The sequence below is a fragment of the Paenibacillus cremeus genome (assembly GCF_007786445.1).
Taxonomy (GTDB): domain Bacteria; phylum Bacillota; class Bacilli; order Paenibacillales; family NBRC-103111; genus Paenibacillus_G; species Paenibacillus_G cremeus.
The window spans coordinates 1-43,932 of the sequence record NZ_VNJI01000062.1; the positions used below are offsets into that span (position 1 = coordinate 1).

The window sequence follows — 43,932 nt, forward strand, 5'->3', positions numbered from 1 at the left end:
TTCCGAGAAAACGTGGCTCACCACGTCCTGTATCTGCAACAGCAACAGAAATTGAATCTTTTGATACGTCTAAACCAACAAATTTTGTGTAATCCTTCATAATAGCGGCTCCTTTCGAATGTAGCTCTGCATTTGGTTTTAGTAGAATCCACTACACATTGTTACCAAATGTAACCTACGCTAAGCGAATGGGGCCGCCTCGTTCATTATGACTATCGGGCAATATTACTTGACTTGCACGGATGTACACATTTACAAACCATATGTGAAGACAAGGTACTAATGGTCAAAGAGAACAAAGCATCTGTTAAAAATAAGTGGAACTTCCCTTCTGGAAGAATCGAGTATGGCGAAGATCTTCTAGATGCAGCTCGTAGAGAAGCAAAAGAAGAAACTGGATTTGATGTTAGACTTACAGGCACAACCGGCATTTATAATTTTATTAGCAGTTCAAATCATCAGATTATTTTATTTCATTTTCTTGGTGAAATAATAGGGGGCTCCCTTCAATTAGATGCAAGTAAGATAATTTGATTCTAAGTGGATAGCTTGCGGATTTGTTACTTCCAAATATAATTGAGCTACGAGATGACGTTAGTGAAAAGGGAACACCGGCTGCTGTGCAGTCGATGATCCCTTTTTTACTTAAGCAACTGCAGGGAAATTTATTAATTCGACCACTTAACTACCCAATAGGCATAGAAGACTAGAATACCAATCATTCCCGATAGTCGACGAGTACAATGGATGGTAAGATGTAGCCATTAAGTTAGTATTCTTCCAGTAGACTGGGGACTTCGAGTTGTAACAATAAGTTCCAGATGGGAGTATTTAAAATACCTGACGAAGTATATGTTACGAAGCTCCTATGTTTGACGGCAACGAAGGTAATAGAAGAAATTGTATTCTAATAGAAACTAGAACAAAATATTCGCCCCATTGTTTTACTTAATAAAAATATCATAGGGGAGAATGTGTAATGGTATCTTATTTGAACGACGTCGTAATGATTAACCAACCTACAAGTGCTTACTATGCCGACTCAGGAACAGTTGTTGGCGGTGACGGAAACGGAAACATTGACGTCGACGTAATTTATCTAGGAAACCACGTTAAGGTTACGCTTCCAAGCACAAATGTAGTTGAACTTAAGAATAGCAAAGGTGACATTAGCGACCAAGCTAAAGCTACATATATTGATGCTATCCAAGGTGGAGCTAAAGAAGGTTGGACTAAGTACGGCATCCTCCCTTCCTTGACAATAGCCCAATCAATCCTAGAGTGTTATTGGGGAACAAACGATTTGGTTAACCAAGCTAACAACATCTTTAGTATCAAGAAAGGCTACGACTGGACGGGCGAAACTGTTACAGTAAATGCCGACGAGTTCATTAACGGTCAGTGGGTTAAAGAAATGTCGGAATTCCGTAAGTATCCTACATTGAAGGATTCCATCTTAGATCACTCTAAATTCCTAACTTCTACACGATACAAAGCAGTAGTCAACGAGAGCAACTACAAAAAGGTGACAAAAGCCATCTACGACGCCGGCTATGCAACAGACCCACTGTACACGCAAAAGTTGATGGCACTTATTGAACAATATGACTTGACTAGATTTGACCCTGTACATGTGAAGCCACCCAATCCACCTACGGCATTCCCTAATGACCCATCGCCGTTGGGAAATCCGCAGTCGGTAATTACGCCTACTCCTACGCCTATTAAAACGATAACGCCTTCACCTGCATCGACGACGCCAACTCCTAAAAAACCTATGCTTAAAGGTGACATCGTAAACGTCGATAAGGTTAAAGAAGTGGTTCAGGAGGCTATTCAATCGGCTCCAGCTAGGTCATTTACCGATGTATCTTTCGATAATTGGAGTTCAAAAGCTGTAGAACTTGCTGCGAAAATAGGCTTCGTTTCTGGGTATCAAGACGGTTCTTTCCATGCTGACCAATCGGTAACTCGTGCCGAATTCGTAACAATGCTAGTTAAAGCGTTGGGGATTTCGTCAAAAGGTTCGGATAACTTTGCCGACGCTCAGGGAAGCTGGGCAGCAGCTGCTATCTCGACTTTGAAATCGAATGGTATCATCAATGGTTACGATGATGGTACGTTCAAGCCGAATAATCAAATCTCCCGCGCTGAAATTGTTGCGATCCTAGTTAAAGTTATGAACTTGAGTCCTGCAACGGGTAACTCAAAGTTCAATGACACTAAGGGGAGCTGGGCTGAGGAGGCTATTAACCAACTTGCTAACGCTGGAATAATCGGCGGTAAGGAAAACGGTAAATTTGATCCTAATTCCAATTCATCTCGCGCTGAAGCGGTTACGATGGTTCTTCGAGTATTGAACGTTAACCTAGGTCTTGATTTCAATGTGTAAAATAACCAATAAGATTACACGCAATGTGTCAATCCTTTCAAGGCTAGAGACGCGGTTTATAAACTTCGGACCAAAGGGACCGTCTAAAAAACGCTTGTTAGAGAAGTAACTTATGTAACCGACAGGAGTTGCCCGAATAAAATCTGGTTCGCGGCTTTTTGTGCTGCGTTTAGGATATAGTGGCAGTTTTATAATAGATTCGTTTTAGAACGTGATAAAACAACAGTGTACACGACTGAATGAACAAATAGATCGGGAATGAGTACAGAATCGACCACTGTTTATAAATAAAAAAGTGAATATACGGCGTCGTGGTAAACCACTCGAAAACAATGCCTACAAAGGAGCATGCCGTTATGTAGAGCAGGATGTACATGCCTCGGATATTCCATTTGTCATAGAGATATACAAACACATAGGCAAACGGGGCGTAGAGGATGTAGCAAAAAAAATCGAACAGCTCATAATCGCCGGTATCCATCACATCGTAGAAGTCAATTTGAGGCCCCGCTAACGAGTGGTCAACGATCCGGGAAATGCCGATCGAAAAGGACAAGATTAGAATGGTCACGGAGGTAGGAAACCGTTTGGGCAGCAACCACAACAGGAGGATTAAAATGATAAGAAATCCAATGACAAGCAGCTCGTTTTGATCAAATTTAGTAGGCAGCGGAATCAACATTGCAGTAATCCTTCCTTAAGCAGAATTCGGCTGTAAATCAGTTGGGCTGTGTAAGCAAGGCCAACGAAGAAAGCCCAGGCGAGCATGGATCGCCCGATGTTCCAGTGCTGATAGGTTAGCACCTGCGTGAAGACTAGCAGCGCTTCAACCCCAGTGAGAAGTCCGGTCCAAAACGCAGCGAGAAGCAGCTTTTTGAAATTGGTGCGCGCGGAATTAATGGCTTCGAGAAAAAACAGGAGCAATAATGGGAGTACCACGATTTCCGTCAGTCTAAAGATGATAAATTGCGGAGTGTTCTTGGCAACGACAAGCCGCTGAGCATTATCGGCAATGACGGAGACATAGCTGGTGAGACTGTATTCGATCACTAGCCATGTGAACATGAAAACAAATGCATGAGTATGCTTGGTCATTAAGATAAACGAGAGGAGCAAGATAAGCGTAAATGAAATATAAAGGGCTAAAGGTTGCATGGTTTGCCTCATCCCGTGTTCGTTGTGAATGTTGTATGCATAGTATTTCACGGGAAGATGGGATTATTCACCAATTCAGGTGACATTCGGCGGGCTAACCCCATTTCATCGTCACGACTGGTTGTAGGCCTTCTCCTGAAAAGGGTTATTCGCGGCTGCAGCTAGAATAGCTTTGGCCTTATCGCTGGCCCAGCTCTCGGAACGTTTAGGGCGGTGGCATGCGATTCTGTCCAATCCAGCATTAAGTACAGTTTTAGACGTTGGAAATTCCCCTCACGGGATTAATATCTCCCATGGGTACGATCGTTCTACCCCGGCTGCCCGTATTAAACTCCTTAACGAAAAAGAGTTCAACCAGTAAAAACTGCATGAACTCATAATACGACGGATACGATAGCTTAGAGCTTCCGCAAGGACAGCTCTTCTTTGATGTTCATTAAAGTAACGAGCAGGATTGCACAATGACGGTGTTGAATATGATTTCAAATGCGCATGTCGAGGTGAAAAAATGGAGATTCGTATTTTGAATTCAAAAGATGCTGAAATATATCGTGAGTTAAGGTTAAAGTCTCTGAAGGAAAATCCTGAGGCATTTTTGACTACCTATGAACTTGAGAAAGACAAACCAATTGAGCAATTACGAAGTAATCTCATTGCTTCTGATAATCGATTTACTTTAGGCGCTTTTATCAATAGTGAGCTCATTGGTATCGTAACTTTTGTAAGGGAAAGTAACCCCAAAATCGTACATAAGGGCAATGTCTATGCTATGTATGTTTCACCAAAATTTCGTGAAAAAGGAATAGGTAAATCCTTGGTTCAAGAATTGGTTATTAAGGCGAAACAGTGTGATGGTCTTGAACAGATTAACCTCACAGTCATCTCAAATAATAACGCGGCAAAGCGACTTTATGAAACTATCGGTTTTGTAACTTATGGAACAGAGCGGAATGCCCTAAAGACTGGATATCAATATTGGAATGAAAATTTAATGGTCTTACGATTGAACTGAAGGAATCGATAGCAACAAAGACACCTTGCCAAATCCAATTAGGAAGAGCTGAAAAGGCAATAAAAACTTTAGCTTTATCACAACGCAGCCAACGGTTTGATTAATAATAAGGAGTTGGTAGCTTAATTAGATATCTCTTGAACGCAAGAACGCCGATCCGGAAGTCTCCAAGGATGGGAATGGTTACTTGCAGGTTACTAATGGAATGTTTCTTAACTCCTTTAAAAATGTCCGATTCTTATATATAGTAAGAGTAAGAGCGTAAATAAGCCAAAGGAGTTTAGAAAAATGGAAAAACGACCATACGGTCGAACTGGCAGAGAGTTCCCCATTTTGAGCTTCGGGGCGCAGAGGATCGTCGACGGCCATAACTGCACTGAAGACGAGGCTATTGCTATCGTAAATCGCGCCATTGACGAAGGAATCACCTATTTCGATACCGCGCCGTCCTATTCGCAAGGACAGTCTGAAGAAAGACTCGGCAAAGCGTTCGGCATACGCAGAAATCAAATATGGATTACAACCAAAACCAAGGACAGGACGAGAAACGGATCTTTGAAGCTACTTGAGGAAAGTCTAAAGAGACTTCAAACCGATCATGTTGAAGAGTGGCGTCTCCACGATGTAAGAACGATGGAGGAGCTTGACCGAATTTTTGCCGATGACGGCGCCATAAAGGCGTTAGTCGAGGCCCGGGAGCAGGGATTGGTTAAGCATCTCAGCATCAGCGGACATATTAACCCGCGCGTCCAGCTCGAGGCGATCGAACGGTTTCCGTTTGACAGCGCGTTGGTACCGCTTTCTGCTGCGGACCATTTTATTTACAGCTTCGCCCATGAATTTGTTCCGAGGGCTAATGAAAAAGGGGTAGCCATCATAGCGATGAAGGTGCTCGGTCTCGGACGATTGGGCGATTGGTACGATCAAGCTTTGCGATACGCGTTTTCGCTGCCGATATCCACGGCTATCATTGGTATGGAGTCTATGGAACAGCTGGAGAAAAACCTGGCAGTTGCACGCAGCTTTGAACCGATGACAGATATTGAGAAACTGAATCTGTTTAAAGAAATCATGCATATGACCAAGCCGGAAATTTTACGGTGGAAAGCCAAGGATATGTCGAATGCCGTAGAATGGAATTTTAGATAAGGAACGGAAAAAGGATACTGATTGCAATGTTTTTATTTCAGAATGAACGGGGAAGGTAGGGAAATACTCATGGTAGAGCATTTTGTTTTTTTTAAATTGCAAGAGGACACGAAGGAAGAGGATAAAAAGAAGATTGTGGAAACGCTGTACGGATTGAAGGAAATCCCCGGAATCGTTGAATTTTCTGCAGGTTTGAACCATTCCCAAGAAGGAAAAAGTAGAGGTTTTGAAGTCGGCATGCGCATCGGTTTTCAGAATCAGGCCGCGCTTGACGCTTATTTGCCTCATCCGATCCACAAGTCGGTAATTGGTCAAGTGAGAGGACATTTCGCTGATAGCTCTTTTGTATTCGATTATACATGGTAAGTTGATAGGCATAACGAAGCAATTCTATAAGCTGCAGTTAAGCAAATATGTAAAGGTTAAGAAAAAACGTCAGCCGAACTACAGCCTAGCTAACCGAGCCATTGAGAAGGAGCTGCAGGTGATGTGCGGTGATCAAGGCATCGGCAGGGTGCGCTACAGTCCGATCGGCGGCGGAATCTTACAGGCAAATACACGGAGGTCATTCCGGAGGGCAGCCGTCGGGCGGATGAGTCGGCTGGAGGTTGTCCGAGGATTCCCGGCGGGATAATGCTTTCATATCGCGAGGCGAAGAAAAACAAGCACATACTCCTTTTTGGAGTATGTACTTGTTTTTTGTTTGCTTCTTTTTCGATAAGTTGTCTCAAGCTTATCATTGCTATGTAAAAAAAGATATCGAGATGTTCTTGTCGAAGGCAAAGTTAGCTGCTCCCAAAGCACCGCCGATGTCCTTAAACATAGATGTTTTGACTGCGGTTTCGGTACCTAACGCCCGCATCGCCCGTTGACGCATCACTTTCGTGGCTGTTTCCACAAATAGCGGGCTTGCGCTTGGCACTGTACCCCCAAGAATGAAGGCTTCAGGATTAAAGGTGTTAAGCAAATTAGCCATGGAGATCCCCAAGGAAGAGGCAGCGGTTTTCACCACTTCTACCGCAAGCATATCGCCTTGCTCGGCAGCGGCACAAACATCATGTATCTTAAGCGTTTGCAGATCAATAATAGGATCAAAATACACCGGATGGTCAGAAGAGCGTACCAGCTTGCGGTAATGCTGCTCCATCGCTGGGCCAGCCGATAGCGCCTGCAAGCATCCTTGGTTGCCGCATGGGCATAATGGGCCCTCCGGTTCGATCGTCGTATGTCCGATTTCACCGGCACCTCCCAACGAGCCGGACAGGAGTTGACGATCGATATAGATCCCCGCAGCAATCCCCATGCCCACGCCGATATAGATCATATTGTGATAATCCTGACCTGCGCCGTACCTGCATTCGGTTAAGCCACGAGCACGGTGTCGGTTGACGACAACGGTCGGCCAACCAATTTCCTTGCGAATCAGCTCCGCGACATGCACATTGCGCCAATCCAAATCCACGGCACTCCGAATAATACTATGTCCTGCATCGACCAACCCCGGCACACCAAGCCCAAGCAGAGGAACGGGCTTCGGTTCCAGACCTTCCACGAACTGAGTAATTTGAGAAGCTAACGTCTGAAACGTGGCTTCGGGATCAAAGGTGTTCACCGGAATTTTTACCGACTTCACCACGTTGCCCAAGAGGTCGAAGGCTCCCAGTGTCCAGGTTTTATTATCCAAATCCGCTCCGATAATAGTGCGTGAGCGCGGAACAAGCTCAACGGTTGTGGCCGGACGGCCTTTGGTTATCTGCCGGTCGTCCGTTTCATAGACTAGATTGTTTTCAATCAGCTCCGCAATCGAGATGGAAATCGTGGCACGGCTTAAGCCGGTAACACGGGTCAGCTCTATTCTCGACATGCTGCCGTGAACGCGCAGCGTTTGAAGTATGGACAGCTTGCTGCCTTTTTGGTCTTTAATATCCGTTTGATTCATCCAATGCACCCTGTCGTCAAAGATTATTCCAATTATAACATATAAAAAGTTGATGACAATAAAAAACAAGAAGTTAATTTAATTATTTACATAATTAAATTCCAGTGTTAAAATTTCCCTGAAAGACTTATTACTTGTAATTCTAAAAAAATACCGAATGGGGGCATCGAAATGTTATTTGGAATTCCGGCAATCCTTTCACCAGACTTGGTCAAAATCATGATGGAGATGGGCCATGGCGATGAGATTGTGCTGGCAGATGGTAACTTTCCGGCCGCTTCGAACGCTCAAAGGCTGCTGAGATATGACGGCCGCAACATCCCCGAACTGCTCCGAGCGATTCTCTCCTTGTTTCCTCTAGACCACTCAGTAGAAAGCCCGGCATCGGTGATGTCATTGCTTCCGGCAGATCCGACTCCGCCAGTTTGGGGTACATACCGGGAGCAGATCAAGTCGGTAAAACCAGATTTTATTCATTTTGAAGAGGTTGAAAGATTTGCGTTCTACGAGCGCGCACGGCGTGCATATGCCATTATTGCTACAAGCGACTCTTCTTTTAAGGGGAATCTGATTTTAAAAAAGGGAGTCGTCCGGGACCTGTGACGGGAAAACGAAGGAGGAGATGCGGCAATGAAACGAAGGAAATTAGGCTCTTCGGGACTCGAGCTTAGCGTGCTCGGTATGGGTTGCTGGCAATACGGAGGCGGTTCCTATTGGGGAAATCAGGATCAACAGGACGTCGACCAGGTCGTACACCAAGCCTTAGATATGGGAATCAATTATTTTGATACGGCTGAGGTATATAACGACGGAGAAAGCGAGCGCTCGCTAGGGCTTGCGTTGAAAGGGCGCAGGCATGAGGCGATCATCGGAAGTAAGATCAGCACGGCAAACATACTGCCGGAACAGCTGCGCAAGCACTGCGAAGACAGTCTTCAGCGTCTTCAAACCGACTATATTGATGTTTATATGCTACACTGGCCGGTTAATCCGCTGGCGGTCAAGCATTTTACGTCGGACCCCGAGCTTATCGCTAATCCGCCACAGGTTGCTGAAGTGTTCGAGGGGCTGCAGCGCTTGAAGCAGGAGGGCAAAATCCGTCACATTGGAGTCAGCAATCACGGTGTAAAGCAGCTCGGCGAAGTGCTGCAGACCGGTGCTTCGGTTGCAGTGAACGAGCTGGCGTATAGTCTGCTATCCAGAGCAATAGAAGAGGAACTGCTGCCTTATTGCAAAAACCAGGGAGTCGGTGTAATCGGTTACATGCCACTGCAGCAGGGCCTTTTATCTGGCAAATACCATGCGCTCGACGAACTCAAGCCGATCCTGGCTAGAACCCGCCATTTTCACCATTCGAGAGGGCTCGGTTCCCGTCATGGAGAAGAGGGGGCCGAACCGGAAATCACGCAAGCCTTGGACCAAATCAGGCTGCTGGCGGATGAATTAAACCTGACTATGGGTGTGCTATCCCTGGCATGGGCCATTTCGAACGAAGGGATTACGTCAACTATTGTCGGCTCACGCAACGCTGACCAGCTCATGGGAAATGCGCATGCCGCTCAAATCGAGCTTAGCGCGGATGTTTTGCGACGCTTAAACGAGATTACCCAGCCGGTGCTGCGCAAGCTGGGGAACAATCCCGATTATTATGAGAACAGGCACAACAGCCGGTCCTATTAAACGATAAACTGGGATATCATACCATGTCGAAAGATGCGAGATAAAAACTTATTTTGTCACATCTTAATTAAAATATTGACATATGTAAAGGTATAAACTAAGATAGAATCAATTAGTTGTAAACGTTTTCATTTCGTTTATTTTTGTTCATATCTAAGAAGAGGATGTGCTTTCATGTCAACCCAATCCATATCGTTTTCTGTATTTACGAAGCCTTGGAAATCGTTATCCGTGTGGGATTTGTGCACATACATTAAGGGAATGGGCTTCGATGGTGTCGAGTTTCCTCTCCGCGACGGCTTTCAGCTCGAGCCTTCCCAAGCCGCTCAGCTGCCCCGCCTCGTTCAGCAGTTTGCAGATCACGGCTTAAAAATCTTCAGTGTAGCCAGCTCGACCGACGAGCATATTTTTGCCGCCTGCGCCGAAGCCGGAATTCCCACGCTCCGTGTTATGCCAGCCATTAAGCACGAACATGGCGGCTATCTTGCATCGGAGCGCATAGCCCGCGAGCAGCTGGAGTCGATTCTTCCCCTGTGTGAAAAATATGGAGTTCAAGTCGGGGTCCAGCAGCATTACGGCAATTATGTAGTGGATTCGATGGGACTCAAGCACCTGCTGCAGGGCTTCGATCCGAAGGCTATAGGCGCGATTTGGGATGCAGCGCACGACGCGCTGGCCGGACAACAGCCGGAGCACGGTCTTGATATCGTGTGGGAGCATCTGTGTATGGTGAACTTCAAGAATGCGTTCTACCGCCGAATGAACGGACCTGAAGCAGAGCTCGCGGAGTGGAAGCCTTATTTCACATCCGGCCGCCAAGGGCTTGCATCGTGGCCAAGAGCGGCCGCCTACCTGCAGAAGCGCGGCTTCCAGGGTGTGGTTTGCTTAACCGCAGAATACCGCGATGAGCATGGCGTTGACCGTTTGATCAAGGAAGATATCGCTTTCGCCAAATCCTTATTTGAAAATCAAGCCTAAGGGGGAGCCATACCGTATGTCCAGTAAATTCAGAGTAGCGATCATCGGTGCCGGGCGAATGGCAAATTCAGTACATTATCCGTCGCTTGCATCCTTTGACGATGTCGAAATTGCCGCCATTTGCGATTTGTCTCCAAAAGCGTTGAACGAAACGGCCGACAAGTACAATGTATCCGGACGTTATGACGATTACCGCACCATGGTGCAGGAAGTGAAGCCGGACGCCGTTTATGTTATCGGTCAGCCCCACCTGATGTTCGACATCTGGATGTGGTGCCTGCAGCAGGGACAAAACCTCTACATCGAAAAGCCGCTTGGCATCACCATTCATCAAGCCAGGGCACTCGCATATACCGCTAAACAAAACAACTGCATCACTCAGGTCAGCTTTCAGCGCCGCAGTACCCCTATGGTAATGAAGCTGAGAGAAGAGTGTCTGAAGCGCGGACCGATTACCCATGCAGTATGCAAATTTTACAAATCGGAGATGAAGCCGTATCTTCAGGCCCGTGACCGGATGATGGACGATACCGTCCATTCGATCGATACGGTGCGCTGGATGTGCGGCGGGGAGGTTGTCAAGGTGGAAAGCACCACCAAGCGGGTCAACGTCCCGGATATCAATTTCATCTCCTCGACGCTGCATTTTGACAACGGTTCCACCGGTTATTTGATCAACAGCTGGTCCAGTGGCAGACGGATTTTCTCGGTCGAGATGCATGCCCCTAACATCTGCGCGGAAGCGGAGCATGAGCGCAAGGGCTTCTTGTATGCCGATGGCGACACACAGGGCGTCGAATATGATGCCCGGGAGATCGGCGAAGGGACGGAGCTTTACGAGTACGCCGGGTTCCGGACGAAGCATCGGGAGTTCATCGACTGTGTGAAAGCCGGGAAGCTGCCTTCGTCGCATTTTGGTGATGCGCTGAAGACGATGGAGGTAGCCGAAATTATTTTGGCTCAGGCTCTTCTGGAAGGAAGATGAGTATGGAGATTGCTAATGTGAAGGAAAAAGCAGTGGTTCGAACCTCGAGCAAAGCGTCCCGGCTAGGCCGGGATATGCTCCGGGTTTGGCAGCTGTACGTACTGATGGCTCTTCCGTTTGCCTATATTGTCATATTTAAATACGTGCCGATCTACGGCGCTCAAATTGCATTCCGCAATTTTTCAGCGAGCAAGGGAATCTGGGGCAGCACGTGGGTGGGCTTTGCTAACTTCATCCGTTTTTTTGAATCGTATGAATTCTGGAACATTATGTGGAATACGATCGCACTTAGCTTGTATCAACTGATTGCCGGTTTTCCATTCCCGATCCTGCTGGCGCTAAGCTTGAATTATGTCGCGCACCAGAAGTTCAAGAAGACGGTACAGATGGTCACCTATGCTCCTCATTTTATCTCCGTCGTCGTCATGGTCGGCATTATTTTTCAAGTGCTCGATCCGAGGATAGGAATTATCAACGTTATTCTCAAATGGTTCGGCTTCGACGCGGTCAACTGGTTGGGCGATGCCGGCTATTTCCGCAGCATCTATGTCTGGTCCGGCGTTTGGCAGAATGTCGGGTTCAGCTGCATTATCTACCTTGCGGCCCTCGCCGGCATCGATCCGTCTCTTCATGAAGCGGCCGTTGTCGATGGAGCGAGCAAGCTGCGCCGCATGTGGCATATCGACCTGCCAGGCATCCTGCCGATTGCAGTGATCCTGCTGATTCTGGAGGTCGGGCGGATGCTCGAAATCGGCTTTGAGAAATCGTTCCTGATGCAAAATCCTTTGAATCTCACCACCTCAGAAATTGTTGACACCTACGTGTATAAAGTGGGTCTCGCCTCCAACATTGTCAACTTCTCGTACTCCTCGGCGATCGGCCTGTTCAAAAATGCTATCAACTTGATTCTACTCATAGCCGTCAATCGTTTTGCTAAAAAACTGGGCCAGAGCAGCTTATGGTAAGAGAGGGGGGAGCCTATGAACACGAACATCAGAGAAGCGGCCGGCGACCGGATCTTTAATGTGGTTAACTATGTCATACTCAGTCTTTTTTTCCTGACTGTGCTGTACCCTCTCGTCTATATTGTAAGCGCTTCTTTCAGCTCAAGCGATGCCGTTATTTCTGGAAAGGTGTGGCTTTGGCCGGTTGACCCGGGCTTAAAGGGCTACAAAGCGGTGTTCGAGTACAAAGCGATCTGGACCGGATTTGGAAATTCATTGTTTTATACGGTTGTCGGCACGGTCATTAACGTCATTCTCACGTTAATAGCAGCTTATCCGCTATCACGCAAAGATTTTGTTTTCCGCAACGGTATCATGTTTATCTTTGTCTTCACAATTATGTTTTCCGGCGGCATTATTCCGAACTATTTGCTTGTCAAGGATTTGGGCCTTCTGGATACTCGTTGGGCCATGATTTTGCCGTCTGCGCTTAGCGTGTTTAACGTCATCATTACGAGAACCTATTTTCAAACGAACATCCCGCACGAAATGCTGGAAGCCGCTCAGGTGGACGGCTGTACGGACTGGAAGTTTCTTTCCCGCATCGTGCTGCCGCTTTCCGGTCCGATCATTGCGGTCATTACTTTGTTTTATGCTGTTGGCCATTGGAATTCCTATTTTAATGCGTTGCTTTATTTGAAGGATCGCAATTTGTATCCGCTTCAGCTCGTTCTGCGCAGTATTCTGGTTCAAAACCAGATTGATCCGAGTATGGTTACCAATGAAGAGGACCTCGTTGCCAGACAGGGATTGGCCGATTTGCTGAAGTATTCCCTGATCGTCGTTGCAACGGTTCCGGTTCTCATCATTTATCCATTTGTACAAAAGCATTTTGTTAAAGGAGTGATGATCGGTTCGATTAAAGGGTAACTAAAACTGCAACCAGTCGCCGCCTCATGGAAATTACGAAACTTACCATTTAGGGAGGGTCAAAAGACATGAGAAAAGCCGTAAAAACGGGATTCTCTTTGGGAATTGCCGCAGCGTTAGTATTGTCAGGCTGTTCAAAAGACACGGCAGCCCCGTCCGGCCAGGACAGTGGCACGAAGGATAGCACAACGAAGAGCACCGCGAAGGAAAGCGCAAACGCATCGAAGGTCAATCCGCCGGGCAAGTTCCCTGTCGTTAACGACAAGATCACGTTAAAGGTTTTTGTTGCCGGCAATGCCTTGGTCGAGAACTTTGACACCAACGGCTATACCAAGTGGTTGGAAGACAAGACGAACGTCCACGTGCAGTGGATTGTGGCGGATGTCAAAAACTACAAGGAGCAGCTGAACCTTGCCCTTGCAAGCGGCGATTTGCCGGATGTCATCATGAACGTAGGCGTCTCTCCGGAGCAGCAGATGATTTACGGCGAGCAAGGCATCTTCGTCTCGTTTACGGATCTCATCGAGAAATACGGCGACAATACCAAGAAGATCTTTAAAGAGATGCCGGAAGTGAAGGACGCGATTACCGCACCCGGCAACAAAATTTACAGCTTGCCTTATATTAATGACTGCTTCCATTGTTCCATGGATTTCAAGATGTACGTCTTCAAGCCATGGCTGGATAAGCTGGGGCTGAAAGAGCCGACAACGACCGAGGAATTTTATCAAATGCTGAAGGCGTTTAAGGAAAAGGATCCGAACGGCAACGGCAAGGCGGACGAAATCCCTCTGGTCGGCGGTATCGTCAGCGGTGGAGGCGTGTCCAAAAATGCGATCGACGTGTGGATCATGAACTCGTTTATTTATGACGACGGCGACAAGCGCATGCTTGTGAAGGATGGCAAAATCGACGTTGCATACAATAAGAACGAGTGGAAGGACGGCCTGAAATTTATGAACCGTCTCTTCAAGGAAGGGCTTCTGTCGAAGGAGTCGTTCACGCTGGACAAAGACGGGTTGAAAAAAATCGCCGAGAATCCGAATATTGCCATCGCCGGCGCCATCCCGGCTCACTCGCCATCGGACATGACAATCGTCGAAGGCCCGAGCAACCGTTGGCTTGACTATCAGCCGATTGCACCGGTGAAAGGACCGAACGGCTATCAGAAGACGACCTGGCTGGCGTACGATAAAATCCGTGGCGGCAACTTCATCATGACCAGCGCTGATAAATATCCCGAAGCGACTATGCGCTGGGCGGACTTCATGTATGATTTTGAGGCGAATCTGTACTCCAACTTTGGCGTGAAGGGTTCTTCCTGGGATGATGCCAAGCCGGGAGATAAAGGCCGTGACGGTGATCAAGCCAAATACCGTCTGCTCATTCCGTTTGGTCGCGTGCAGAATGAATCGTGGGCGCAATACGGCTTGAATTTCCGGACCGACAAGGATTGGTATGCGGGTCAGGCGGTGCTCAAGCTGCCGGATAAAGAAAAGATGTACTACGACATCACGAAAAAGAATTACGAACCTTATAAGCCGAAAATCGATGAAATCATGCCTCCATTATTCTTTGCTCCCGCAGACGCTCAGCAGCTGGCGGAGCTGGATAAAACGATCAACGATTATGTAAGAACGATGACGGCCAAGTTCATTATCGGCGAAGCGGATATCGACAAAGATTGGAGCAACTACGTAAGCACGCTCGATAAGATGAACTTGAAGAAATATATAGAGATTTACCAAAAAGCACTAGATGGCAAAAAGCAAAAATAGTCTGCTTCGATGTAGTCACGGCTACGGCTAGGAAGAAAGGGGCACGAGCGTTTGCGGAAAATTCTCGTTTTGATTCAAAATGATTTGATCTCTTCCTTTTTTAGTGAACAGACCAAGGCGGAGATCGAAGCGCTGGGCGAAGTGGAATGGAATCCGTATGACCGGGCATTGACGGAAGAAGAGCTGATCGCGCGCATTCCGGGCGTGTATACGCTCATTACCTCGTGGCGGACGACTCCGGTGACGGATGCGGTGCTGGACGCTGCGGATGAGCTGAAGCTGGTCGCGCATATGGCCGGCTCCATCCGCCCGGTGTTTCCGAACTGGTCAGTCTATGACCGGGGAATCCGGGTGCTCAACAGCAATTTTGCGATCGGCGTGTCGGTCAGTGAAAATGTATTGGCATTGATTCTGGCTCTCGGACATAAGATATTGCCGGTGGACCGTGAAATGAAGCAGGGATTGACCAAAAAACACGTCGGCATGGAAACCTTTGAGCTGCGGGGCAAAACGGTTGGATTGGTCGGCCTCGGTATGGTCGCCCATGAGGTGATTAAGCTGCTGAAGCCATTTGGCGTGAAGGTACTGGGCTATGATCCGTTTGTCTCGGAGGCGAAGGCCAGTGAGCTGGGTGTGCAGCTGGCACCTCTGAATGAGCTCATGGCAAAGTCGGACATCATTTCACTGCATGCTCCGAAGGTGCCGGAGACCTACCGGATGATCGGCCGTGAGCAGCTGGCGCTGATTAAGGACGGCGCTCTGTTTATCAATACGGCTCGCGGAGACCTGATTGATGAATCCGCACTGCTGGAGGCACTGAAGCAGGAGAGATTTTCCGCTGCACTTGACGTGTTCGAGGTTGAACCGCTGGCGGCGGACAGCGAATTCCGGCACCTGCCCAACGTGATCGCCAGACCGCATCTGGCCGGTGTCAATCCGGACTCCCGGCTGCGGATCGGCAAGCTGATGGTGGAAGATATGCGTAGATTGTATCAGGAGGAGCAGGTGCTATTCGAGGTCAAACGGGAACAGCTCGCTATCATGACCTAGTGGGACAATCCCAAGTCGTAACGTTCGTGTATGTTTTTTAGCTTCAGTTTGAGTTAAAGCACTATGCGGCTTGCTTCCTTGCAGGCCGCTATAATTTTGGCTTGTACTTAATTCAAATCTATATATATGTCAAAGGGAATCTAAATAGGGAGATGGTACGGATGAAGCCTTATGATATTTCCATTGAAGGCATTAAACTCTATTATTTGCCCATCGAAACCCGGGTCCCATTGAAATTTGGACCGGAGGTGCTCACCCATGTCACCTGCGCCAGAGTGTGTATACGAACCACAAACCGGCAGGGGAAAAGCGCGGAAGGCTGGGGAGAAACGCCGCTCAGCGTACAATGGGTGTGGCCCAGCTCGCTGAGCTACGAGGTTCGTGAACGGGCGCTGAAGCAGGTTTGCGAGCTGATCGCCAAGGATCTGGCGAATTGGAAAGAGCAAGGGCATCCTTTTGAACTGGGCTACCGCTATCAAAAGCAGCGTCTGCTTGACCTTGTTGATCGATTTAACGCCGTTTCCGGCTTACCGGAGCCTGTGCCTTATTTGGCGGCGCTCGTTTGCTTTTCTCTATTCGATCTCGCACTCTATGACGCCTATGGGCAGACGAATGAGGTCCCGGTTTATCAAACCCTGAACGGGCAATATATGAATGCCGATCTTTCAGCGTATTTGAAAGCAGCGGATGACTGTGATGTTTCCTTTGCGGGCTTATATCCGGAGCATTTTTTTCAAATTCCACCTGAAAAAGCGCTGCTCGCGTGGCATCTGGTCGGCGGTAAGGATAAGCTGTTTGCCCATGAGCTCACGGGCGACGAGATTAATGACGGCTATCCTTACACGCTGGAGGATTGGATCGAACGCGACGGCTTGAAATGCTTGAAAGTCAAGCTGGCCGGCAATGACTCGGATTGGGACTATAACCGGCTTGTTGATGTAGGCCAAATCGCTCTGAAGCGCCAAGTGACATGGCTGACAGCCGATTTTAACTGCCAAGTAACCGACTGTGCTTATGTCAATCAGATCTTGGATCGATTAATGGTGGAGCATCCGGACATTTATAAAGCGATCCTGTATATTGAGCAGCCGTTCCCGTATGATCTGGAGGCGCATCGCTTGGATGTTCGCAGTGTTAGCGCCAGAAAGCCGCTCTTTATGGATGAAAGCGCTCATGACTGGGAGCTGGTGAAGCTGGGGCGTACGCTCGGATGGACTGGGGTGGCGCTGAAAACGTGCAAGACGCAAACCGGCGCTCTGCTCAGTATGTGTTGGGCCAAGGCTCATGGAATGACGCTGATGGTACAAGATCTGACCAACCCGATGCTGGCGCAAATTCCTCACGTGCTCCTGGCTTACCATGCAGGAACGATTATGGGGGTGGAGACGAACGGGATGCAGTTTTATCCAGAAGCTTCGTCTTTCGAAGCGCGTGTTCATCCCGGCGTATACAATCGGCAGCAAGGAAAAATACGGTTCGACAGCGTAAAAGGGTACGGCTTCGGCTACGATTTGGCGGCAAGCTCCAGACCATTACCTGATCCGGCGGTAAATCTATAGCTGTGGGAAGGGTGACGTCATCATGCAGCGGAAATTGAACATTGGGATGATCGGCATGGGAAATATGGGTCAGCATTACTTGGAACTGCTAGCCAAGATGCCGGGCTGCCAGGTCGTATCCATTTGGAGCCAAACGAACGAGAAGGTTCGTAAGCTTTCTTCTAAATATCAGGTGCAGGGCTTTACTGATCTATCGGCTATGCTGGATGCGGGCAATCTGGATGCTGTCATTGTTGCCACTCCTCACTACCAGCACACCCACATGTCCATCGAGGCCCTGCAGAGAAAGCTGCATGTTTTAGTGGAAAAGCCGGTTGCGGCGCACTTAAAAGATGCCTGTCGGATGGTGAAAGCGCATGAGCAGCAGAAGCAGGTTCAACCGGACCTCGTTTTTGCAGCCTTTTATCAGCAAAGAACAACCAAACACTGGATCAAGATGAAAGAGTTCATTTCCTCTGGACGGCTCGGGAAGCTCATGCGATTTTCCTGGATCAATACCAGCTGGTTTCGGCCTCAGGCCTATTATGACATCGGAAACTGGCGCGGTACCTGGAAAGGGGAAGGAGGGGGAGTACTGTTAAATCAGTGTGCCCACAACATCGACCTGCTTTGGTGGCTGTTCGGGATGCCCGCTGCAATTACGGCTACGGCTTCCTTTGGAAAGTATCATCACATTGAGGTGGAAGATGAGGTCCATTCTATCCTGGAGTATCCCAGCGGCCTGATGGGCAGCTTTATTGCCTCGACCTCCGAATGTCCGGGTACCGATCGGTTGGAGATTGTCGGTGAGTACGGCAAGCTGGTGTGTGAGAATAAAAAGATTAGCCTTTACCTTAATTCCTCTTCGGCTCTAGACTATATTCAAACGTCTCAGGAAGCGTTTGGGATAGTGCAGCATGCGTTGACGGAGATCGATCTGGACAGAGACGAGGACACGGGCCATGAAATCATCTTGTCGGATTTCCTTCAGTGCATCACCGAGCGCAAGGCTCCGCTTATTCCTGCTGCGGAGGGCTTACATTCGTTGATGATCATTAACGGTATGGTGTTGTCTGCACTTGAGGGCTGCAAGCAGTATTTACCGATTAACGCGGATAAATATGAGCTCAAACTGAACCAATTGATTCAGAACTCGACCTACAGCAAACCGGAAATCGACACCAGTGCCATTAACGTGGATATAAAAGCTTCTTTTCATTAAATCGATCAGGAGGGTTATTCCTATGAAAATGAAAGCACTCGTATTATCGCCTGAATCCCGTTTAAACGAAGTTTGTTCCGAGAAGTGCCGTGCGCTGCTGAATGAACATTTTGATACGTCATGGAATGACACAGGGCGGGATTACACGAAGGAGGAGCTGGCCGCAATGGTCAGCGAGGCGGAAGTGATCCTTACGAGCTGGGGATCTCCGAGCATTACTGAAGAAGCTTTAGAGAACGCAGTTAAGCTTCGTGCCGTTGGCCATGCGGCTGGTACCGTCAAGAAGCTCGTGCCGAAGCCCATCTTTTCCAAAGGGATCCGTGTCTACTCCGCTGCACCGCGTATCGCCTTAAGTGTGGGGGAATACTGTCTGGGAGCGCTGCTCTCGATGCTCCGTTATTTGCCCACGTTGAATACATCGCTTCACGACGGTCAATGGAGGGAGCTGGGGCTCAAGGGTAGAGAGCTGACGGGAAGCACCGTCGGTATCGTCTCCGCCAGCTCGACGGCACGGGCTTTTATCAAGCTGCTTGCTCCTTTTCAAGTGAATGTGCTTCTGTATGACCCCTTCTTGTCTGAGGAAGCGGCGGCGCAATTAAACGTGAAACGGGCAACGCTCGAGGAAGTCATGAGCTGCCCGATTATTTCCGTGCATGTTCCGAATCTGCCGGCTACCGAAAGAATGATCAGTCGAGAGCTCATTGAGCGGATCCCGGATGGGGCCATCTTCATCAATTCGTCTCGCGCTCAATGTCTTGACAAGGAAGCCTTCATGGAAGCGCTCGAAAGCGGCCGCTTCTTCGCAGCACTAGATGTATTCGAACAGGAGCCGCTCCCTGTCGACCATCCTGTCCGCAAGCTCCCGAATGTGCTGATTACTCCGCACGTGGCCGGGGCCTCGGTTCAAGGTCATTTGGCCCTCATGCAGGCCGTAGTCGAGGATATTATCCGTGGACTGCATGATGAAAAAACCTCCTTCGAAGTAAGCGAAAAGATGTGGGAGATTATGGCGTAATTAAGATAAGGGATCGCCGACAATGGTTCTGTTGGTCGATCCCTTTCTGTTCACGATTAGGAGGTCATTTGCTATGAACAATGTGGTCAAAACCAAGCTTCAACAAGGTGGAACAGCGGTGGGCTGCTTTATCGGATTTCACTCTCCGACCCTTGTGGAAATGCTGGGCGATTCGGGATTCGATTTTGTCGTTATCGACAATGAGCATGGACCTTTCAGCTGGAGTGAGGTAGAAGAGATGGTCCGGGCCGCCGAACTTGCAGGAACCGTTCCGATTGTCCGCGTCGCTTACGATGCTTCGGATATTCAGAAGGCACTGGACCGTGGCGCCTATGGCATTCACGTGCCCATGGTCAATACGAGAGAGCAGGCCCAAGAGGTTGTTCAGCGCGCCCAATTTCCGCCTGCCGGCAAGAGGGGAACCGCCTATTCCGTCAGATCCGCAAGGTATGGCACCCGTGGTGGCGCAGACTATTTAAAAGCGTCCAACGAGCAGATTTTGATCGCGGTCCATATCGAGACACCGCAAGCTGTAGAGAACATCGAAGAAATCATGAATGTCCAAGGCATCGACATCTTCTATATCGGTCCGACCGATTTATCGGTGACAATGGGCTACGCTGTGGAAGGGCCGGAGCATGCGGAGGTGCAAAAGGCTATGGAAACCGTGCTGACCTGTGGTCGCAAGCTCGGCAGAACGGTCGGCATCCAGGTCGGAAGCGCCGCAGGGGTCACTGCCCAGCTCAACTGGGGAGCTAAATATGTCGGTGTCGGCATTACGCCGGTGCTCTATTCGGCCTTCAAGGAAGTTTCAAACGCAGGGAAGCAGAAATAGAAAAATGACCTAAAGCAAAGAGGGGCGCCGTTTGCGCACCCCTCTTTTTGCTTTAGGTATTGATTACCAGGCCTCGCAGCCATTAAATGGCATATGCTGCCCTTCAATATACCTGGGCTTAGGTAAGTATTGGTTGATACCTTCGTTCGCATTTCCTCTAAGCAGGAAGGCGTAGGGCCATTGGTCTTCGCTAACGATTCTGGTGGTGGTCGGAATGTATCGGATCAACAATCCGCAGCGACGAAGCGGGGAGTGGTTTGCATTCGAGCCGTGAATGACGTTCGGGTGATGAATGGAGACGCTTCCTTTTTTCAAAATGACATCAACAGCTTTGCTTTCATCGACTAAGCTCGTATTAATTCCTGAGCCAAATACACTCTTTACGTCGCTGCGTTCCTGAAGCTCGTAAAGCTGCATCTGCTGAGTTCCTGGTATGACCCGCATACAGCCGTTCTCCGGAAGGGAGTCATCTACTGCAAGCCAAAGCGTCACGACTTCCATGGGATCGAGGTTCCAATAGCTTCCATCCTGATGCCAAAGCACTGGCTTACCGTCAAATGGGGGCTTGCTCAAATATTGGGAGCGGTACAGGGCGATGTCAGGCCCGATAAATTGCTGGGCGATATCCAATAAGCGATCATCGCTGACGAGCCGCAACCAGAACGGATCATTCGGCATGAAGTTGCTGTGCAGGTTCTCTGGACGGACATTAGGGTGCTTTCTCATCAGCCATTGGATATGGGAGTCCGCTTCTTGCATCAATTCGGCATCGAGCACATCGGGGATCGTAACGTACCCATCCCGGTCATAAGCTTCTTTAATCGATTCCACGGTATTTTTGGCCAAGAGTAAGCACCTCTGATCTAGTATTTACTTATCACTACCTACATTGTACGTGAGAAGAAGGATGGGCATACCGCGGAAAAGCCAAAAATTAACGAAACTGAATCTAAAAAAAACACGATACGATCTAAAGGGACTCCATAGTGTGCTTTGTCTATTCGCAATACTATAAAAACATCACCTCTGACAGCGCTTACATACAACTTGAGCAGACATGCCATTTATTGAACTGAGAGCGGTTTATACCAAATCGTTTTCATTTAATACTACAATGATCAAGGAATGAGGGGTAGCTATGAAGAAGTGGATGGCAAGTACATTGGTTGCAGCTCTAGCCGTTGGTGCGGCAGGTTGCACAACTGGAGGCGGCAGCGCTAGCTCAACAGCAACGCCAAAGACTGGAACCGACGCACCGAAAGCCCAGCAGGGACCAACGAAATTCAGCATTTCTATGCGCACGCTCAACTATGATTACGTGGAAAAGGCAACCAACCTAAACGAAGACAAGTGGGTTAAAGAGCTTGAAAAGAAAACCAACACCGACCTCGACATCCAACTGATCCCGCACGCGGAGTTTGAGAAGAAAATGGTCCAGCTGTTCGCGACTGGCGACATACCCGACGTGGTACAAGCCGGTGCAAGCACAAGTGGAAAGGAGCTTGCCGGCTCGGTGCAGGCGGGGGTATTCCTAGATCTTGGCGATCTGCTTAAGCAATACGCGCCGAACCTGCTGAAGGCGATCCCGCAGGCGGCTTGGGACGAGGTGACGCTGAACGGAAAAATTTATGCGATTCCGGAGTTTATTTCCCAGCCTTCCCGCAGATCGACCTGGGTGCGCGAGGACTTGATGAAGAAGGCCGGCATTACGAAGGATCCGAAGACCGTCGATGAATACCTCGATATGCTGCGAGCATTTAAAAAGCTAGGTGTGGAGAATCCGTTCATGGGCCGCCAGGACTTTAAATACGCCGATCTGTTCTTTGGTGCATACGACGTGTATCCGTATCTTAGCCAGTTTGAAGTCGTCGATGGCAAGGTGCAGCCGAAGTTTTTTGATAACGAGAACATGCAGAAAGCATTGCAAACCTATAAAACCATGTTCGACGAAGGGCTGATCAACAAAGAATTCGCGACGATCAATCCGACGAATTTCAAAAATATTATTTTGTCAGGCAAAGCCGGGATGTGGGAAATGAATGCGCAGGAGCTGCTTCAGTGGGAAACTCAATTGAAGCAAGCAGTTCCCGATGCGAAGATCAAAATCATCCCTTCACCAGTTGGTACTGACGGCAAGGGTGGCGGGTATTTGTACTCCTCCGGTGGCCGTGCCTACTTCATCAACTCCAAGGTTGCCAAGGACAAAATTCCAGGCATCCTCAAGTTCTTCGATTGGCAGGTTACAGAAGAGGCTGACAAGTGGTTCGACCTGACCCTGCCGATTGATCCGAAGACCGATGCTGAGGTGTCTGAGCAGCGCTATTTAAGCGGATTCCTCCATATGGTCAAGGACGATGCGTTCCGCAAGCAAATTTTGAGCGCCACACCGGAGGGCAAGGATCTGCTCAAAACCTTCGAGACCATTTTGCCAAACGAGGGACGCGGTGGACTCGAGTTCGATCCAGTTCTTGATGCGATGCAAAAAAATCCCGACATCGCACCATTAAGCGACACCGGTGCACCGGTTCTGCTCTCGCATATGGTTAAAATGGTGTACGGAAAAGAACCGATCTCCGATTGGCCGAAGGTGATTGAAGAGTGGAAATCCAAGGGCGGAAACGATGTGCTTAAGGAAGCAAACGACCGCTACCAAAAGAAAAGCAACATTAAGCTGAGAGGACCCGAAGCGCAAAAGTGGAAATAATGATGACATAATGGTTTCTACAAATTATTCCAATATGAATTAGGTCAGCCTGAGTTATCATGGCTGGCCTATTTTTATTCTAATTGTCTGATTTTGGACTGTAAGAGGTCGGTTTAAAGGGGAGGCAACATTTGAGGAAAACCTGATAATTAATCCGTTATCATTGCCGATGAACGAAAATGGCGCGCTGTCGAACTGGAAGGGCAGGATACTGGAAAAATGATATCGAATTACCTAATAATAACGAATTACAAGCAGAAAAAATTTGGGGGAACTAAAATTGGTCGTTCTACTCTTAACCGCAATTATTAGTGTAATATTTGGTGTTTACTTTTTCCTAAAAAAAGGTGAAGGATTTGAACAATTTGCTAATCAAATAGTTCTTGGCCTTCCTTTTATATTTCTTGGAACGATATTGTTAATCGTTTTTTTTGTAGCGTATCTCAAAAGGAAAAACAGAATGTTAGCAGATGATGATGAAAATAAATGACTGATTAATTAAATGTAACACGCTGTAAAGCTATGGGGCTGTTTAATAATAATGACGTTGATCATACTTAATAAAATAGTAATTTTGGTTAAACAAAAAAAACGATATTCAAGGAGGATCGTATGGAATCGAAAAGAGTAGCGGCTGAGAAAGCTGTGGAGTATATACGTGACGGTATGGTCGTTGGTTTAGGTACTGGGTCTACTGCTTATTGGGCTATTCAAAAATTGGGGAAGAAAATTAAGGGCGGGCTAAGTATTAAGGCAGTAGCAACTTCCATTAACTCCGAAAACTTGGCTAAGGAATTAGGGATTCCGTTAATATCCATTTCTGAAGCTGAGGAAATGGATATTACAATTGATGGAGCTGATGAGGTGGACAACGAGTGGAACTTAATAAAAGGTGGTGGAGGCGCACTATTACGCGAGAAGATCGTGGCTTCTTTTAGCAAGGAACTAATCATTGTGGTCGATGAAAGCAAAAAAGTAAGTCGACTAGGTAAATACCCCTTGCCTGTTGAAATAGTAAAATTCGGGCATGAGCTTACGCAGAAAAAGCTAGGCAAGCTCGGGTGTATTCCAAAATTACGGGTTGTTGATAATAATCCATTCATTACAGATAACGGAAATTACATTATTGATTGTGACTTTGGAAGTATAGATCAGCCAAAAGACCTTCATTCCGTAATCAATATGATTCCAGGAGTAGTGGATAATGGACTGTTTATCAAGATCGCAACGAAAGTAATTGTTGGTTATCGGGATGGATCAATTTTAGAATTATGAAAAAAATGTCGGGCTTTAAGCTAACGGATACGAGATAGTTTCAAACCAAACTAACAACAAGAAGTTGCCGCGAGTATTACAACCGGCAGCTGTTTCACGCTAACTGGCCAAACGGGTACGATAGTGGAGGAGCTTGCTTTAGGCAGCTCCTCTATTGTTTTATTGAAGTAATGGACAGCATAGAATAATAAGAAGTACCTAGGAACTAAAGGATTATAAACACACAAAATGTTTATAAAAGTAATATTTGGAGGAATCGGATCTTATGGTAATAGGTCGTTTTCCTGAGCGTATTGTAGTTATTGGAGCAGGGATGGCGGGTTTAGTATGCACTTTGGAGCTTATGAAAAAAGGATATAGCGTGCGTTTATTAGAGGCAAATAGTCAACCGGGTGGTCGCATATACACAATGCGGGATCAATTTGCTGACGGATTATTTTGCGAAATCGGGGCGGCCTTCATTGGAGCGCATCATTTTCTCACATTGAGTTATGCTCAGCAAGCCGGGGTTCAATTAATAAATTTACCAGTCCCGAATAGAAGTTTGTCATATATCGACGGGAGATTAATAATAGATTCCCCGGCTGAACCTGCACTATGGCCTGTTTCACTTACAGCCGAGGAAAGAATTTTAGGATATGCGGGAATGCTGGAAAAGTATCTTAAGCCGGGGCTTAAAGCGGCGGGTGATCCTTTTTTGCCAGGCTGGCCCACACAACAAGCGGCACAGCTCGATTCAATGACAATGGAAGAATATCTTAAGGGCCAAGGAGCATCTTCGGGTGCGATTAAGCTGTTTGAAATAGGATATATGCAGATGTTGGGTGATGGCATTGGCAAAGTATCCGCATTACAGCGACTGCTTGACCTAAAAATGGTCAGTTCCGAAAGTAATACACAGACTATAGTAGGAGGAATGGATCAATTACCGAAAAAGCTTGCCCTTACAATTGGCTCTAATATCAGTTATGGATGTGCTGTGACGCATATTGAACATAGTAATAAAGGAGTAGTTATCCAATTTACTAATTCCGGCGAAGTTTTCACTATCTGCTGTGATCGGGTCATTGTGGCCATTCCCTCTACAGTCCTACGTACAATTCATTTTTCCCCGCCACTTAGCAAAGAAAAAAATGATGTCATTCAAAACCAACTTTCCACCTCCGTTACGCGTACCGTCATACAAAGCCGAACTAGATTCTGGAACAGCTTAAGTTCTTTTACAACAGTAAATACGGATCTGAAAATTGGATGGTTGCTTGATGCTACATTCACTCAAACGAAATCAAAGAGGGGGTTAATTTGTTCGTACTCCTCCGGTGAATCGGCGCGAGTAATATCTAGAGCTGGTAACTTTAATTCAGCTGTATCAGAAATCAAACAGGTGCTTCCTGAATTGTCGTATAATTATGAAGGTGGGACGGTCTTTTCTTGGGATCATAATCCATACTCCCGTGGTGCATATGCTTGGTATAAGCCGAAACAGATGCTTCGAATGCTCCCAGCACTTTCTTCCGAACAAGGTAGAATTTACTTTGCTGGCGATAATACAAGTCTTTTTCCTGGTTGGATTGAAGGTGCGATCTCTTCAGCGTTACGAGCTGTAAATCAAATTATTGCCAATAACTAGTACGAGACAATAACCTAATAACAAGCAATTTTGCTGCATAGTCTTTTGAACTAAGGGTACGATAGTGTCAAAAGAATGCTGATTTGCCAACATTTTTACCTGTAACTGTTTATCAAAGCAAATGGATTACTTATATATGATAAACAAGAGAATGAAATAGCTATTAATCACTTGAGGGAAGCAGCTAGGATATATTGGAAAAGTTACAAGCACAAAGGTGATGAATGAGCGTTGTGGAGGTTAAAATGTCTATACATGAAATGATAGATGAAATAAGGTCACAAGAGGATTTCATTAGGTTTCTTTCCGCTCTTAGGAAGGACTTGGCTACAAATATGGAAAATTGGGAAAATCCCACATCAAGACAGATATCTTGAAGCAATGGAAGCTTGGATAGAAATGGGCTTTGTCAAAAAAGGAGCGCCTCGGTATGATGGGTTTGTCCACGGGTTCAAAACCCAACACCATCAAGGAGGCGCTCTTATTATGAAGTTTAAGCAATCTGTTATCGAATCAAGACTCTGATTGAATTAATGAACATTATCCTGAATGTAACCTGAGAGAGCATTCGCAAGCGTGTCCCGTACTCACTTTAAAAGTGAAGAGCAGTGCGGGCGGCACGGACTCACGTGATGCCCGTGGAACGTGGAGCTTGGCTGCTGGGTACCTCAGCATGTGACACAGAGGAGTCTCAATATGTAATTTTTGCTGGCCTCAAGGCATTTCCCTTAGGCGGCAGGCCTTAATTCACGCTGTTCGTCAAGCTGGATATAGGGTAAGACCAGCCATTTCTGGAGAAGCAGCTGGTTTATTTTGCCCGCTATCTTTGAAACCGATCACAGGATTAGCAGATTTAAGATACAAAAGGCGTCTGAATCATTGCCTGATAGTCCAATTTATTACTAACATCCAATTACATTCGTTTTATTCTCCATTCGACTTTCCTTTGCTTACCCAAAAGGATATGCGGTCGCCATTGTTCACGGCGGTACCGGGAGTAAGGTCTTGCTTGAAAACGATACCCTTGTCTGCGTCATTTGCTTCCAGGTAAAACTGATATCGAAGCCCAGAGGCAATAGCGAGCTTCTCGGCATCCTCCCTTGTATGAGCGACTAAATTCGGGACAATGCCCATCTTGGCTTGTATCGTACTATCGTTTTCCGGCTGAGCTTCGACCTCTGAAGCCTTATTCAACGGTACATCCGTTCGAGCTTGACTCGAAGTTGCCGGTGGGGGAGGCTTCGGCGTCTCCGTACGATTCGTTGCTATAGCTGTAGGAACGGTCGTTGGAGTGGTCTGCGGCTTAGAACCGTTAGAATGGTAAGGGAGCGGACGCAGTGTCAGCCATAGCAAGAGAACGAGCACACCGGAGCCGGCAGCAGCAAACAGAGGCCATCTAAGCCGCTGAATCCACTCTCGGAACAGCGCGGGTTGTTCTGAGTTTTTGCGGTCCGTTGCCGTAGTGATGCGCGGTTGCGATCGAGGCTCCCTGGGTTTAAGAAGCGGCAGCTCCTTCCCCTCGTGCCCGAAATCGAGCAGAGCTTCCAGCTCTTGCTGAAAATCGCCAAGTGAGCACAACCCTTCATACGCCTTACTAGCCAAAGCGACAGCGCGTGCTCGAGCAGGTTCTGACAAATCCGCAAACAATCGGTTCATCTCAAAAGAATACGCGCTTATAGAGGAGGTCGGAATATCTGTTTTGGCACCCAGCTGATACAATAGCAGCGCCAGCCCCTCAACACCGCGTCGTCCGTACTTCCCCTCGGCCCAAAAATTGATGATCCGCAACCGGCCGTTATCATCCAGCCATAAATTTTTCGCATCAACGGCGCATTCGGGCAGCCGATTTCGGCGGGTTTCACGGATACCCTTGGCCAGTTCTAGCACATACATTAGCGCTTTGTGGCCCGTGATCTCCAAATCAATCAGTCGATCGAACAAAGGACTGCCCGAATAAGCCTGAAGAACGGCAAACAGCGTTTCGTTTTCCGAGCCGGCATCCAGCACATGCATGAAATGCTCGCCGGACACCTGGAATGCTTTTTTCATCCTTCGTAAAGCTTCCTGAAGTGCTAGTTCGTCCGACTCCTGGAATGTATATAGAAGAACGCTACGTTGGAAGGTCAAATCCATCCCTCTCACCAATAGCCCGTTCGTAATCTCTGTAAGCGGTTGTTCGAGTATGTATCGTTTTGCAATGTGATTCATGGACGTGTTCCCCCTTTTACGTATAGTCTATTCGCCTAACAATTCATTTTTGCGTCATTAGTGGGTAAGAAAGAAATAGAATATAAAGCAGGGAAGGCCAAGGCGAACGGAAACTGATCCGTCATTGAACTTTACCCCTTTTGTTAGACACGATCTAGCATTGGAGGTGCAGTTCACATTTTGGCAGCCTATTAAAGAATTGCAATAAAGTTTTTTTTATAAAATATGGAAGGAACTTATTATTTCACGAAGAACTCTTTAAAACGACTGACATAATGCAGTTTTAACTCCTCAATAATAAAAAGGAGCCATAACCATGGCCATTATAGAGCAGACGATTTTCAATTCATTTGGAAACAAAATTATGACTAAGGATAAAGAGATTCATATTGTCGGAAAAATGGATGAACCGCTTATTTTTATCTTCGACAATGTATTAAGCTATACGGAATGCGACTCGTTGATTGACTTAGCTAAAAACAGAATGCAGCGAGCTAAAATCGGCAAATCTCGTGTAGTAAGTGATATCAGGACAAGCAGCAGTATGTTCTTTGAGGAAAGCGAAAATGAGTTGATTCAAACCATTGAATGCAGAGTTTCTGAACTGATGAATGTACCCGTTTCACATGCTGAGCCTCTGCAAATTTTACATTATAAAGCAGGGGATCAATATCAGCCTCATTTTGACTATTTTACATCCGGGAATATTGAAAACAATCGGGTCAGTACACTTCTGATTTACTTAAATGACGTGGAAAAAGGCGGAGAAACGTATTTTCCCTCGCTTCGTTTTGCTGTAACGCCGAAAAAAGGTAGTGCTGTCTACTTTGAATATTTTTATAACGATCATCGCTTAAATGAACTAACGTTGCATGCAGGGAATCCCGTTGCAGCCGGGGAGAAATGGGTAGCAACCCAGTGGATGAGAAGACAAAGACATCGTCATATGTAAAGAACGAAATTTAACATTAATACCTAGATATTTTTTTCCCTCTTCAAATTCGGGGATATTCGCGTTCCCATTCGATTCTCGCAAAGCGAAGTGGATCAATCCATACTCATTTCGCACGCCAAGTATTTGGCGAATATCATCCCTAATCTAGGCTCGAAACGGTTCCAGAAGGGGAATAGCAGGAACCTGCCGAATACCTTCATGAAACGTCTACTGAAACTGCTATCCATAAAAAATAATGAATATGAAAGGATGGAAGTCGCTTGTTGCAAAAAAAGGAGCAACGAAGAAATGAGAAGCTTATCCAAGAAATGAATGAGACGAAAGTGCCTTACGGAATGCTTGCAATATGGTTTCTCGGTCAGGAAAGCGTAGTAATAAAGGGTGGAGAAACGACGGTTTATATTGATCCGTATATGTCTGATAATGCCAAGAGAACATACTCCCCGCCTCTGAGACCGGAAGACATTACGAATGCTACCTATTGCTTGATAACACATGAACACGGAGACCACTTGGATTCGGGAACCATTCCGCAGGTGGCCGTAAACAACCCGGCTGCTACATTTATGGCACCAGGCTTTTGCAGAGATCATATGATCCGTCTTGGCGTGAATCCGGAGCAGCTGCTGGATGCGCGAACAGATGAATGGAGGGCAATGCCTGACATTCGAATAAAACCGATTCCGGCCGCCCACGAGCAGTTGGATTACGATCCGGCACGGGGACACCGGTTTGTCGGGTACTTGTTGGAACTGAACGGAGTTAAGTTGTACCATGCCGGAGATACAACAGTCTATCCGGGATTAATCGAGTCTCTGAAGGCCGAAGCGATCGAGGTCGGGATGCTGCCGATCAACGGCAGGGATGCATTCCGGACGGCCCAAGGAATTATCGGCAATATGGATTACAGGGAAGCGGTGGAGCTAGCCGTCAGTACCGGAATGGATACGGTCATACCGATGCATTATGACATGTTCAAAGGAAACGGGCTAAATCCGGGATATTTTCTAGATTATCTTTACGCCACATATCCGGAGCAGAAAAGCCATATTATGGGCCGGTTCGAACGTTTTATCTATGTTTCCACTTGCGTATTAAAGTAAGATGTTTTAGGCGATCAATAGGCAGCATAAACGCTGCAGCTCGTCGTATATCGCGGCTTTTTTGATTTATGGGATCAAGCTCTTGTCAAATTTCACTGACATGAACTTGAACCCATTCTTGATTTTGACAAGAACTTTGGAAAGGTTGGTTCTTGATTGGGCAAAAAATAAGATAGACTTGTTTGCTCACGCCCACAAAACAATGGTTAATATTACCATAAAGTTGTTGATACAGATTTGGACAGAAACGGTGGGACGACCTCGAACTCATATAAGTGGATTAATCCATCTATTAAAGGAGAGGTTCTTTTGAAAAAAATCGTTTCAGTATTCGTTGGTGCCACCATGCTAATGTCGTTTTCCGCCTCTGCTTTTGCCTCAACTACAGCAACGGTTACTCAGGGAGTAAATTTTAGATCAGCCCCCAGTACAAGCAGTAGTATATACTCATTTCTTAAAGTCGGAACGACTTTAAACGTGCTTGAGCATGTGAATTCGTATTGGCTCAAAGTATCTTTGAATGGAAAAGTAGGCTATGTGTCGACCTCCTATGTAAAAGAAACGCAAACTCCGCTTACAGCGCCAACGCTAACGGCAAGTGGAACAGCTCCAACCAATCAGATGGTAAACGTAACGATCACCTACCCGAGCAACGCGGCAAAGAAAGAGTTTCGAATCAATGGCGGCGCTTGGACGACCTATACCGCTCCTGTAGCTATGACGGATAACGGCACAGTGGAAGCTCGAGGCACGGATGCGGCAGGGAACGTTTCAACAGTTGGTTCGTATAGCGTGAACAATATAGATAAAATGGCCCCAGCGGCTCCGTCCTTAAAAGCTGATCAGACAGCTATAACGAATCAAAATGTAACCGTTTCCATCACATATCCGGCGGATTCCGCGGTCAATGAATACCGAGTAAATGACGGAGCATGGTCTCAATACAGTCAATCGGTGGTCATGACGGATAACGGCACAGTGGAAGCTCGAGGTACGGATGCGGCAGGGAACGTTTCAACAGTTGGTTCGTATATCGTAAACAATATAGATAAAATCGCACCAGCGGCCCCGTCCTTAAAAGCTGATCAGACGGCTGTAACAAATCAAAATGTAACCGTTTCCATCGCATATCCAGCGGATTCCGCGGTCAATGAATACCGAGTAAATGACGGAGCATGGTTAACATACAGTCAATCGGTTGTCATGACGGATAACGGCATAGTGGAAGCTCGGGGCACGGATGCGGCAGGGAACGTTTCGACGGTTGGTTCGTATACCGTGAACAATATAGATAAAATCGCCCCAGCGGCTCCGTCCTTAAAAGCTGATCAGACAGCTGTAACAAATCAAGATGTAACCGTATTCATCACATATCCGGCGGACTCCGCGGTCAATGAATACCGAGTAAATGACGGAGCATGGTTAGCATACAGTCAATCTGTTGTCATGATGGATAACGGCACAGTGGAGGCCCGGGGCACGGATGCGGCAGGGAACGTTTCGACGGTTAGCTCATATATGGTCAGCAATATTGACAAGCGGACAATTGGGGGGAAAATCGTAGACACTGCGTTGTCGTTCCAGGGAAAAGTCACTTACCAGTTCGGCGTACGGGATATTCCCAATCTCATCCTTGACTGTTCTTCGTTTACTCAATATGTCTTTAAGCTCAATGGCAAATCGATTCCATGGAGTTCCAAACTACAGGGGAATTTAGGAACGTATGTGCCGAAAGCCGGTTTGCAACCGGGCGATTTGGTATTTTTTAGTGTAAATGTACCTAATGAGATTAATCATGTGGGCATCTATATCGGCAACGGACAGTTTATAAGCAATCTGCCAAACAAAGGGGTCGTGATTTCCAACTTAAACAGCACACATTGGACAAGCCACTATATCACCGCCCGCCGCGTTGTTAACTAATTTTACAAATTAAAATAATCCCACGGAAACGGAGTCTGCGAAGTAGAATATATAATATCACCGCCGCCGGCATGTTAGATATTTTCAAAAATAGCTAAAGCAGGTGGATGCCAGCTGGTGTAGGGATTCTGTTTAATGCCAGAAAAGTGCCGGGAGCAAAAAGACTGTCGCAATAATGAAGATTTCCGTGCTCACCGGAATCGTCACTTCTTCAATCGGCACGCAGGCGTAATTCAGCCTGTGCAAATCCGCGCACCAGAGTAGAAAGACCGGGCACTCTTCAATATACTGCTGGTCTGCGGCCAAATGGGCGATCTGGCGCTTCACGTCCGAGTCGGTCACCGCTACAACGCTGTAGGCTTGCATATTGCTGGAGGTGGTCGCCTTTTGGGCAGCTCCGATAATCGCTTGCAGCTGCTCCTCGGTTAACGGGTCCGGTTTGTACTTGCGACTGGAGCGATGTTGTTGCAGTTGGTTAATTGTACTGTTCATAGTTCAATCACCTGTCCTTTGGAATAGGGGTTGTTTAAAACAAAAAAAACCGAAGACCTTTCCTAAAAAGGAGATCTCCGGTTATCCGGTAGCAAATATATAGTCAAAATCCAAGCGGGATACTTTGTTTTTACTATATCACCCGATACCATAAGCGTCAATTCAATATAAAAAAAAACGTTGATATTCTTACTTAACCCAGTAATAGTGGGTATATAGTAATGAAAGTCTACCGGACAACTGGAGACCGGCAATTCGATGATCCATTCCATCGAATTGTCGTGTCTCTTTTTTTATTTCATCCACCAAACTGTTAAAACTGGAGAGTGAATTATCATGTCCCGAATCGTTATCATTTCCGGAAGTCCATCTGAATCCAGCCGTTTGAACGGCATTACGAATTATGTCAGCGAGCAGCTGAAGCGGGAGGGCGCAGAGCTAGAGTGGATTAAGGTAAATCAATTACGCCGGAGTATTTGGATTACACCCGATTCGACAGTCCGGCAATCCTTGCAGCGAATCGCGCGATCGAGCAGGCCGATGCAGTCGTTGTTTCTACGCCGATCTATAAGGCTTCCTACACCGGGGTTCTATAAGCTTTTTTCGATCTGATTCCGCAAAAAGAACTTGAGGAAAAATTGGTGCTTCCGCTGGCGATTGGTGGAACGATTGCCCATCTGCTTGCCATTGACTATGCTTTCAAACCGGTATTGTCTGCCCTTGGCGCGACCAACATCGTTGCGGGGGTGTACGCCGTAGACTCGCAGGTGCAGAGGGATGAACTCCATCAGTTTACATTAGGGGATGAGCTCCGGGAACGGCTCGAAAAATCCGCTGCACAATTAATGCATGAGGTTCATCGAGGATAGGAGGGCGTGTAAATGAAGACGGTTGCGATTATCGGCGGAACTCAAACCAATACATTTAAAAGGATAGGCGGGAAGCGCGGATTTCTTATCAGTTATGTCGGCCTCAATCTCCCTAGGTGCTGGACCGAGCAAATCCTGCTTGAGCAGGGAGTAATGATCGTGGATCGCATCCATTACGGTCTTGTTCCAACCAGGAACTGGGCATGAAGGAGATTTGGGTCAGGCAGGGGGAAGCCGCCTCGAAAATTCCACATCCGGATTGAAAACGCGATAGATGGAAATTAAAGGAGGAGACAGGTATTTACTTGAAGAATGTTTAGATATGCAGACACTCAGGATGTTCAGTTGCTATCGATTTAGGAGGTTAACCCCGGATGAATGCAGTCATTATTGAGGACGAGAAGGAGATATTAAAGGGTATTAAAGAGACGACCTATTTGGTAAGGATGATATAACTCACCCTGCTGAATACATAGCCATTTGGGCTGTATAACATAAACCCCGGCCGTTCCGCCGTTTTCTCCATTTTTTTCAATTTAATGATTGCAGGGAGGATAAGAATTCTGCGTATAGCGGATGCTATGGATGCAAGGGACTAGAAACTAATACTGCGCGGAAGGGAGAATTCCCCGAACATGATCAAGTTCAAAAAGACAGTTCTTACACTTGCTCTGACAGCTTCCCTAGGTATCAGTGGTCAAACCGTTCTTGCTAATACAACGGCAACAACAGGAACTACCGGTTCAGGAACTACCACCGGCAATATGGGAACAGGCGGTACGGGTACAACAGGAACGGGAACTTACGGAACAACGGGAACCACTACCAGTCCTACGGCCAATTACAATAGCACAGGGTATGGTTATGGCAGTAATTACAATACAACGTCTTATCGAACAAATGCTGATACTACTACAAACAAAGGAAGCAACTGGGGATGGCTTGGTTTGCTAGGCTTGTTTGGTTTGGCAGGCATGCGTTCCCGAAATCGTGAGGATGTAAAGTAAATCAAGAACTTCCTTAGACCGATTGCTGCTGCTCCATTGCGGTAGTAATCGGTCTTTTTGCCAGTAAACCACAGATTTACAACGGTTCAAATACGTTGATTAATTCTTTATTGTAATTCATCGATGCGTTTCACTCCTTCTGACATCTACCCGGTTAATTTTTCTTAATCTCATCCCTTTGAATTAATAGCTTATTTCATCTGATTTCCACTCTTCTTCCCAGTTTTAAGTCTGCTTGTAACCATACGAGTAGGATAATTCCAGCAAACCGAACCATAATATAACTAGCTTTGATTTCAAGGATTAATGGAGGGCCTCCGTGAAAATTATTACGTTTACAGCTTTTTTTATATGTTGGCTAATCTTCGCAGGCCCGGTTCATGCTGAGTCGATCCCCTTGGATCCCGTCGCTCCGGGACTACAAGAGCAAAACGAAGATAACCTCCTTCGGGAGTCGGGATACCGATCCGGCCGCGGCTCTTTCTCCGGTGGGCGGGCCGGAAATACGCCGGGGGCGCGTCCGGGAGGCACCTACAATACGGTTCCGCGAACCCCAGTGACGACCCAGCCTGGCTACAGAACGGGATACCCAACCCGTGGCGGGGGTATTGGCAGCTTCTTCGGCGGCTTGGCGGCAGGAACCTTGCTTGGCAGCTTGTTTCATCCTTTTGGCTGGTTTGGCGGGGGTGGTTATTACGGTGCCCCAGGCTTGGGTATGTCGTTCTTTGGATTGCTCTTTTGGGGAGTCGTCTTGTTTTTCGCAATACGCTGGATTATTAGGTGGAGGAATAGGGTCAGTAGGTAAGTAAAAAGTACCTAAAATGAATAAGGCGGTGTCCATAGATTCGTCGGCGTTATGACTTTCCAGAACGTGGTACAGTTGAAGTTAATAAGAAGCGAGTATCAATATCAACAACTATAGTCATCGGAGGGCTCTCAGTCCTCATTGGTAAGAGTTTTGGATTGCCATTCTTTCTCTTCGTACCGTTTGTGTTCGTGCCCTTTATGTTTAAAAACAAAAAATAAAGTGATTAATTTTGCTGGTCGCACCCGAGAACGTATACCGTATACGATGCACTTATGAGTATGTTGCGAAAGGACGCTACTTCATGTCGACTCTAATCGAAGCAAGCATTCGGCCGTTGAGCTGTATTCAGTCACGTGATGTACGCATTATTGGAGATTATAAATCAAACTCACAAGATTCTTAGCCTGAAAACCTAATGTACAAAAATGGTTTTATAAAAATTTATGTGGGTGAAATACTATGATGGTTTCTGAACATAAATATTGAGGAGTGATTTAGGTGAAAGAGCAACATGTTCAAACATTCAGCAATTCAAAAAAAATTAGTCAGGAAGCTGGAAAACTAAACCAAAGTAATAAGAATAACAACCGTTCTCAATCTCAAGGCGGCTGCGATTCTCAAGACAATGACGGTTCTTGCTAAGGGCTTAATTGAAATCTTAATAAATGAATGCTTCTTTCTGGTTCATGATAATCGTAAAGGGTTTAATTAGCCCGAAAACATTTACACAGGATGCCACCCAGCTAAAGCAGATGAGGGAGAGCGAGGTATTGATCCTAGGTGCTTCGTCCAGTCATAATATGGGGACCGTAGCTACGCTGAATGGTAAGAGTGGACGTTGGCTGCAATATGTCGCTGTGCCGCCTCTGAACGGCCGAAAGGCGTACAGATCGCCGCTTATAATTGTACTTAACGTTCTCCGATAGCTGAATTAGGCTGCCGAGCGGCAGCCTCCAAATTCTTAATAACCCTAAAGTCATAAAATACATTTTCTATGCAAATAGAGTCAACTTTGTAAAGCGATTTACTAAAAGGTAGGAGCAGGTGGTTCGTCTATTTTCATACGGAGTAAACTATAAGGCTTCTGCCGCAGGTCATTTCCATAATGAAATCTTGCCTGCCGATGTAATTGGTTCACGATGAAATATAAGTATTGATCTGGACCAATAGAAAAAGTATCGGGCCATAAAATTCTCGGATCATGTGCGATGGTTTCCATTATTCCATTGGGCAATATCTTTCGAATACTATTGTTTTCATAGTCTCCAGCATACACGTTTCCTTTTGCATCGGTGATCATTCCATCTGAAGCACCTTTTTCCCCCAAATACTTCACGTGATACTGTAAATTCATATCCGGTATCGTTCGGTCTCTTAGGGCTTCCGTTGAAATCGAGTACAGATGACGACTGGTGAGAGGACAAAAATACAACATCTTGCCGTCCGGGGAAATCGCTATACCATCGGATGCCAATCTAAAGGGTGAAGTAGATCCGTCTTTGTTTCGATTCATCAGGATTTTACCTTCGACTTTCGGTAAAAGAAAGAGATCGGGCGAAGTTGAATTTGCCCCGTTTAACCGTCTCCAGGCATAACCCGTTTCTAAATCAACGACAATAATGGCACCCGGTCCTCGGGAAGACGAATCCGTTATATAAGCATAACCTGCTTTACCAACACGAAAATCAAATCGGACATCATTCAGATAAGTAGTGGGCAGGACAACATCCTCTGCAAATGTAAATACCTTTCTTATGGTATTTGTATTTAAATCTACAGCGACTAACTTCGCCCCCCCTTTGATGGGTTCTGAGAAATTAGGAGCCCCCGTATCCAGTACCCAAAGCGTTCCCTTACCATCAGCAACGACACTTTGGACACTAATGAAGGACGTTGTGATATTCGATTGGCTTACCAAATTAGCGTCTAGACTAGGATAAGGCTGTAATGTACCACGAACGATTTCAGCCACCGTAAATTTAACATCGTCTCCCCATCTTGGAAAGCAAATAAAAATGCGCCCAGTTTCAGAAACAGTAACGCCTGTAGGCATGGCCTCGTAAAATAAAAAAACCGCCTCAAACTTACCGAAATACTTTTCACTCGGTAATATCATTTGTATAAAATCCTCCTCAACAGGTTCGAACTGCTACCACCTATATATGACTGAATATGGTTCAAGTGCCTGGATATACTAAAATATTTTTGCGGGAACCCCGCATGTTCGTGTCTATGACGGACAACGAGTAAACGGTGTTGTGTTGCCTAAGTATCACCGCCCACGAAAGTATGAATAAAAAGAAGTACCCTATACATAGGAGCCTCCTTCCTTGTACAAGTTATGTCCATGGAAATCGAACGAAATTTATTGCTGCTAGTCTGGTTTGTGTGTATAACTACTACCATCTATTTTCTTGTTCCAAGAGTAAAAGCTCATGAATTTGTATTGTGCTTTCTTGCGTGTCAGGCTGTAGTATGGACGGTAGAAATGCTGCTCGTTCACTTTGATTTGTTGGCCTACCCGTTGCGTGAATTTCCCAAAGCTTCGGTTTTGAATATCACGTTCAAAGTGGTGTGGACGCCTGTTGCGAGCGGTCTTTATTACATCTATAGACCTCGTGCAAATAAGTTGACGAAGTGTTTTTACTTTGCCGCCTGGATTTCACTGCTCACCTTAATTGAAGGGTTGCTAGCCGCAAATACCGACTTGGTGGAATATGTACATTTTCACTGGAGTTTTATGGCGATCGTGTTATCGATTATATTGCTATCCGTCCACGGCTTAGCGAGCTGGTTCTTTAGAGACCGTAAAGTTTTCAGGAAGGAAGCAAGCGAGCGACTAGTTTACAACTGCAGTATAGGATCATCATTTTAGCATGGATCCTTTCATTGTTATTGATTCTCTTCATCCCGCGGCAGAAACGTCGATTGGCGATGGTCGCTTTTTTGTTCAAACAGTGGATTACGTGTATTTTCGGTCATGCCGTGGTCGAACTCCAACTTCTCGCCTATCCCGTAAGAGAATTTGCCGACGTTAGCCGGACGAGCTTCACTTATGAATATATGGCTTATCCGATGACATGCGCGGTGTTTAACGCCTATTATCCGTCCCATCGGAGGCGCTGGATTCAATTCGGCTATTATGTATTATTCACTACTGTACTGACGGTGGTCGAGGTGCTTATCGAACAATATACCGATCTGATTCGGTATGTTCGTTGGAACTGGTTTTGGTCATGGGCCATGATTTTCCTCACATTCCTGATGACTCGAGTGTTCTGCGTGATCTACTTCGGAACCATGACAGGAGTGGAAACGGCAAAACAAAAGAACGCAGCCAGTTACGACACGTTCTGCCACCAAGACGTCGCCCAGCTTGCGCTGCCACCGAGCTGCGGTGAACGTCGGCATTTTAACGACCAACCCGTAATAATAGGAAGCAGAAGAAAAAGGGAGGCCCCTTAAGGCCTTAAAAACCGAGGGGAATACGCCAATGAGTAGTACGCGAATTCGCTAAAAGAAACGCTGACGTTTCTCATACGAGAAATGTCAGCGCTACCCGCACCTTATGTCAAAAACTCTGAAAAAGATTTTACCCGAAAGAAAGCTGCCCTTGAAACCGTTATGCAACTCCTGATCTCAATGGACGCTAACAAAATTCTGCCGTCTGCTGTGGAATTCCAACATACGTCAGAAGGGAATCACTTATATAGACAGACGACCATACCTCATTATTAGTTAGCTTGATTCCACTTGTTTCCGAAAAAGAAGGAGAATCTCTGCCACTACCAAAGCTACCGTTTTATTGTTGGTCCGGTAGACGTAATGCGTTTGCTGAAGTTTGCGCTTGATCTAAAAACTCCTCTGCTTGGGTCAATTGCTGCCGGGCCGTCTCCAAAGCTTGTGAATTTGTTGCCGCATTAGATTCACTTATCGAGCTTATCGCCTGATTTAAAGCCGTTTGCGCCTCAGAAACCGCGTTAGATGCATGCTGCTCCAGCGTATTGCCACTCGAGTTAAGTGTACCTTCTGCCGGTTTTCTTGCATTTTTGGTGGCTAGATCAATTTTGTTTTCATTGGGCAAGGTGAGTCCTCCTTCCTTGAGCAAAGATCAATAACTTAAACAGAAATAAGTATGCGGTTGAGATTTTGTTTATATTCCTACTACTGATGGAAATATTTCGGACCCCACAATCCATTTAGTATAGGATCGAATGCGTAGGACAATCTAACTTCGATGAAAGTAAGGAGGGGAAAATTACTCAATGAATACGCCAACGCTAGCGCCACACGAATCGATGGAACTGCATGAAGCGTTAAACTTCAAAACGCTCTGCCTCGCTAAGTCAAAACTTATGCAAGGCTTGGTCTTTGACCAAGAGCTGAAAGCATTAATGCAGAAGGATGTCATTCTATCCACGCAACAGATCGCCGAGCTCCAGGCCATCTACGCAAGAGCTCCATTCCAAGCGCCTGTTCCGAATAGCCCCACACCTATAACACATTAAGGGGAACGCAAATGAATACTGATTATCAAGACCCGATTAATTCATTAAATATGCCGGAAATGGCAGATATGACTTTTGCAATGGACTTCCTTCTTCGTGCCAAGGAGGGTGTGCGAAATTTGTCCATTGCCCTAACGGAAACGGCTTCTCCGGATGTAAGAGCGCTGCTGCGCAATCATCTTATGCAAGGGATTGCACTGCACCAAGAAATCACGGAGCTTATGATTCGCAAAAAGTGGTTCCATCCTTACGAGTTGAACGAACAGTACCAACTCGACCAGCTTTCAGCGAAAAACACGGTGATGATCGGACAGATGAATTTGTTCCCGGATGATACGTCGCGTAAAGGGATGTTTGATCGGACCCCAGATGAACATATTGGAGGACATAAAGCATGAAGGCGGTAACGTATCAAGGGATTAAAAATGTCGTGGTCAAAGAGGTGCAGGATCCGAAGATTGAGAAACCGGACGATATGATCGTAAGAGTCACCAGTTCCGCCATTTGCGGTTCGGACCTTCACCTGATTCACGGGATGATCCCTAACCTTCAGGAGAACTATGTCATCGGGCATGAACCGATGGGGATCGTAGAAGAAATAGGCTCTGGAGTGACCAAGGTAAAGAAAGGCGACCGGGTAATCATCCCTTTCAACATCGCATGCGGAGAATGCTTTTATTGTAAGAATCAGCTGGAAAGCCAATGCGACAATTCAAACGATCACGGCGATATGGGCGCATATTTCGGCTACTCCGGTACGACCGGTGGTTACCCTGGCGGGCAAGCTGAGTATTTACGAGTTCCGTTTGCTAATTTTACCCACTTCAAGATTCCTGAAAACTGCGAGCAACCGGACGAAAAGCTAAGCTTGATAGCCGATACCATGACGACGGCATTCTGGAGCGTAGATAACGCCGGCGTCAAGAATGGAGATACGGTCATCGTGCTCGGCTGCGGTCCGATCGGACTTCTGGCCCAGAAATTCTGCTGGCTGAAAGGAGCAAAGCGGGTCATCGCCGTTGACTATGTCGATTACCGTTTACAGCATGCGAAGCGAACAAACAATGTGGAAATCGTAAACTTCGAACAGGATAAGAATATCGGCAACAATCTCAAGGAAATGACCAAAGGCGGCGCCGATGTCGTGATTGATGCGGTAGGAATGGACGGCAAGATGAGCGATCTCGAATTTCTAGCCAGCGGTTTGAAACTGCAGGGCGGCACCATGAGCGCATTTATTATTGCGTCTCAGGCTGTCCGAAAAGGCGGGACCATCCAAGTCACTGGGGTATACGGCGGGCGCTATAACGGATTCCCGCTCGGCGACATCATGCAGCGCAACGTGAATATCCGTTCCGGGCAAGCCCCGGTCATTCACTACATGCCGTATATGTACGAGCTGGTTACGTCGGGCAAAGTAGATCCTGGAGACGTTGTTACGCACGTCATTCCGCTCAGCGAGGCCAAGCACGGCTATGAAGTGTTCGATACAAAAACCGACAATTGCATCAAAGTCATCTTAAAGCCCTGAATATGGGTAAATACAGGGGAGGACAATCCGAATGAATTCCAATTACGCTTTGCATGAGCTGCTGGAGGTTCATGAAATGGCTGCGTTCAAGACCGTTTGCATGGCCAAATCCAAAACCATGCAAGCTCTGGTAACCGACCCGGAGCTCAGGCAAATTTTGCAGCAAGACGTGCAATTATCACAGCAGCAGCTTCAGGAGCTCGGTGGAGTGCTGTCTAAAGTGACCCTATAGGAGATAAAACATGAACACAATACTAGAACACATGACAGGGCTTCATCAGCTGACCGACGACGTGATCGCAATGGATTTTTTGATGAACGCCAAGAGCGGAGTCAGAAACTACGCCATGGCCGTAACCGAATGTGCCACCCCTGAAATCAAGCAAATTTTGATGAAACAGCTCGACGAAGCTATAGACTCCCATGAAAAGATAACAAACTACATGATGCAGCGGGGCCTATACCATCCCTACCATATTCCGGAGCAAATTCAGCTCGATCTGAAAAATATTCAGACCGCTATGAACATCCCGTCCTGACACCGTATTTCGTCCCGACAAAACGCGCAAAACCATCATGGTTCAGGCGCGTTTTTTGATTTTAGCCGAAGACTTTAGAGAATCAAATGTTCCCCGTGTCGAGAATCCAACAATACAACAAGGGCAGACACGCTCCGCACTTTTTTGGGCTCCGTTACAAACACACTGATTCTTATGTTGCCAATCTTTGCAGATATCGTCTGATTTGTGATTATAAAATACCCAATCCTCCCGGCATTCTGTAGAATTAATTGAACTATCCAGCTTAACGCCGCCGCCGTTCCCAGTCTACAACTTTATTGTCCTAGTTTAATTGTAGTAACGTAAATAGAGGATGGTTAGTTAATTATATGAGCTAATCTCCTCTATTTTTTGTTTAAAAGAAATGTTATCTATGGATTTAAATCTTAGATTAAATTATTTAATATATGAGGATAAAAGCTTTCGTTGGGAGTGTTGTTGTGAGAGTACAAGAAGTAATTCTTAATGATAATAAAAAGAGATATTTGCTGTTGGATGATGTAGGTATTCCAGTTGTTCCTGTGACGAAGTATTTAAAATACCTGGATCAGACAGGTAAAAGCAACACACACTGAAGACTTATTTGGCTTGGTTCGAGTAAAAAATCTGAAGGAAGCAGCAAGCCGTTCAGTAGGCATACAACAAGGTGCAGAGACAGCTAAAATGGAGTTAAAACTCCTGCTGACCCAGTACGAATGGCTTCATAGCAAGCTCGAAGAACTAGAAACGAAATTAGATGAACTGCTGAGGCAGATCCCACATGTGCAGCAATTGCTTGCCATTAAAGGGATTGGAAGAGACACGATCGCAGGGTTTCTAGCTGAGATAGGTGATATTGGTCAGTACCGTCATCCCAAACAGATCACGAAACTCGCTGGATTGAACTTGAACACAAATTCATCAGGCACACATAAAGGCCAGACAAAGATAACCAAGCGAGGGCTGAAACGTCTTCGTGCGTTGCTCTTTCGAATAATAATGCCGTTAGTTGCTAAAAACGCGGCCTTCCGAACCTTGCACGAATACTACACGAAACGGCCGGTAAATCCATTGAAAAAGATGCAATCTCTGATCGCATTGTGTAACAAGCTCACACGAATCTTTTTCGGCATATTGAAGAAGGGCCATGAGTTCAGTGAAGAAAAGTTGATTCAGGATATCCCTCGATTTGTAGAATTTTCACAAGCAGCTTAATTGAACACTCTTGTAAGATGATTACCTAAGCCACGGAGAGATAACAAGTAGCACGGATGAGTCGGAAAGGCACAATCCATACGGACGAAGATCCTGTCGGGCAGCATGTCTGACCTCCACCTCATGGATAGGTTGTATGAAGGAATGTGGGAGCGTAGACTCTGCGAGATGTGGGAGGGTTAACCGCCATGAGCCCATGACAAAGGTGCAACCATACTTTACCATAGTATCCACTATTTACAGATGGTGGTTTGGGTGAACAGCTTTTTTGCACTAAAGCAGACCCATATATTTCTTCCGCTACAACTTCATTCCATTGAAATGTTATCTGTAAAAAACCATAACGATTTCTGCCGTGAGGTTAACCCATTAGCAATCACCCATTAAACTCGGATTATAGTGACGGCAATCATACCAGAAACCTGCGTGGATATGTTAAACTGATATGAACGAGGCGGTCAATACCCCTTCAATAATTCCGTAATTTTCTTAATTTAGGAATGGAAATACTCTTGTTCCAAACCAGGGATACTTTAAAAATCTTGGCACGAAGGCAAAAGCGT

45 protein-coding genes and 3 pseudogenes are annotated in these 43,932 nt (G+C 46.5%); 40 read left to right on the forward strand and 8 right to left on the reverse strand.

The features are described 5' to 3' along the window. Nucleotides 1-282: 282 nt before the first annotated feature. Nucleotides 283-534, forward strand: coding sequence for an NUDIX hydrolase (locus FPZ49_RS30780; RefSeq protein ID WP_144854180.1), 252 nt, complete (start codon nucleotides 283-285; stop codon nucleotides 532-534). 445 nt (nucleotides 535-979) lie between these two features. Continuing rightward, nucleotides 980-2,392 (forward strand): S-layer homology domain-containing protein, encoded by a 1,413-nt coding sequence (locus tag FPZ49_RS30785; protein WP_144854181.1) that lies wholly within the window; start codon nucleotides 980-982, stop codon nucleotides 2,390-2,392. A gap of 169 nt (nucleotides 2,393-2,561) precedes the next feature. On the opposite strand, the gene FPZ49_RS30790 is transcribed toward FPZ49_RS30785, so the two are convergent. Together FPZ49_RS30790 and FPZ49_RS30795 are read right to left on the reverse strand one after the other, a co-directional pair. Next, a complete protein-coding gene (locus tag FPZ49_RS30790; RefSeq protein WP_144854182.1) occupies nucleotides 2,562-3,074 on the reverse strand; it encodes a hypothetical protein in 513 nt (170 codons plus the stop codon). Continuing rightward, nucleotides 3,068-3,547 carry a hypothetical protein gene (locus tag FPZ49_RS30795; protein WP_144854183.1) on the reverse strand — a complete coding sequence of 160 codons (480 nt, stop codon included), beginning with the start codon at nucleotides 3,545-3,547 and terminating at the stop codon, nucleotides 3,068-3,070. Before FPZ49_RS30795 ends, FPZ49_RS30790 begins: the two co-directional genes overlap by 7 nt. 523 nt (nucleotides 3,548-4,070) lie before the next feature. Here FPZ49_RS30795 and FPZ49_RS30800 point away from each other — a divergent pair. The 4 genes from FPZ49_RS30800 (at nucleotide 4,071) to FPZ49_RS36180 (ending at nucleotide 6,342) form a co-directional block, all read left to right on the forward strand. Next, nucleotides 4,071-4,559, forward strand: coding sequence for a GNAT family N-acetyltransferase (locus tag FPZ49_RS30800; RefSeq protein ID WP_261381701.1), 489 nt, complete (start codon nucleotides 4,071-4,073; stop codon nucleotides 4,557-4,559). Nucleotides 4,560-4,847: 288 nt separating this feature from the next. After that, on the forward strand, nucleotides 4,848-5,708 hold the full coding sequence (locus FPZ49_RS30805; RefSeq protein ID WP_144854185.1) for an aldo/keto reductase: 861 nt from the start codon (nucleotides 4,848-4,850) through the stop codon (nucleotides 5,706-5,708). Nucleotides 5,709-5,777: 69 nt separating this feature from the next. Then, on the forward strand, nucleotides 5,778-6,074 hold the full coding sequence (locus tag FPZ49_RS30810; protein WP_186446203.1) for a Dabb family protein: 297 nt from the start codon (nucleotides 5,778-5,780) through the stop codon (nucleotides 6,072-6,074). Nucleotide 6,075: 1 nt separating this feature from the next. After that, on the forward strand, nucleotides 6,076-6,342 hold the full coding sequence (locus FPZ49_RS36180; RefSeq protein WP_186446204.1) for an aldo/keto reductase: 267 nt from the start codon (nucleotides 6,076-6,078) through the stop codon (nucleotides 6,340-6,342). A gap of 108 nt (nucleotides 6,343-6,450) precedes the next feature. On the opposite strand, the gene FPZ49_RS30815 is transcribed toward FPZ49_RS36180, so the two are convergent. After that, the gene (locus tag FPZ49_RS30815) at nucleotides 6,451-7,647 is read right to left on the reverse strand and encodes an ROK family transcriptional regulator (protein ID WP_144854187.1); all 1,197 of its coding nucleotides are present in this window, start codon (nucleotides 7,645-7,647) and stop codon (nucleotides 6,451-6,453) included. Nucleotides 7,648-7,818: 171 nt separating this feature from the next. Between FPZ49_RS30815 and FPZ49_RS30820 the strand changes: the two genes are divergently transcribed. The 12 genes from FPZ49_RS30820 to FPZ49_RS30875 all read left to right on the forward strand — a co-directional run bounded on the left by FPZ49_RS30820 (nucleotide 7,819) and on the right by FPZ49_RS30875 (nucleotide 20,602). After that, the gene (locus tag FPZ49_RS30820) at nucleotides 7,819-8,250 is read left to right on the forward strand and encodes an RbsD/FucU family protein (protein ID WP_144854188.1); all 432 of its coding nucleotides are present in this window, start codon (nucleotides 7,819-7,821) and stop codon (nucleotides 8,248-8,250) included. 27 nt (nucleotides 8,251-8,277) lie between these two features. Continuing rightward, entirely contained in the window at nucleotides 8,278-9,327 is a 1,050-nt protein-coding gene (locus FPZ49_RS30825) for an aldo/keto reductase (RefSeq protein WP_144854189.1), read from the forward strand. A gap of 174 nt (nucleotides 9,328-9,501) precedes the next feature. Continuing rightward, a complete protein-coding gene (locus tag FPZ49_RS30830; RefSeq protein WP_144854190.1) occupies nucleotides 9,502-10,305 on the forward strand; it encodes a sugar phosphate isomerase/epimerase family protein in 804 nt (267 codons plus the stop codon). A 16-nt stretch (nucleotides 10,306-10,321) separates the two neighbouring features. Continuing rightward, nucleotides 10,322-11,290 carry a Gfo/Idh/MocA family protein gene (locus FPZ49_RS30835; protein ID WP_144854191.1) on the forward strand — a complete coding sequence of 323 codons (969 nt, stop codon included), beginning with the start codon at nucleotides 10,322-10,324 and terminating at the stop codon, nucleotides 11,288-11,290. Nucleotides 11,291-11,292: 2 nt separating this feature from the next. Beyond that, nucleotides 11,293-12,255, forward strand: a complete 963-nt coding sequence (locus tag FPZ49_RS30840) for an ABC transporter permease (RefSeq protein WP_186446205.1) — start codon at nucleotides 11,293-11,295, stop codon at nucleotides 12,253-12,255. Between the two features lie 15 nt (nucleotides 12,256-12,270). Next, complete coding sequence (locus tag FPZ49_RS30845; RefSeq protein WP_144854192.1) at nucleotides 12,271-13,164, forward strand: carbohydrate ABC transporter permease; 894 nt, start codon at nucleotides 12,271-12,273, stop codon at nucleotides 13,162-13,164. 68 nt (nucleotides 13,165-13,232) lie between these two features. Beyond that, nucleotides 13,233-14,942: an extracellular solute-binding protein gene (locus tag FPZ49_RS30850; RefSeq protein WP_144854193.1), complete on the forward strand. Its 1,710-nt coding sequence runs from the start codon at nucleotides 13,233-13,235 to the stop codon at nucleotides 14,940-14,942. A 51-nt stretch (nucleotides 14,943-14,993) separates the two neighbouring features. Further along, nucleotides 14,994-15,992, forward strand: a complete 999-nt coding sequence (locus FPZ49_RS30855) for a hydroxyacid dehydrogenase (RefSeq protein WP_144854194.1) — start codon at nucleotides 14,994-14,996, stop codon at nucleotides 15,990-15,992. 161 nt (nucleotides 15,993-16,153) lie between these two features. Further along, the gene (locus FPZ49_RS30860) at nucleotides 16,154-17,551 is read left to right on the forward strand and encodes a mandelate racemase/muconate lactonizing enzyme family protein (RefSeq protein ID WP_186446206.1); all 1,398 of its coding nucleotides are present in this window, start codon (nucleotides 16,154-16,156) and stop codon (nucleotides 17,549-17,551) included. A 22-nt stretch (nucleotides 17,552-17,573) separates the two neighbouring features. Further along, nucleotides 17,574-18,752, forward strand: coding sequence for a Gfo/Idh/MocA family protein (locus FPZ49_RS30865; RefSeq protein ID WP_144854196.1), 1,179 nt, complete (start codon nucleotides 17,574-17,576; stop codon nucleotides 18,750-18,752). Between the two features lie 22 nt (nucleotides 18,753-18,774). Then, nucleotides 18,775-19,767 carry a hydroxyacid dehydrogenase gene (locus FPZ49_RS30870; RefSeq protein WP_144854197.1) on the forward strand — a complete coding sequence of 331 codons (993 nt, stop codon included), beginning with the start codon at nucleotides 18,775-18,777 and terminating at the stop codon, nucleotides 19,765-19,767. Between the two features lie 73 nt (nucleotides 19,768-19,840). Beyond that, nucleotides 19,841-20,602, forward strand: a complete 762-nt coding sequence (locus tag FPZ49_RS30875; protein ID WP_186446207.1) for an HpcH/HpaI aldolase family protein — start codon at nucleotides 19,841-19,843, stop codon at nucleotides 20,600-20,602. Nucleotides 20,603-20,665: 63 nt separating this feature from the next. On the opposite strand, the gene FPZ49_RS30880 is transcribed toward FPZ49_RS30875, so the two are convergent. Further along, a complete protein-coding gene (locus tag FPZ49_RS30880) occupies nucleotides 20,666-21,448 on the reverse strand; it encodes a phytanoyl-CoA dioxygenase family protein (RefSeq protein ID WP_144854199.1) in 783 nt (260 codons plus the stop codon). A gap of 292 nt (nucleotides 21,449-21,740) precedes the next feature. Here FPZ49_RS30880 and FPZ49_RS30885 point away from each other — a divergent pair, with 292 nt between their 5' ends. The 5 genes from FPZ49_RS30885 (at nucleotide 21,741) to FPZ49_RS37940 (ending at nucleotide 26,588) form a co-directional block, all read left to right on the forward strand. Next, nucleotides 21,741-23,306 (forward strand): extracellular solute-binding protein, encoded by a 1,566-nt coding sequence (locus tag FPZ49_RS30885; protein WP_144854200.1) that lies wholly within the window; start codon nucleotides 21,741-21,743, stop codon nucleotides 23,304-23,306. A 280-nt stretch (nucleotides 23,307-23,586) separates the two neighbouring features. Next, complete coding sequence (locus FPZ49_RS30890) at nucleotides 23,587-23,796, forward strand: hypothetical protein (RefSeq protein ID WP_144854201.1); 210 nt, start codon at nucleotides 23,587-23,589, stop codon at nucleotides 23,794-23,796. Nucleotides 23,797-23,918: 122 nt separating this feature from the next. After that, entirely contained in the window at nucleotides 23,919-24,581 is a 663-nt protein-coding gene (rpiA, locus tag FPZ49_RS30895; protein WP_144854202.1) for a ribose-5-phosphate isomerase RpiA, read from the forward strand. Nucleotides 24,582-24,846: 265 nt separating this feature from the next. Beyond that, a complete protein-coding gene (locus tag FPZ49_RS30900) occupies nucleotides 24,847-26,211 on the forward strand; it encodes a flavin monoamine oxidase family protein (protein WP_144854203.1) in 1,365 nt (454 codons plus the stop codon). A 260-nt stretch (nucleotides 26,212-26,471) separates the two neighbouring features. Beyond that, a complete protein-coding gene (locus FPZ49_RS37940) occupies nucleotides 26,472-26,588 on the forward strand; it encodes a DUF7660 family protein (protein WP_449289946.1) in 117 nt (38 codons plus the stop codon). A 547-nt stretch (nucleotides 26,589-27,135) separates the two neighbouring features. Here the strand turns inward: FPZ49_RS37940 and FPZ49_RS30905 are convergent. After that, complete coding sequence (locus FPZ49_RS30905) at nucleotides 27,136-28,419, reverse strand: PASTA domain-containing protein (protein WP_144854204.1); 1,284 nt, start codon at nucleotides 28,417-28,419, stop codon at nucleotides 27,136-27,138. A 316-nt stretch (nucleotides 28,420-28,735) separates the two neighbouring features. Here FPZ49_RS30905 and FPZ49_RS30910 point away from each other — a divergent pair, with 316 nt between their 5' ends. The 3 genes from FPZ49_RS30910 to FPZ49_RS30920 all read left to right on the forward strand — a co-directional run bounded on the left by FPZ49_RS30910 (nucleotide 28,736) and on the right by FPZ49_RS30920 (nucleotide 32,400). Further along, the gene (locus tag FPZ49_RS30910; protein ID WP_144854205.1) at nucleotides 28,736-29,371 is read left to right on the forward strand and encodes a 2OG-Fe(II) oxygenase; all 636 of its coding nucleotides are present in this window, start codon (nucleotides 28,736-28,738) and stop codon (nucleotides 29,369-29,371) included. Between the two features lie 311 nt (nucleotides 29,372-29,682). Further along, nucleotides 29,683-30,477: an MBL fold metallo-hydrolase gene (locus FPZ49_RS30915; protein WP_144854206.1), complete on the forward strand. Its 795-nt coding sequence runs from the start codon at nucleotides 29,683-29,685 to the stop codon at nucleotides 30,475-30,477. Between the two features lie 351 nt (nucleotides 30,478-30,828). After that, nucleotides 30,829-32,400 carry a C40 family peptidase gene (locus tag FPZ49_RS30920; protein WP_261381704.1) on the forward strand — a complete coding sequence of 524 codons (1,572 nt, stop codon included), beginning with the start codon at nucleotides 30,829-30,831 and terminating at the stop codon, nucleotides 32,398-32,400. A gap of 132 nt (nucleotides 32,401-32,532) precedes the next feature. Here the strand turns inward: FPZ49_RS30920 and FPZ49_RS30925 are convergent, their stop codons facing one another. Then, the gene (locus FPZ49_RS30925; RefSeq protein ID WP_144854208.1) at nucleotides 32,533-32,892 is read right to left on the reverse strand and encodes a nitroreductase family protein; all 360 of its coding nucleotides are present in this window, start codon (nucleotides 32,890-32,892) and stop codon (nucleotides 32,533-32,535) included. 336 nt (nucleotides 32,893-33,228) lie between these two features. Here FPZ49_RS30925 and ssuE point away from each other — a divergent pair. The 5 genes and pseudogenes from ssuE to FPZ49_RS36185 all read left to right on the forward strand — a co-directional run bounded on the left by ssuE (nucleotide 33,229) and on the right by FPZ49_RS36185 (nucleotide 36,218). Beyond that, a pseudogene (gene ssuE / locus FPZ49_RS30930) lies at nucleotides 33,229-33,761 on the forward strand (NADPH-dependent FMN reductase). A 12-nt stretch (nucleotides 33,762-33,773) separates the two neighbouring features. Continuing rightward, nucleotides 33,774-33,968 (forward strand): hypothetical protein, encoded by a 195-nt coding sequence (locus FPZ49_RS30935; protein ID WP_144854209.1) that lies wholly within the window; start codon nucleotides 33,774-33,776, stop codon nucleotides 33,966-33,968. Between the two features lie 428 nt (nucleotides 33,969-34,396). Further along, nucleotides 34,397-34,768, forward strand: a complete 372-nt coding sequence (locus FPZ49_RS30940; RefSeq protein WP_144854210.1) for a WGxxGxxG family protein — start codon at nucleotides 34,397-34,399, stop codon at nucleotides 34,766-34,768. A 319-nt stretch (nucleotides 34,769-35,087) separates the two neighbouring features. Continuing rightward, nucleotides 35,088-35,573 carry a hypothetical protein gene (locus FPZ49_RS30945; RefSeq protein ID WP_144854211.1) on the forward strand — a complete coding sequence of 162 codons (486 nt, stop codon included), beginning with the start codon at nucleotides 35,088-35,090 and terminating at the stop codon, nucleotides 35,571-35,573. Nucleotides 35,574-36,074: 501 nt separating this feature from the next. Then, nucleotides 36,075-36,218 carry a hypothetical protein gene (locus FPZ49_RS36185; RefSeq protein ID WP_186446208.1) on the forward strand — a complete coding sequence of 48 codons (144 nt, stop codon included), beginning with the start codon at nucleotides 36,075-36,077 and terminating at the stop codon, nucleotides 36,216-36,218. A gap of 385 nt (nucleotides 36,219-36,603) precedes the next feature. Here FPZ49_RS36185 and FPZ49_RS30950 read toward each other — a convergent pair whose 3' ends face one another. Further along, the gene (locus tag FPZ49_RS30950) at nucleotides 36,604-37,692 is read right to left on the reverse strand and encodes an L-dopachrome tautomerase-related protein (protein ID WP_391563888.1); all 1,089 of its coding nucleotides are present in this window, start codon (nucleotides 37,690-37,692) and stop codon (nucleotides 36,604-36,606) included. A 231-nt stretch (nucleotides 37,693-37,923) separates the two neighbouring features. Between FPZ49_RS30950 and FPZ49_RS37350 the strand changes: the two genes are divergently transcribed. Next, on the forward strand, nucleotides 37,924-38,451 hold the full coding sequence (locus tag FPZ49_RS37350) for a CBO0543 family protein (RefSeq protein ID WP_315899217.1): 528 nt from the start codon (nucleotides 37,924-37,926) through the stop codon (nucleotides 38,449-38,451). Between the two features lie 59 nt (nucleotides 38,452-38,510). After that, nucleotides 38,511-39,041 (forward strand): CBO0543 family protein, encoded by a 531-nt coding sequence (locus FPZ49_RS30960; RefSeq protein WP_391563889.1) that lies wholly within the window; start codon nucleotides 38,511-38,513, stop codon nucleotides 39,039-39,041. A 337-nt stretch (nucleotides 39,042-39,378) separates the two neighbouring features. Here the strand turns inward: FPZ49_RS30960 and FPZ49_RS30965 are convergent, their stop codons facing one another. Next, nucleotides 39,379-39,660, reverse strand: a complete 282-nt coding sequence (locus FPZ49_RS30965) for a hypothetical protein (RefSeq protein WP_144854213.1) — start codon at nucleotides 39,658-39,660, stop codon at nucleotides 39,379-39,381. Nucleotides 39,661-39,841: 181 nt separating this feature from the next. Here FPZ49_RS30965 and FPZ49_RS30970 point away from each other — a divergent pair, with 181 nt between their 5' ends. The 7 genes and pseudogenes from FPZ49_RS30970 to FPZ49_RS30995 form a co-directional block, all read left to right on the forward strand. Then, complete coding sequence (locus FPZ49_RS30970; protein ID WP_127462735.1) at nucleotides 39,842-40,084, forward strand: spore gernimation protein GerQ; 243 nt, start codon at nucleotides 39,842-39,844, stop codon at nucleotides 40,082-40,084. Nucleotides 40,085-40,095: 11 nt separating this feature from the next. Beyond that, the gene (locus tag FPZ49_RS30975) at nucleotides 40,096-40,482 is read left to right on the forward strand and encodes a spore coat protein (RefSeq protein ID WP_144854214.1); all 387 of its coding nucleotides are present in this window, start codon (nucleotides 40,096-40,098) and stop codon (nucleotides 40,480-40,482) included. After that, on the forward strand, nucleotides 40,479-41,615 hold the full coding sequence (locus FPZ49_RS30980; RefSeq protein WP_144854215.1) for a zinc-dependent alcohol dehydrogenase: 1,137 nt from the start codon (nucleotides 40,479-40,481) through the stop codon (nucleotides 41,613-41,615). Before FPZ49_RS30975 ends, FPZ49_RS30980 begins: the two co-directional genes overlap by 4 nt. 31 nt (nucleotides 41,616-41,646) lie before the next feature. Then, on the forward strand, nucleotides 41,647-41,847 hold the full coding sequence (locus FPZ49_RS30985) for a hypothetical protein (protein WP_144854216.1): 201 nt from the start codon (nucleotides 41,647-41,649) through the stop codon (nucleotides 41,845-41,847). A 10-nt stretch (nucleotides 41,848-41,857) separates the two neighbouring features. Continuing rightward, the gene (locus FPZ49_RS30990) at nucleotides 41,858-42,154 is read left to right on the forward strand and encodes a spore coat protein (protein WP_144854217.1); all 297 of its coding nucleotides are present in this window, start codon (nucleotides 41,858-41,860) and stop codon (nucleotides 42,152-42,154) included. A 461-nt stretch (nucleotides 42,155-42,615) separates the two neighbouring features. After that, nucleotides 42,616-42,738, forward strand: a pseudogene (locus FPZ49_RS37125) (transposase); the annotation flags it as partial. Between the two features lie 22 nt (nucleotides 42,739-42,760). Further along, nucleotides 42,761-43,369 (forward strand): annotated as a pseudogene (locus FPZ49_RS30995) (transposase); the annotation flags it as partial. Between the last annotated feature and the right edge of the window lie 563 nt (nucleotides 43,370-43,932).

Coding starts and splice junctions, on each gene's coding strand:
- FPZ49_RS30985 (WP_144854216.1), top strand. CDS start 41,647: ATGAATTCCAATTACGCTTTGCATGAGCTGCTGGAGGTTCATGAAATG.
- FPZ49_RS30980 (WP_144854215.1), top strand. CDS start 40,479: ATGAAGGCGGTAACGTATCAAGGGATTAAAAATGTCGTGGTCAAAGAG.
- FPZ49_RS30885 (WP_144854200.1), top strand. CDS start 21,741: ATGAAGAAGTGGATGGCAAGTACATTGGTTGCAGCTCTAGCCGTTGGT.
- FPZ49_RS30815 (WP_144854187.1), bottom strand. CDS start 7,647: ATGAATCAAACGGATATTAAAGACCAAAAAGGCAGCAAGCTGTCCATA.
- FPZ49_RS30830 (WP_144854190.1), top strand. CDS start 9,502: ATGTCAACCCAATCCATATCGTTTTCTGTATTTACGAAGCCTTGGAAA.
- FPZ49_RS30870 (WP_144854197.1), top strand. CDS start 18,775: ATGAAAATGAAAGCACTCGTATTATCGCCTGAATCCCGTTTAAACGAA.
- FPZ49_RS30840 (WP_186446205.1), top strand. CDS start 11,293: ATGGAGATTGCTAATGTGAAGGAAAAAGCAGTGGTTCGAACCTCGAGC.
- FPZ49_RS30790 (WP_144854182.1), bottom strand. CDS start 3,074: ATGTTGATTCCGCTGCCTACTAAATTTGATCAAAACGAGCTGCTTGTC.
- FPZ49_RS30810 (WP_186446203.1), top strand. CDS start 5,778: ATGGTAGAGCATTTTGTTTTTTTTAAATTGCAAGAGGACACGAAGGAA.
- FPZ49_RS30960 (WP_391563889.1), top strand. CDS start 38,511: ATGGTCGCTTTTTTGTTCAAACAGTGGATTACGTGTATTTTCGGTCAT.
- rpiA (WP_144854202.1), top strand. CDS start 23,919: ATGGAATCGAAAAGAGTAGCGGCTGAGAAAGCTGTGGAGTATATACGT.
- FPZ49_RS30940 (WP_144854210.1), top strand. CDS start 34,397: ATGATCAAGTTCAAAAAGACAGTTCTTACACTTGCTCTGACAGCTTCC.
- FPZ49_RS30865 (WP_144854196.1), top strand. CDS start 17,574: ATGCAGCGGAAATTGAACATTGGGATGATCGGCATGGGAAATATGGGT.
- FPZ49_RS30850 (WP_144854193.1), top strand. CDS start 13,233: ATGAGAAAAGCCGTAAAAACGGGATTCTCTTTGGGAATTGCCGCAGCG.
- FPZ49_RS37940 (WP_449289946.1), top strand. CDS start 26,472: ATGATAGATGAAATAAGGTCACAAGAGGATTTCATTAGGTTTCTTTCC.
- FPZ49_RS30900 (WP_144854203.1), top strand. CDS start 24,847: ATGGTAATAGGTCGTTTTCCTGAGCGTATTGTAGTTATTGGAGCAGGG.
- FPZ49_RS30820 (WP_144854188.1), top strand. CDS start 7,819: ATGTTATTTGGAATTCCGGCAATCCTTTCACCAGACTTGGTCAAAATC.
- FPZ49_RS30915 (WP_144854206.1), top strand. CDS start 29,683: ATGAATGAGACGAAAGTGCCTTACGGAATGCTTGCAATATGGTTTCTC.
- FPZ49_RS30935 (WP_144854209.1), top strand. CDS start 33,774: ATGAAGACGGTTGCGATTATCGGCGGAACTCAAACCAATACATTTAAA.
- FPZ49_RS30990 (WP_144854217.1), top strand. CDS start 41,858: ATGAACACAATACTAGAACACATGACAGGGCTTCATCAGCTGACCGAC.
- FPZ49_RS30845 (WP_144854192.1), top strand. CDS start 12,271: ATGAACACGAACATCAGAGAAGCGGCCGGCGACCGGATCTTTAATGTG.
- FPZ49_RS30905 (WP_144854204.1), bottom strand. CDS start 28,419: ATGAATCACATTGCAAAACGATACATACTCGAACAACCGCTTACAGAG.
- FPZ49_RS30805 (WP_144854185.1), top strand. CDS start 4,848: ATGGAAAAACGACCATACGGTCGAACTGGCAGAGAGTTCCCCATTTTG.
- FPZ49_RS30910 (WP_144854205.1), top strand. CDS start 28,736: ATGGCCATTATAGAGCAGACGATTTTCAATTCATTTGGAAACAAAATT.
- FPZ49_RS30825 (WP_144854189.1), top strand. CDS start 8,278: ATGAAACGAAGGAAATTAGGCTCTTCGGGACTCGAGCTTAGCGTGCTC.
- FPZ49_RS30785 (WP_144854181.1), top strand. CDS start 980: ATGGTATCTTATTTGAACGACGTCGTAATGATTAACCAACCTACAAGT.
- FPZ49_RS30835 (WP_144854191.1), top strand. CDS start 10,322: ATGTCCAGTAAATTCAGAGTAGCGATCATCGGTGCCGGGCGAATGGCA.
- FPZ49_RS30860 (WP_186446206.1), top strand. CDS start 16,154: ATGAAGCCTTATGATATTTCCATTGAAGGCATTAAACTCTATTATTTG.
- FPZ49_RS30970 (WP_127462735.1), top strand. CDS start 39,842: ATGAATACGCCAACGCTAGCGCCACACGAATCGATGGAACTGCATGAA.
- FPZ49_RS30875 (WP_186446207.1), top strand. CDS start 19,841: ATGAACAATGTGGTCAAAACCAAGCTTCAACAAGGTGGAACAGCGGTG.
- FPZ49_RS30975 (WP_144854214.1), top strand. CDS start 40,096: ATGAATACTGATTATCAAGACCCGATTAATTCATTAAATATGCCGGAA.
- FPZ49_RS30950 (WP_391563888.1), bottom strand. CDS start 37,692: ATGATATTACCGAGTGAAAAGTATTTCGGTAAGTTTGAGGCGGTTTTT.
- FPZ49_RS30920 (WP_261381704.1), top strand. CDS start 30,829: ATGTCGTTTTCCGCCTCTGCTTTTGCCTCAACTACAGCAACGGTTACT.
- FPZ49_RS30795 (WP_144854183.1), bottom strand. CDS start 3,547: ATGCAACCTTTAGCCCTTTATATTTCATTTACGCTTATCTTGCTCCTC.
- FPZ49_RS30780 (WP_144854180.1), top strand. CDS start 283: ATGGTCAAAGAGAACAAAGCATCTGTTAAAAATAAGTGGAACTTCCCT.
- FPZ49_RS30925 (WP_144854208.1), bottom strand. CDS start 32,892: ATGAACAGTACAATTAACCAACTGCAACAACATCGCTCCAGTCGCAAG.
- FPZ49_RS37350 (WP_315899217.1), top strand. CDS start 37,924: ATGGAAATCGAACGAAATTTATTGCTGCTAGTCTGGTTTGTGTGTATA.